We start from the raw sequence: 57671 nt of genomic DNA, 5'->3' as shown, positions 1-57671 counted from the left end.
CACCTGCTCAAGATGCGCTCGGTGAAGGCCATGGGCGGCACGCGCCTGTCCCGGGGGCGCAACCTCAGGCGCGGGCTGATCCAGGAACTGATGGCCGTCTGTGCCGCCGACCCGCGCCCCCAGGGCGTGCGCGACGCGGCGATCATCGCCGTGCTCTACGGCTCCGGCATGCGCAAGTCGGAGTCGGTGAACCTGGATCTGGCCCAGGTGGACTTCGCCCAGCGCAGCCTGCAGGTGCTGGCCAAGGGCAACAAACAACTGATCAAGTACGCGCCGACCTGGGCCTTCGACAAGCTCCAGGCCTGGCTGGACCTGCGTCGCGCAGACTTGCCGGCGGGCCTTGAGGACGACGGCTTTCTGTTCAACCGGATCCGCCGCGGCGGTCATATCACCCGCGAGCGCATCACCAAGCACGCCATCTACTACATCGCCCGGCAGCGCGGCGCCCAGGTCGGCGTGCAGATCATGCCCCACGATTTCCGCCGCTCATTCATCACCCGAGTGATCGAGGAACACGACCTGTCGATTGCCCAGAAGCTGGCTCACCACACCAACATCCAGACCACCGCCAGCTATGACATGCGCGACGACAATGAGCGGCGCCGGGCCATCGATCGCTTCGACCTGTGAGCCACATCCGGTCACGGCCCCGCCGGCGCCGGCCGCCGCCCGCAGAGGTCCCGGGAGTCCAGCACGTGGGCCTGGCCCTGGGGGGTGATCCAGACCCGGCTGCCGGGGGCCGGGGCCTGTAGACCGCCAGCCGGCACCGGCAGCAGCTGCTGGCTGCCGTCGGCGGTGGTGATGGCGACGCTCAAGGTGCAGTGGTTGCCGGCAAAGTCCCAGTCCCTGACCACCCCGGCGCAGCCCGGTGTCGCGCCGCTGTGCGCGCCGCCGGCGGTCCATTGCAGTTGCTCGGGGCGCAGCATGATCTGTGCCGGGCCCTGGCGCGCCGGGTCGGCAATCGGCACCGGCCCCAGGTCGCAGTGGGCCAGACCCTGCTCCAGACGGGCCGGCAGCACCACCGCGTCGCCGAGGAACAGCGCGGTCTGGGCATCCCTGGGATGCCGGTACAGTTCCAGCGGCGGCCCGCTCTGCACCAGATGCCCCTGGCGCATCACCGCCAACTGGTCGGCAAAGGACAGGGCTTCGGCCTGGTCATGGGTCACCAGGATGGTGGTGATGCCGGCATCCGCCAGCAGGCGGGCCACGGTCTTGCGCATCGAGGCCCGCAGGCCGGTGTCCAGGGCCGAGAAAGGCTCGTCCAGCAGCATCAGCCGCGGGCGCTGGGCCAGGGCGCGGGCCAGGGCGACCCGTTGCTGCTGGCCGCCGGACAGTTCATGGGGCCAGCGCGTGCCCATGGCCGGATCCAGGGCCACCATGTCGAGCAATTCGTCGATGCGCGTCTGTTTGGCCGCCATCTTGCCCGGCAGGCCGAAACCGATATTGGCCGCCACGTTCATGTGCGGGAACAAGGCGCCGTCCTGGGGCACGTAACCGATCAGGCGCTGATGGGCCGGCAGGGCGCCCTCGTCATCCACCAGGACCTGGCCATTGAGGCTGATGCGGCCGCGGTCGGGAAATTCGAAACCGGCGATCATCCGCAGCAGGGTGGTCTTGCCCGAGCCGGAAGGCCCGACAATCGCCGTGCGACTGCCGGCGGGCAGGTTCAGGCTGACGTCGTGCACCGCCGTCACAGTGCCGTAGGACTTGTGCAGTTGCTGGAGTTCAAGGCTGTTCATCGGCCCGCCGTGCGTCTGGATTGATGGTAGAGAAGGCCGGTCAACGGCAGTGAGATCAGGATCATGAGCAAGGCATAGGGCGCGGCAGCGGCGTAGTCGATTTCGCTGGTCCGGGCCCAGAACGCGCTGGCCAGGGTCCGGGTGCCATTGGGGGCCAGCAACAGGGTGGCGGTCAGCTCATTGCTGATGGCCAGAAACACCAGGGCCGCACCGGCCGCAGCCCCGGGGGCCACCAGGCGCAGGGTGACCCGCCACAGGGCCTGCAATGGCGTGCGCCCCAGGCTGCGAGCGATATGCTCCAGCTCCACCGGTGCCTGGGCGATACCGGCCCGCAAGCTGACCAGGGCCCGGGGCAGGAACATCAACCCATAGGCCAGGAGCACCGTGAGGCTGGTCTGGTAGATCGGCCGGGCGTACCTCACCGTGACGGTCACCAGGGCCAGGGCGACGACGATTCCCGGCAGCGAACTGGCGATGTAATTGGCGCTTTCCAGCAGCCGCAGCAGGCGCCCCGGCGCCCGGATCGACAACCAGGCCAGGGGAAACGCCGCACAGGTGGTGAGCAGGGCGCCGAGACTGGCCAGTGCCAGGGTCTGCCCCAGGCTGGGCAGCAGTTCCGGGACTTGCCAGGCTTCGCTGCCGCCGGCCAGCAACCAGTTGCCCAGGGTCAGCAGCGGCACGCCCAGGGCCAGTGCGCTGCTCAAGCCCACCAGCAACAGACCGGCGCAGCGGCCGAGGCCGGACAGGCTCTGCAGCGGCTGGGTCCGCGGGCTGCCCGAGCCGACCCGGGCGTAGCGCGCCTGCCCCCGACAGGCGGACTCGGCACTGAGCAACACCAGGCAGCACACCACCAGGACCCCCGCCAGCATGTTCGCCGCCGGCCCGTTGTAGGTGGACTGGAACTGGTCGTAGATGGCCGTGGTGAAGGTGTCGAAGCGGATCATCGCGTACAGGCCGTACTCCGCCAGCAGGTGCAGGCCCACCAGCAGCGCGCCACCGGCGATGGCCAGGCGCAATTGCGGCAGCACCACCCGCAAGAACTGTGCCCGAGGCCTGAGCCCAAGGGATTGGGCGACGTCTTCGAGGGCCGGATCGAGGCGGCGCAGGGTGGCGGCTACCGGCAGATAGACGAAGGGGCAATAGGCGATCACCGACACCAGCACCGCCGCGGGCAACCCGTGCAAGGCCGGCAGCAGGCTGACCCAGGCGTAGCTGTGGACGAACGCCGGCACCGCCATGGGCGCCACCGCCAGCGCCGCCCAGGCCCGCCTTCCGGGCAGATCGCTGCGTTCGGTGAGCCAGGCCAGGGCCACCCCCAGCAGCACGCACAGCGGCAGGGTCAGGAGCAGCAACAGCAGGGTGTTGAACAACAGCTCCGCGACCCGGGGCCGCAGCACCAGTTCGGCGATGCCGGCCCAACCGGTCTGGATCGACACCGCGACGACGAACCCCAGGGGCACCAGGGCCAGCAACGACACCAGCAGCGCAGCCCCCAGCAGCCAGGGCGCGCTGGCGCGGTCGCGGCGACGCTGGCGCAGCCGCACCGCGGGCAGGCGGGCGGCGCCGTCGATGCCCTCGACCTGTGACAGATGGTCAGCCATGGATTACAGCAGACCGGCCTGGGTCATCAGGTCCACCGCCTTTTTGCTGTTGAGCCTGGCGGCATCCACCTGGGGCGCCTCCAGTTCGGCCAGCGGCACCAGGGCCGGGTTGGAGGCCGCGCCCTTGCCCACGGCGTACTCGTATGAGTGACCGGTCCTGAGCACCGCCTGGCCGTGTTCGCCGGTGATCCACTTGAGGAACGCCTGGGCCTGTTGCGGGTGCTTGCTGCTGGCCAGCACGGCGCCGCCGGAAAGGCTGACGAAGGCCCCCGGGTCCTGATGCTTGAAGTAGTGCAGGGCGGTGTTCTTGCTGTTCTCGCCGGTCTTGGACTGGTCGACGAAGCTGTAGTAGTGATAGATCACGCCGCTGTCCACCTGACCGGCATTGACCGCCTTGAGCACCGCGCTGTTGCCGCGATAGACGCTGGCATTGGCCTTGATGCCCTTGAGCCATTCCAGGGTCGCGGCTTCGCCCTTGAGTTCCAGTACCGCGCTGACAATGGCCTGGAAGTCGGCCCCGGCAGGAGACGCGGCCCAGCGGCCTTTCCAGGCGGGCGCCGCCAGATCCAGCAGGGATTTGGGCAGGTCGCCCGGGCCGAGCTTGGCCGGGTTGTAGACGAACACCGTGGAGCGCGCCGCAATTCCCACCCAGTTGCCATGGACCGGCTGATAGGCAGCGGCCACCTGTTCCAGGGTGCCCGGGGCCACTTTGGCGAGCAGCCCGGCGTTGTCCACCAAGGCCATAGCCGGAGAGTTCTCGGTGAGGAACACATCCGCCGCCGACGCGTTGCCTTCCTGCACCAGCTGGTTGCCCATCTCGCTGTCATCGCCGTTGCGCAGGGTGACCTTGATCCCGGTTTCCCGGGTGAAGCCTTCCACCCAGGCCTTGGTCAGACCCTCGTGCTGGGCGTTGTAGACCAGGATGCCGTCGGCGTCGGCGGCGCGGGCCTGCCCGATGGCCAGCAAGGCGGCGCTGAGCAGGGCGGTGTTGAACAGCGAAGAGGGCGTGAGGGTCATGCTGGGGGCAGCTCCTGGGGTGTTGTTTTTGTCAGGCGTCGAACCGGGCGGTTCGAGGCGCCAGAGAAGGCATCGCGAATCGGCTGAACAATAGGAATCATTTGCATATGAAGTCGCCGGCAATGTAGAGCGGCAAATCAGAAAAAAACGTCAAATTTATGGTGAATTCCCGTGATGACGGCATTTGCCCGCGGTCCGCGGTCGGCTGCCGCCGCCCAGTGTGTGATGACGCCCACAGACCTGGACCAGGCGCTGCAAGAAGTCCCGGGCAAGTGCCCGGGATTGATTTACAATCGGCGCCGCAGCACCTGCTGGAAATGGAATTGACCGGTCAACCGAGGGAAGCAATCTTGAGCGCCAAACTGTGCAACAACATCAATGCCGTCACCTTTGTCAGTAAATACAAGGCGGCCTGCCAGCCGATCGCCGACCAACTGGACCTGCCGGTGGAAAACATCCTCGGCCTGGCGGCTCAGGAGAGCCAGTACGGGGCCGGGCGGATCGCCCGGGAACTGAACAACTACTTCTCCATGCATGCACCGGCGCCCTTGCAGATCAGCGCCGAATCGGCCCAGGGCAGCGCCAGCGTCAAGGTGGCGAAGTTCGACTCCTTCCAGAAATCCGCCCAGTCCTTCGCCTTGCGCTATGGCGCCTCGGTGCGCGGCAAGCGCGAGCCCATGGAGTTCGCCCAGGCCCTGGTGCGCAGCGGCTACAACAGTGGCGATGCGGCCACCGGCGGGCGCAATGGTTTTGCCGACTACCTGGCAAAGATCATCCTCTCGGTCAGGGGGCGTCTGGCGTGCTGAACAACGATCGCCGTTCCTGGCTGCTGGGCCTGACCCTGGCGTGCACCACCCTGGTCGCCTGCGCCGGCGGCGCCCTGTCGCCGGCTCAGGTCAAGGCCACGGGCCTGACCCGCGAACAGGCTCAGGCAGTGCTGCTGGTGGCCCTCAGGCATCAGGACTATCAACTGGACAAACCCGGGGTGTTCGTCGACGGCGATCTGCAGGATGAGCACGGCCAGCCGCCCCATCCGGGGTACTTCGACTTCAGCCTCGGCTACAACGACCCCAAGGCCGGCGCCACCGAGTACTGGGGGCTGTTCTCGGTGAGCATCGCCACCGGCGATGTCTGGGAGACCAACCTGTGCAAGCGCCTGGACGGTACTGAACTGCAAACCCTGCAAGGGCAGATCATGGCCCGCACCGGCAAGTCCCTGAAGGACGAGCAAGCGCAGCGTCAGGGGCTGGGCTGCGACGAAGGGCAATAGAACGACAGCGGCCGCCCCGGGGCTGGGCCAGGAGCCCCGGGGCGTGGCATGCGCTATCCGGGCAGTTGCAGCAGGGCCGCATACACCGCGGTGCCGATGGCCGCGGTGGCGATCAGGCCCAGGCTGCCACCCAGGGCGATGGCCCCGACGATCAGCAGAGAGCCGGCCGCCGCCCAAGGCTCGCGGCCGATTTCGCCGTAGGCGATGTACACCGCGAAATTGATGAAAACCGCCACGGGCAGCTCCTCTTGCAGGCAGCGTTGCAGGCCCGGTCGCAGGCGAAGGGTGACGAAGGCCGGAATGATGCGCACCAGGCAACTGGTGGCGAACAGCGCGGCAATGGTGACCCAGCTCCCATGACTCATGATCGGGCCCAGACCAGGAGCACGCTGGTGGCCAGTACGCTGGGGATCCAGAAGTACAGGGTGCCCAGCAGGCGGATCAGCGCCAGGCTCAGGATCACACACAGCGCCAGGCGCACCAGGATCGCCAGACGCCGCCCGGGGAGCCACGCCAGGCGCCGGCGCAGTTGGCTCAGCGCCAGGTACATCAACACCACACTGGCGGGGTAGCCGAGATTGAGCTCGGCGCCGACCCAATGCGCGGGCAACGCGCGCCCCAAACAGGCCCCGAGTACCCCGGACAGGACCCAGGTGAGGAAAATCGTTGCCCGGATCATCAGCACCGCGGCCGGGCTGTCTCCCGGGGTCTCGGTGGCGTAGGCCTCGTCCCCCAGCAGATGGGCCGCCGCGGCCTTGGGCAGCCACCGGCGCGGCAGCCGCGCCGACGAGGCGAAGGCCATCGGCAGGTAGCGGCTGTTGAGCGAGGCGGTCAGCAGCAACAGGGTGAAGAACCCAGCGCCGGATTGGGCCAGGGGCAGGGCGGCAAACTGGCCGCTGCCGGTGAACCCCAGCAGGCCCACCAGGGCCACCTCCAGCAACGACCAGTCGGCGCGGGCCGCCAGTACGCCAAACAGCATGCTGACCGGAACAATGGCCAGGGCCGTCGGCGCGACCCGGCGCCAGAGCTCGGGCCGGCCGGTCAATAACTCTGGCTGTGATTGCTGCTGCATGAATACCTTGCCCTCTCGGATTGACGCCACGCCGGGCGCGTCAAGGCGCCGGCCATCAGGCTTCGAGAGTCTGGGCAAGGGCTGGAGGAACGTCTTGAACGATTGTGCGACTTTACCGGGCCAATCCCTGGGCCCGGCGGGTGTCAGTAGCGGTAGCCGACGTTGACCATCACCGCCGCAGCTCCCAGTATCACCAGCTCGGTGCCTACCGGGCCGTAATGCATGCCGACTGCCGGAATCAGCACCGGCGCCACGCCGAAGTGGTTCAGCGGAATCTTGTCCTTGTAGTCGCCCTTGTAGCCCTGGATCAGGCCGCCGCTGAGCTTGGCGTAGACCGGCCAGTCGGCGCTCTCCCAGGCCTTGCCGACGTAGGCGTAGTAGGAGCGCTGGGAGAAGGAGTTGCGAAAGGTGCTCAGGCCCCAGAGTTTTCCGCTGGCGTAGTTGCGCTCCAGGCCGATCAGGTCCTGATGGTTGTTGTGGTCCGGATCGTTGCTCCAGTGGTTGGTGTAGACGCTGGTCTGCAAGTACCAGAAGTCCCCTTGCTGATCGGCCTGCGCGCTCTGGGCGGCGACCAGCAGCGCCGCGCCGGCCATGGCCCGACGCAGCGCAAGGGAGTGACCGGTCGCCCGGCTTTGAAACAGTGTTTTCATTGCGATTCCCTGCCATCGCGGCAGTTGTGCCCCCTCGGAAATCAAGGGGGCAGAGGACGGTGACGCTAACACCCGCCCATTCAGGGGATCAATGACGGAACTGTTGCTTGATCTATATCCGACTCGATGCGCCGGATCAGATAGGGGTAGAACGGGTTGGACGTCAGACGCATCAGCTCGTCCATGGGCACCACCAGCACGGCGCGTTCGCCCCGGGCCGCGAGGCTGCCCAGGTGCAGGCCGAAGTCTTCGCCGGGATCGGGTTGGCTGCCGTACAGGCTGTCGCTGACGGGGAATGGCAGGGCCACGTGGGACAGGGAAAACACCCCCGCCGGGAAGGCCAGGTCCAGGGGCCGGCGCTGGCTGTCCAGGCTCAGGGCCGCGGTGCCCAGTTCTTCCAGGTGGTGCGACGGGCTCTCGGCGTTGCTCAGGATCCGCGTGCTGTAGTTGCGCGGCGGCGCCGGCAGCAGGCTGGCCAGGGAGGTGAGGCTGGACGGGTCCAGCAGGCCGTCGAAGTCGCTGGTGCGGTTCAGATCGAAGATCACCAGTTCGCTGCCGTTGGCCGGGAGCCGGCGGAACAGGCCGTTCACCACCGCCGGCGTGCTGACCGTGGCGTCGGTCAGGGACTGGAAGGCGAGGATCGGCGGCAGTTGCTGGAACCGCGGATCGCCCGCCAGGGCTTGCAGCTGGCCTTGCAGGGCGTCGGTCAGCAGCCATGACTGACGCGCGCCATTGACCGGAAACGAGTTGTACTTGAACGGGTTGTATTCCGGGCGCAGGTTCAGCCAGGCGGCCTTGCTGAAGGCTGGAAACACCGCGGGCCAGGCGGCCAGCCCGGCAAAGTGCGCCGACGACGCCACGCCGATCATCGGTGAAATCAGCACCAGGCGCTGGGCCTGTGGCAGTTGCGGATCGCCGAGGGCGTCCAGGGCGTACTTGACCGCCAGGGCGCCACCGTTGGAGTAGCCGACGATGTGCAGGGGCGCAGGTGCCGGCACTTCGGCCCGCGCCGTGCGCAGGGCTAGGCGGGTCGCCGCCAGCCAGTCTTGCCACTGCACCTCGGTCAGGCCGGCGGGCACCGTGCCGTGACCGGGCAGGCGCAGGCCGATGGCCAGGTAGCCGTGGGCAACGTAGCGCCGTGCAATGTGCCGCAGGCTGTAGGGCGAGTCGGTCAGCCCGTGCAGCAGCACCACCACGCCCCGGGGCGGACCCTGGGGGCGCAGCAGGTAGGAGCGGTTCCAGTCGGTGGCGAAGTGCGGCGGGTAGACCCGGCTGTCCTTGCGGTAACGGTTGAAGGGCGGCACCTGGGATGGATCGAGGGTGTCGCTGACCTCGCGCTCGACTTCGGCGAACACCCGCCCCTCGGCCTGCAGCCAGGTTGCCCAGTCGGCCCGATCGATCTGCTCGACGCTCAATTCGTGGGGCACCCGCAGGTGCCAGGGTTGCAGCGCCGGACCCCGCTCGCTGTCGTAGGCACGCCAGGCCAGCAGGGTGAATGCGGCAACGCCGAAGATCAGCGCGCCACGCTTGAGCAGGCGCGACAGGGTCGGGGCGATCACGGGCGGGGACTCGGTTGGAGGGCGCTGATGCGATAAACGCAGCGTCGACCGCCAGTGATCAGGTGCTCCACGCGCTGCACCTGGCCAAGGTCGCCAATGGCGGCCTGGAACACTTGCAGTTCGGAGCGGCAGAAGCCCTGGCACTGCTGGGCCGCGACACAGATCGGACAGTGACTCTCGATCAACAGCCAGCTCTCGCCGTCGGCCTCGACACTGGCCATGTAGCCGGCGACTTCACGGATCTGCGCCAGGGCCCGGACCCGTTCTTCCAGGGTCGGTAGCGGGGCGCAGACGTCGAGGTACTGCGCGGTGTTGACCCGCTCCATATCAGTGACGATGCGTTCCACACCGTCGGCCCCATAGACCGCGCGAATCGAATCGATCAGTTGCAGGGTCAGGTGGGCATGGGTGTCGGGAAAACGGGCCTGGGCCTGCTCGGTCAACACCCATTTCTGTGACGGACGCCCGGCGCCCTGGGCCGGCATCATCTGCCCGGCGATCAGTTCAGCGTCCAGCAGCTTCTGTAGCTGCTGGCGGGTGGCCTCCAGGGACACCTTGAGCAGCGGGGCCAGGTCGGCGGTTTTCAAGGGGCCGCGGGTTTTCAGCAGAAACAGAATTCGCTCGGCGGTGGCTCCGGGGTTCTTCTTCTCGGCAGGGGAGGATATCGAGGACATGCTGGGCCATTAACCAATGCGCAAGTGGGGTATCAAGGGCGTGCAGGACGCCGCCAACCGCGCAAGCATAACAGGCTCCGGTCAAGGAGCCCGGCCATTGTCGCGCTTTGAGCGGCGGATTGGGCAAGAAAGCGAGGCAATGAAAAATTAATTATCAAAGTAAAAGCTTGTGTAATACAGTGCGACCTTATCGAACACCCTAAGGGAGCAAGGCATGGCTTCGACAAGCGGATGGTCAGCACTGTTACTGGGCAAGAACGGACTGCGCTCGGCAGCCCTGGCCGGTGGCGTGGCGCTGCATGCAATCAATGTGTACCTGGTCACCACGCTGTTGCCTTCGGTGGTCAAGGATATCGGTGGCCTGGACTACTACGCCTGGAATACCACCTTGTTCGTGGTGGCCTCGATCATAGGTTCGGTGCTGTCCACCCGGGCCCTGGGGATACTGGGGCCGAAGCTCGCCTATGCCCTGGCCAGCCTGGTGTTCATGCTCGGTTGCGGCCTGTGTGCCCTGGCCCCGGACATGGGCTGGCTGATCTTCGGCCGCAGTGTCCAGGGCCTGGGCGGAGGGCTGCTGTTCGCCTTGCCCTACGCGATGATCCGCCTGGTGTTCGACGAGCCGCTATGGCCCCGGGCGATGGCGCTGATTTCCGCCATGTGGGGCGCGGCCACCCTGATCGGACCAGCCGTGGGCGGGGTCTTCGCCGAACACGGAGCCTGGCGTGCGGCGTTCTGGGTGCTTGTGCCCTGCACCTTGCTGTTCATGCTGCTGGCGATTGCCCTGTTACCGGGTAAAAGCCGCGAAACGGCGCCTCGCAGTCCCATTCCCGGCCTGCAGTTGGTGTTGCTGACCGCGGTGGTGCTGGCGATCTCCATTGGCAGCATCACACCTTCACCCGGGTACAACGCTCTGGGCCTGGGCGTCGGTCTGGGCCTGTTGCTGCTGGTGGTGGTGCTGGAGAACCGCTCCGGCAAACGTCTCTTGCCCCGCGACAGCCTGAAATCCGGCAGCCCCTTGCTGGCGCTGTACCTCTCCATGGCGCTGCTGGTGGTGGGCATGACCAGCGAGGTCTTTGTGCCGCTGTTCCTGCAAGAGCTGCATCAGCAGACGCCCTTGCTGGCGGGTTACATCGCCGCGCTGATGGCGGCCGGCTGGACCCTGGGGGCGATCTTCAGCTCTGGCCTGAGCCCCCAGGGCGCGGCCCGGGCCATTGCCAGCGGACCGTTTCTGGTGGTGGCTGGCCTGCTCCTGGCCTGCCTGTTCATGCCTGCCACAGCCACGCCGTTCCTGAGCCTGGGCGCGGTGTGCCTGGCCATGTTGCTGGTGGGCACAGGGATCGGCCTGGCGTGGCCCCATCTGTTGTCCCGAGTCCTGGAAAACGCGGCCGATGACCAAAAGGAGCTGGCGGGCGCTTCGATCACCACGGTGCAACTGGTGGCCACGGCCCTGGGCGCGGCGCTGGCGGGGATGATTGTCAATCTGGCCGGACTCAGCTCCACCGCCGGTGTTGCCGGTACGGCCCAGGCCGCAGCCTGGCTGTTCGGAATCTACGCCGGGGTATCGGCCCTGTTGTTTATCTGCATGCGTCAGGTCCGGCGCCACCATACCCGGGCGCTGGCCGAGGCCTGAGGCCCGCCTGACTCGTCACACTTCAAGGACATACAGATGAACAGCCTCAATACCGCTTGCCAGGAACAGGGCTTCCTTTTCGATCCGGGAGTCGCCCCATTGTTCGCGCACCTGGACCTTCGTCTGCTGGGGGGACGCGCCATCGGCATTGCCGACAATCAGTTCACCGATCTGCTCAGCGTCCTCGGCGGCCCCGGCTGCGGGGTGTGCAATGGCAACCCCCGGGACCTGCGCCGGGAGAACCTGCGCCAGTTCAGTTATCGCCTGGACGGTTCGGGCGAACTCGGGAGCGCAACGCCGGCGCCGCGGGAACTGCCCCGGCAGTCGCATCAGCGACTGGCGCCCGGAGGCGGCGAAGCGCCGCTGGAGCCTGGCTTGCAACCCTGGCGCCTGGGGCCCCACAGCCCCTATGGATTCCTGCCCCTGGGCCAGACCCACAGGCAATCCAATATCTCCCTGGATTCCATCGACAATCCGGCCACCGTGCTGACCTTGTCCCATTGGCCGGCCAACAAGACCCCCAGCGCCTACAAGGCCAACCTGTCCACCACCAGCGCCCTGATCTTTCTCCAACAAGGGCTGAGGGTGGAACAGGCGCAGGTGATCACCAGCGATCATTTCGATCTTGACGGGCTGGCCTCGGTCTACGCCTTCCTGGCCCCCGAGCAGGCCCAGCGGCACCGTCAATTGCTGATCGATATCGCACGACTCGGCGACTTCACCCGGGGCACTTCGCCCCAGGCCCTGCACTGCGCCTTTACCCTGCATGCCCTGGCCGCCCGGGTGCGCAGCCACAGCCAGGGTGGCAACGACCGGCGACTCATGACGCGTTTCACCACACTGCTGCCGCAACTGGCCGATGTGCTGGATAACACCCGGCGTTACGCCGAGCTGTACGACCCGGCCATGCAGGAGCTGCAGCGCAGTACGTTGCTGGTGGAGCATGCCGCCACACGGATCGAAGAGTACCCGGACATCGATCTGGCGATCTTTCGCCTGCCTGACGGGGCATGGCAGGGCGAGGGCGAGTACTTCGGCCTGTCGCCGGTGGCGTTGCACAATCGCAGTCGCTGTGCGGTGCTGGCCATCGTCAATCAGGGGCGTATCGAAATCCGCCAGCGTTATGAAAGCTGGGTCGAACGCAGCAGCGGCGTTCCCCGGGCCCGTCGGGACCTGGCGATCTTCGCCCGGGCCTTGCAGGAAACGGAGCGCACTCCTGGGCAGTGGCTCTACGACGGGGTGCAAGCAATCATGCCGGGCCTGAGGTTTGTCGCCGACCGGCCCAGCAGCCATTCCAGCGACAAGCTGCTGGCCGAACTGCGTCAGTTCCTCGGCCAGGCCCCGGTGGCCTGGGATGCCAACGGCCAGGCCACATAACGCCTTACCGCCAACTTCGCTTTGCCTGGCGCCCTTGTGCTGTAATCCGCGGCCACCAAACAGCACAAGGAAGCCTGTGGATGCACGAATCCGCCCGTCACATCGTCGATCTGTACCAGCGTCATGCCCAGGCTTGGGACCGGGCGCGCCGGGCCAACACCCAGGCATTTCACAGCGAACAGGCCTGGTTCGAACGCTTTCGCCAGGTCATGGGGGCTGGTCGGCAGGTACTGGACCTGGGGTGTGGAGGTGGCGAGCCGGTGGCGCGCTATCTGGTGGAACATGGATACGCGGTCACGGGCGTCGACAGCAGCGCCGCCTTGCTGGATCAGTGTCGCCAGCGCTTTCCCGAGCAGCAGTGGATCAACGCCGACATGCGCGGTCTGGCCCTGGATCAGGACTTTGCCGGCATCCTGGCGTGGAACAGCCTGTTCCACCTGAGCCCGGACGATCAGCGCGCCATGTTCGCCGTGTTCGAACGCCATGCGGCCCCGGGCTGCGCCCTGATGTTCACCAGCGGACCTGCAGCAGGGGAGGCCATCGGCGAGTTCGAAGGCGAGGCCCTGTACCACGCGAGCCTCGATCCGGGGGAATACTGCACCTTGCTCGATACCCATGGTTTCGAAGTGGTGCAGCACGTCAGTGAAGATCCACAGTGTTGCGGCTTCACCGTGTGGCTGGCCCGGGCGCTGGATTACTCATAAAAAACCGGCCCGCAGGGGCCGGTTTTCATGTTTGCTGTCTCAGTGCTTCATCATGCTGTGGTCCGGCGCATCCAGCGCCCGGGCTTGGGCTTGGACCTTGATCGACTCCTTCTCGCCCTTGGCGTTTTCCACGATCAGGGTCAGCGGCACGGTGTCCCCGACCTTGATCTGGCCAGTGAGCTCCATGAGCATCACGTGGTAGCCGTGGGTGTCCAGGCTGACCTTCTTCCCGGCCGGCAGGACGATGGCGTCCACTGGCTGCATGCTCATCACGTCGTTGTGCATGCTCGACTGATGGATCTGCACGTTCTTGGCCACAGGTGACTGCACTTCGACCAGCTTGCTGTCGCTGCTGGCGGTAAGGTCCATGAAGGCGCCGCTGGCGTGCTGGCCAGGGACGGTGGCGCGGACCCAGGCGTTGTCCACTTGGGTCGCGGCGCCGGCGGTGCCGGCCAGGCCCAGCAGAGAGATCAGCAGCAGGGCGGATTTAAGGCGCGACGGGCGCTGGTGGGCATTCATTAACAAACCTCCATGACGGTGAGCAGGTCTTCCGCGCACTCTTGGGCGTTGAGAGACTGGGACAGCCCCAGGCGCAAGGTGCCCCGGGAGTCGTAGACAAAGCTGGTGGCGGTATGGGACAGGGTGTAGGTCGAGCCGCTGGGGATCTTTTCGTAGAACACGCCAAATTCCTTGGCGGTGGCCGCGGTTTCTTCCAGGCTGCCGTACAGCGCTTCGAAGCTCGGATCGAAGGCCTTGACGTAGGCGTCCAGCACCTCGGGCGTGTCGCGCTCCGGGTCCAGGGTGATGAACACCACTTTCAGGCGCTCGCCATCGCGGCCCATCAGCTTCTTGGCCTGGGCGGCGCGGGCCAGGGTGGTGGGGCACACGGCCGGGCACTGGGTAAAGCCGAAGAAGATCATCGGCATCAGGCCGCGGTAGCTGGACAGCGACTTGGTTTCGCCCTGGGAATCGGTGAGTTTGAAGGTGCGGCCGAGAATCTGATTGCTCAGGTCCTTGCCGTACTTGAAGGACAGTCGGGGACTGTTGTCGCAACCGGCAAGCAGGCCCAGGCCGAGCACCCCGGCGCTGGTGAGCAGGGTGCGGCGAGTCAGCAAAACACTCATGAAATAACGCCCTTTGAACAGCCAGACAGGCAAAAACCCGCGCATGGTAGCAAACAGACGAAAGCAGCGGCGGGCTAATTAGACCAATGCCTGCGGCCATCGGTCGCAGGTTCGGGGCGGGTCTGGGGCTTGAGCTTTTCGGCGTGGCCATCAACGTCGCGCCAGGCCTGTGGCGGGACGCGGCCCAGAGCTTCAGCGCTTCAATGCCGCCACAGCGTGGCGCCGATCACCAGCAACGCCAGGAGGATCAGCACCACCCCGGTGCCTCGTTCCAGCCAGGGCAGGGCCCGGGCAAAGCGCTCGCGCACCCGGCGATTGCCGATCGCCAGGGCCACCAGCACGTCCCACAGCAGCACCGCGCTGAACATCCACAGGCCGTAGACCAGTTTCCAGCCGGCGCTGGTCTGCGCGCCTACCAGGGAAGCCAGGCTGACATAGAACAGCGCGTTCTTCGGATTGAGGATGCCGGAGGCAAAGCCCATGCCCAGGCCGCGCCACCAGGTGGCACGGCCCAGCGTGCGGGTCTGGCCATTGCTGTCCACCGCGGCCAGGGAGTTGGCCCCGGCGTGGCGCAGAAACAGCCAGCCCATGTACAGCAGGTAGCCGCACCCGGCCAGCTGGATCGTCAGGAACAGCGGGCTGTCGGCCCGAAACACCGAAACCCCGGCGAAAGCCAGAACGATGAATACGCCGTTGGCCAGGGCGATGCCCAGGCAGGCACCAGTGGCCGCGCGCCAGCCGGCGGCCATGGACATGCGCGCCACCAGGAAAAAATCCGGGCCGGGAGAGAGCAGGGCAAGAAAGTGTGCGGCGGCGACCAGCAGGAACTGTTGCAGCATCGGTAAAGACTTCCAGTGACGTGATTGCCCGGAAGTCTGCGGCGCCCCAGGGGCCGCGGTATTGAAGAAAATTGCGCGGCCTCAGGCCTTGTACAGCCCCGGGGTCACGCCGACATGGGCCTTGAACACCCGCTGGAAGTGCGCCTGATCGGCGAAACCCAGGCGCTGGGCCAGGTCGGCCGAGGGTTCCCCGGCCTGCAGCGAGGTCCGGGCCTGGATGATCCGCTGGTTCAGCTGATAGGCGTGGGGCGTCATTCCGGTGGCGCTGCGAAAGGCGCGGATCAGTTGGTAGCGACTGAGGCCGGCCAGTGCTGCCAGGCGTTCCAGGGGCTGGGCCTGTTGCGCATCGTCCTGCAGGAACTGCATGACCCGATGCACCCCGGCACCGGCGCTTGCCGGGTCGGCGGCCAGGGCAATCACCGGCTGGTCGTGGAGCGGGAAGTCGCCGATGAACTCGATCAGTGCGGCTTCCTTGTCCTGCCAGTTGGCGGCGGAAAACAGCAGGTCGTTGAGCCGGCAAACCCGCTGATACAGGTGCGGATCCTGGCTCAACAGCACCTGGCACAGCGCCGTCGGCCCGTCGTGCTGCGCTTCCTGGCGCACCGCTTCGACCCAGCGCGGGTCCAGGTGCAGCATCTGGTAGCTCCAGGCGGTATCGGGCCGTGGATTGCAGGCATGGGCGCAATGGGCCGGGACCCACACCACGCTGCCGGCCTGGATCAGGGTCGGGCCCTGGGCACCGCCGCTGAACAGGCTGACGCCACGGTCCACCACGCCGATGGACAGCGTCGGATGGCTGTGGGCCTTGTAGTTGGCGCGGCTGTCACAGGCCCGGCGGCTTTCGACGTAAGGCAGGTTCGCATCGCGCCAGAATTGCGCTGAAGAGGTCATGGCGGTTTCGCAGTGCAGGCAAAGCGGGTGGCTAGGCTAACAGGCCGGCCGGTGCGCCGGCCAGCGCCCCAGCCGCTGCTGGCTGTCCAGGCAGCGCCCAGGCATGTGTGCCACGCCACACCGGCCCGGGGCCGTGGCTGCCTATACTGCTGTTCGGGTTCGCTCAAGCGGGCCACGACCTGCAACAGGAGTTGCCATGAACTTCAAGGAAATCGCCTACGAGCAACAGGGCCCCATCGTGGTCATCCGCTTCAACCGTCCCGAGCAGCGCAACTGCATCGGCCCCGTGACCCACCGCGAACTGATCGAAGCCTGGAGCCGCTTTCGCGACGATGAAAGCGCCCTGGTCGCGATCATCACCGGCACCGGCGACCGGGCCTTTTGTGCCGGCGGCGACCTCAAGGCCGCCGCACAACTGGTGCCGTCGGACCCCGAGGAAATGGCCGCCCATGAGCGTGGCGAGCGCCCCGGCATCATTGGCCCCAGCCGCTGGGTCGATGTCTACAAACCGGTGATCGCCGCGGTCAATGGCGTGGCCTATGCGGGGGGCCTGGAGTGGGCCTGTTTTGCCGACATGCGCATCGCCGAGGAACACGCATCCTTTGGCGTCACCTGCCGCCGCTGGAACATCGGCCTGGCGGACGGCGGCACCCAGCGCCTGCCGCGGATCATCGGCATGGGCCGGGCCATGGAGCTGATCCTCACCGGCAAGGTGATCGACGCCCAGGAGGCCTATCGCATTGGCCTGGTCAACGAAATAGTGCCCAGCGGGCGCTCCCTCAAACGGGCCCTGGAGCTGGCCCGGATGCTCGCCGGGCTGCCGCAGCCGGCGATGCGCTCGGACAAGGAAGCCGCCATCCGCGGTTACGGACTGCCCCTGGCAGAAGGCCTGAAGATCGAGGCCCAGTGCTTCAACCGTTCGATCCACGCCCCGGAAACCCGGGAAGGACTGCGCCAGTTCATCGAGCGTGATCACCCCGATCGCCGGGTTCGCCCGGCGCCGGGCCTGCTCGGCGACTGAGCCCCGCCCGGACCCGGGCTTCAGGCCTGGCCGCGCAATGGCCGGCAGGCTTCTGCCAGGGTGGCGCGCAATGCCTGGCACAGGCGCTGGGGATCGCCGCCCTGGCGAAACCCCGCGACCTGGCGTTGCAGCTCGGCGAAACACCGGCCCTCGGCACTGCGGGCCAGGCTCAGGCGCGGATCGGGCTGCACGTAGCGCGGATCATCCGGCGCCAGGTACAGGCCGTTGAGGTTCTGGTAGTCGGCGTCGATCCAGGCGTACAGGTGATGGTCGAAGCGCTCGGCAAACCGATAGCGGCCAAAGTCCATCACCTGCAGTTGCAATGGCGCCACGCCGGGCACTCCCGCCAGTTGCACATTGACCCCGTCGATCAGCAAGGGCGCACCCCGGTTGGCGTTCAACAGGCGTTGCAGCGTCCCGGCCACCTGAGCACTGACCGCCAGCCTTTGCTCATCGCGCGTGACTTGCAGTTCGCAGTTTTCCTGGCACAGGTGAAAGCGCACCGCGCCGCAGCTGCTGGCGGTCAAGCCATAACGCCGCAACAAGAGCTCGGCCTGCATCAGGGCCCCGGCCAGTTCGGGGCCCTGCCAGTAGCGTTGCCACTGGCAGCGCGGGCGGGTGCAGGCCCGGCGCAACAGCAGCACCGCCGGTTCCGCGGCACGCCCGTCATGCCACAAGGCGTCGAAACCCAGGTCGATCAGGGCATAGGCCGGCAATGGCGTGATCGCGGCGCCGGCGTGGTTCATGGCGGCGAACACCAGGTGCTCCATCAGCACTTCGTGCACCGCCTCGGCCAGGGTCAGCAAACCGTTGGAATGGGGCAACTGCGGGGCTTCGTCCGGCGGCACGCCAATGCCCTTGATGTCGAACAGCACCTGCTCGCTGGCCGGCGCGCACAGCACCGCGGCGCGCCCATAACGTGGCGGACGCCAGGCCGTTACCCGCCGGTCGTCCAGGGTAATCGGGGTGTTGATGCCCTGGGCCGCTGCCTGGCTGGTGGATATAAAAGCCGCGTGGTCCAGCAGCCAGCGATCGATGGCCGCCTCCGTGGCTCCCTCCCAGGGCGCGTCGAAGTCGGCGCGCAGCGCCGGGTAGTTGGCAAACAGCACTCGCGCACCGGCCACCCCGAGCAACTGTTCCGTGCTCAGCGTCTGACCGCTTTGGGCGTAGTCGGCCAGTCGTTGCACCCGTGGGCCCGGGGCGAAAGGCAGGTTCAGATCGTGCTGGGGTTGCCAGGCGGGACTGTTCATCGAGTGTCTCCGGCCCAGGCATCCAGGCGCCCGGGGTGGTCGAGGGCGGCGATCGGGTCCAGCAGAACCCAGTTGCGGCGCAGTTCCAGGCTGGCTTGCGGCCCCTGGGCCACCTCGCCACGGCCGCGCAGCATGGGCAGCTCCCGCAGCGCGCCGGCCGCCGGGGCGCAGACCCCCAGGGTGTCGGCATGGGGGCTGTGGCGCAGGCGTTCGAACAACTGCGGTTCGCGGGTGCGGATCGCCAGGTATTGACCGCTGGGCAGCGCCGATCCGGCCGCGGTCCAGGGTTCCAGGCCGGCATCGCGCAAGCGCGCCAGCAGCCCGGGCATCTGCTCCCGCAGCCGTCGGCTACGGGCCTGGGCCCGGGCGACTGCGGGCATCAGCGCCGGCAGGGCATGAATCGACAGGGCCGGGCTCAAGGCCGGGCAGGCGCGGGAACGCTGGCCCGGCGACCAGACGTCGATGTCGCCATCCACCGGCAGATCGCCGAATAGCGCGCCACCGCCGCCGATGTCCAGGGCCTTGCCGTGGCCCAGGGAGGTGACCACCAGCGATGCGCCGGGACAGCACAGGTCCCAGGCACCGGCGCTGTCCTCGATGATCGGCAGGCGCGGGCCCAGCAACTGGCGCAAGGCCGGGATGTCACAGGGCAAGCCGTATTGATGGACCGCGATCACCGCGTCCAGGCCATGGATATGGGGCGCCAGCGCCTCGCTGCTGAGCAGCAGGTCGGCGGCGTTTTCGATAATCACCGGTATCGCGCCGGCATTGAGGACGGCGGCCACCACTTGATGGCAGGTGGCGGCCGGAACCGCGACCCGCCAGGTGCCAGCGGCCCCCAGTTGGCGCAGCGCCAGTTCCAGCGCCGCGGTGCCGGAACCGACCAGGGCGCCGTGACGCCGTTGATAAAACTGCGCAAGCCAGGACGAGCACGGCAGCCGATCGGCCTCCCGTGCCCGCCACTGGCCATCGGCAGGACCTGGAACTACTTGCACTTGTCCATGGCGCAAGCGGTGAGGGCTTCGACCTTGCACTTGTCCATGGCGCAGGCGGTCAGGGCTTCGACCTTGCATTTATCCATGGCACAGGCGGTGAGGGCTTCGACCTTGCATTTATCCATGGCGCAGGCGGTGAGGGCTTCAACCTTGCACTTGTCCATGGCGCAGGCGGTCAAGGCCTCGACCTTACACTTGTCCATGGCGCAGGCAGTCAAGGCCTCGACCTTGCATTTATCCATGGCGCAAGCAGTCAGGGCCTCGGCCCGAGGGCCGCCGATGCGCCAACTGGTGAACTTGCTCTCCGGCAGCGCGCCGCGCTTGACCACATCCAGGTGCAGGGTGCGGGCTTCATGGTCGTTGCATTCGAGCAGGATCTCGTCCTCGGCGACCGCGAAGTGATCGTGCAGCAGGCAGAGTCCGAAGCGATCCAGGTTGCCATGGCGCTCCAGTAGCTCATGCAGGTCATTGATGAATTGCGCATCAGACGCCCCCAGTGGCATGGCTTCGTCAAAGGAGGGATTGGTGTGTCCGTTCATGTGGTGTACTCCAACAGGTTTGATGTAAATCGGTCATCTTCATCAACAGTGCGCGGCAGTGGCGGTCTCATGCACCTCCTTGTTCCGGTGGAACCTTGTTGGCGGATACCCATAGAGTCTCGATGCTCAGCAGCGGTGGCTGGTTGTCCGCGGCCACCGCGCCCCGCGCCAGTTGCGCCGGATCGTCGGCGCTGAAGGCCCGCAGAGTCAGGTCGACCCGGGCGTTGCCCTGCACCGTGACCTGTTCGGCCAGGCGCCAGCGATCGATGGCCTGGCTGAAGGCGCTGGTGAAGGCCGGCGGACTGTTCAGCGAAGTCGCCACCGGCAACAGCAGCGCCGCCGGCAGCACGGTGCGCGCGACCACCCCCGGCGCGGCGACCTCGTAGCTGTAGCGGCCCTCCATGCCGACCTGCACCGTGGTGCCGTTGCTGCCGGCGCCCAGGGCGGCGAAAAACACCTCCAGGTAGTCGTCCAGGCTGGCGTTCGGCACCTTCAGGTTGTCCAGGGAAAAGGCGCCTTGGCTGATGTGCGGGCTGATGCTTTCGACAAAGCGCACCACCGGGGTCGAGAAGCGGAACAGCGGGTTGGTCTGCAGGGTGCCGATGTCCGCGGCAGGGAACAGGATGCGGTTGCGCTCCACCGACAGCGAGGCCCAGGCGTTCTGGTGGTCGAACAGGTTGAGGGCCGGCAGGCTGGTGCGGCGCTCGTCGATCAGCAGTGCATCCGCGTAGGCGAGCCACACGGCTGGCTGGCTGCCCTTGAGTCGGTAGCGGTAGGCGATCAGCCCCGGGTTGCTCGGATCGACCACGCTCACCGCCTCGTACTGTTGCGGGGCGATCTGCACCAGCGGCAAGGGCAGGCTGACCTTGCCGAGCTGGGGCAGGGTGGCGCTGATCTGCCCGCTGGCCGCATCGTAGCTGGCCGCCACCTGATTGATGCTGACATCCAGCAGCAGGGTTTCGGCCCGCTCCTGGCCATCCACCGTCACCGGTGCCAGTACCTGGCTGAAGCTGCAGGTCAGGGCCTGGGGCGCGACAAACGCCGCCGCGCTGCGCAGCAGCGGCCGGGCCCAGGCATCGTAGGCCTCGGTGACCTCCTGGACGATGTAGACGAAGGCCTCCACCGCCTGTTGCGCCGCGGCAATCTGCACCGCGGTGGGCTCGCCGAAGTTGATCGCGCTGAGGTTGTCCTGCATCGCCACTTCAATGCTCGGGTACACGCTGACGAATTGCGCCAGGGCGGTGACCAGGCTCTTGTTGGCACTGCGCAGCGCGCCATCGACGGTTGGCGTGTTGAGGGCGATGGCCACGTTCAGGCTGTCCTGGGCCGTGCCGCGCACCAGCGAGTCGAAGGCGTAGGTCCATTTGCTCAGGTCCGAGACCTGCTGCGGCACCGGGGCCCAGGCCGTCGCGGTCTGCCCCTGGATGGTCGGCGGCTCGGGCAGGGCCCGCAGCAGCACCGGCAGGTTCAGGGTCTGGCCGTCGGCCAGGGGCACTCGCAAGGGACCGGAGATCAGCGAGATCCAGTTCGACTGGGTGTAGCCGCTGATGCCCGGCACGTTGCGCACGTCATGCTCCAGGTGGCTGATCTGCAGCTCCAGGTCCAGCGGCACGTAGCTTCTTGCCGCCTCGTTGCGCGAGTTGAAGACAAACGCCAGGGCGCTCTCCCCAGGGGCGTCGGGCAGGGCGATGCGCCCGCTGCCAAAGGCGTAGTTGTCGTTGCCGGCCACCGCTGGGTCGCTGGTGCGCGCCGCAGGTGCGGCGCTCGCCACCGTCGGCTGGCCGTACAGCGACAGGGGCTCGCCGGTGGCGCTGCCTTGCACCGAGAAACCGACGATGGCGGTGGTGCTGTAGGCCGAATACAGCTGGTTGAGCAGGGTCTGGCGCAGCTTCTCGCCCGCCGCGGCCCGCGCCGGCCCATCCTGCGGGCCCGCCGAGAGCACCGGCTTGATGGTCGATGCAATAGCGTCGGCCAGGGTCTGCTTGGCGCTGAGGATTTTCCCCAGGTTGCCGTCCTTGAGCGGGTCCTTGCTGCCCAGCAGGGTGTCGAGCAGAAACACCGAGGGCGCGTAGGTCGGCGCGAGGAAGCCGTCGATCGCCTTGAGGGCGGTTTCGAACCACAGGTTCTGATCGACCCCGGTCAGGGTCAGGGTCACGGGATCGCCGCTCGGGAATGGCTGGTCCGGCTGGTAGTTGGGGTAGATCTGCACGCTGTCCGAGGTCAGGCTGCGGGCGATCGGCTGGGCGGCGAAGTAGCCCGGGGCCGGATCGATGCGGTAACGGATGCCGTCGTTGCCGTCGCCGAGGGCGAAGCGCGCAGCCCACAGGGTCTGGCTGCGGCCGTCCGGGGTGCTGCCCGGGTCCGCGGTGCCGCTGCCGACCCGGGTCATCCAGGCCCCGGCCCGCTGGAACAGGGCCTCGAAGGCCCGGGCGAACTGGCTGTAGCCGCTGGTGCTGGCGCTCAGCGCGTCGGGGACCGGCAGCAGGGTGCTGGTCACCGCCACGCCACCTTCCAGGCCGGCGACATCCGGCTCCACCAGCGCCGCCACCCGGCGCAGGCTGAGGGTCAGGCTCAGCGGCAGGATCGAGCCCGGAGCCAGGGCGTCGATGTCCACCGCCAGCTTCAGTTGCACCGTGGCCGGCGCGGCGGGGCGGGTGCCCTGGACCACTTGGGCGAGGTACAGGATCACCTCGTTGACATAGTCCAGCAGCGGCTGCGCCTGGTTGTCGTCGAGCTGGGTCAGGGGCTGGGCGAACAGGCTGTTGACCAGCTCCACGCTGACCGCGCGGCCCTGGCACCAGGGCAACTGCAAATCCTTGTAGGACTGGTTCAGCTGGTAGTAGATCAGGCTGAACATCTCCAGGTCCTTGTCGGCCTGGACCTTGACGTCGCCACCGCCGGCCGGGTCATAGCTGGAAGTGTCGAGGCTCAGGCTGATCACCAGTTGCGCGCCACCGGCAACGGCTTCGTAGGTATAGAAGCTGCGGGTATTGGGCCAGGCCGACAGGGCGATCAGCCGGTCGCAGTAACGCAGCGGCAGCGGCGGGTGATTGAGGCTGCCGGGATAACCGGGCGTGGGTGCCTGGAAGGGGGTGACGGTGATGTTGCCGAAGATGTCCAGCCAGGTCAGGTTGACCTGGGCGAAGCTGCCCACGCCACGGTAGGGGTTGTCCGCGGCGCTCGGCAGCCCGGGCCGGGCTGGCACTGGCGCGGCATTGCTGGTGGCGCGCCGGGCCAGGCCAAGGGTCTGCTGGTAGCTGTACTGGCTGTCTTCGGCCAGGGCATCGAGGGCCCGGGCGCGGCTTTGCGGATCGCGCATGGCCTGCCGGTGGGCCTGGGCCTCGGGCGAGTCGACGCCACTGTCCGGCCGCTGCGGGCCGAAGGGCAGGGCCAGCTCGCTGGCGCTGAACCAGGGTGAACCGTCGAGCCCGGCGGACAGCACCGAGTACAGGTTGTACAGGTAGGCGCTGGCGTAGCCGTCCGGGTCCAGGCTTGGCGAATCCACCGGCGGCGGGTTGTTGCGCAGCACACTGAAGGCCGCGTTGCCCTGGTTGAACACCGCTTGCAGATCGAAGGTCTGGGTGTCGATGCTCAGGCTGCTGCCGACGCTGAACAGCCCGGGGACCTGCGCGGCGCTCACCGCCAGGGCGTCCAGGTCAAGGCCGTAGTAGCTGGCCAGAGACTGCAGGCTGTTGCCCGGCGCCAGGCTGGCGTCGACGACATAGGTCAGGGCCGGGATGAACAGCGCCACGCCGCCGGCGGCGCTGACCCCGGGGTTGAGGTTGGCGATCTGCGTGGCGCTGATCGGCTGCAGCGCGCCCACCGAGTAATAGCGCGCCAGGTTGTCGAGAATGCTCGCGCTCTGGCCGTTGCCGGCGCTGGCCTCGGCCGGGGTCACCAGGTGGATGATGCCGTCCACCGGCACCTGCACTGCCTTGCTCAGCGTGACGCCGGCATTGAGCTCGGCGATGCGTCCAGTGCCGATGCCGTAGAAGGCCGCGAGGCTGTCCAGGCTGTCGCCGGCGCTGGTCGGTTGGCTGCGGTCGGCGGTGGCGGCCGAGCGCAGGGTCATGTGGCTGCCTTGCTGGATCACCGTGTCGGTGCTGACGAAGGCGTTGACGAAGTTGCCCAGGCGGCCGTCGAGGGCGTCGCGGGGGTAGGTCACCACCAGGGTCAGGGTGGCGGTGCCGCTGTCGTCGAAGATGCTGTCGGGCAGGCCGGCGGTGGCGATCGCATCGTAGTAGCTCAGGTAGTAGCCGCCGGAGCGCACGGTGGACAGTTCCCAGAGCAGCTTGACCACTTCCTCGGGCGGATTGAGGATGCCCCGCGGTCCGGCTTCTTCGGCCAGGCGCGCGGCCATCAGGGCCGGCGGCGGGTTGGTTTCAGTGGACAGGTTGGTCTGGGTCAGGAAGGCCAGGAAGTCGCTGGCGGCCTGGCTCAGCAGGTTGCTGGCCTTGGCGTTGCCCTGGGGCATCAGCAGGAACTGACCGCTGATGATCGCGCTGCCCAGCTCGCTGACCGCGATCAGCAGGCGTTCCAGCAACTGCGCGTCGGTGGCCGACGGGCCGAGCAGTTCATAGGTGTAGGACAGGTTGCTGCCGCTGCCGGCGATGGCCCCGGGTTCGGCCTGGGGCAGGCGCTTGATGGTGAAGTCGACCCGAGTCGCGTAGCTGTAGGCCGGGATCTCGCGGCTGGTGGTTTCCAGGGTCGCCGGGTCGGTGGACACCTCGCACGGGGTGAACGCCGGCAGGTAGGGTATTTGCTGCGCCAGCTGCGGCAACTGCCGGGCGAGGTTGCCAACCCGCTGGTTGATCAGCTGGATCAGGCCGTCGGGCAGGGACCAGAGCATGGGCTGCACACTGGCGCCGCCCTCGCTGCTGGCCCGCAACCCCGGCTGGCAGAGGTTGCGCAATTGCTGCAGGTCGGCGGTCGACCACAGGGACACGCTTTTCACCGCGTAGTCTTTCGGGCTGCGGGCCACGGTGGGCAGCAGGTCGATGCGCGGCGCCGGCTGGAACTTGCCTTGCCGGGCGTAGGCCAGCACCCCGCAGAGGTTGCTGTAGGCCTGGTTCAGGTTCATCGAGCCGCTGCTGGCCCCGGCGATCTGCACGAACGACAGGTCGACCCCATGGCTGGTGGCGGCCCGGCTCAGGCTGATGGGCAAGTCGCTGCCGGGCAATTGGCCGGCCGGAGTCGGGAACTGCTGCCCGGTCAGCTGGTACAGGCCATAGGCGTTCTGCTGGGCGGGGTAGAGAAACGCCGGACTCAGGCTCAGGCCGCCCATGCCCGCCGGGTTCGCCGGCAGGCGCAGGCCGTAGGCCAGAAAGCGCGAGAGCATGCCCGCCAGTTGCGACAGCTGGTCGGTGGCCACCAGCAGATTCCACAGGTCCTCGGTGTACAGGCTGTTGAGCGAGGTGAGGGTGATCTGCGGCGTGGCGAACAGGGGCGCCACTCCGAAGTTGGCCGATGCCGGGTTGCTGAACAGGGTCATGGCACTGACGCCGAAGCGCGCGCCGGCGCTGTTGAGGCTGTCGCCGGCGGTGCGGTACGCCAGGTTCGGCAGCAGCAGCGGCTGGCCGGCAAGCAACAGCCCGGGCATGGCGTACAGCGCACTGTCCTGGGCCAGTTGCGCCAGCGTGACGCCCAGGGCCCGGGCCAGGCTGTTGAAGGTTTCCCCGGGGCCGGTGGTGTACTGATGGATGTCGTTGCCCACCGGCAGGCTGATCACCTGATTGGCGGCGATCACCAACGAATTGCCATTGGCCAGGATCAGCCCCGGGGCGCTGGTGCTCCAGCGCGCCGGTACGCCGCTGTCGGACCAGGCCGCGGCGACCTTGGCCAGGGTGTCGCTGCTCTGCAGGGTATAGGCCGGCAGCGGGATCTCCAGGGTCAGGCCGTCGCTCAGGGCGACTTCGGCGTTGGGCCGGACGATATCGTCCAGGGTCAGGTTGTTGCCGCGCTGGTCGTTGGTCCAGCTCAGGATGGTGCTGATGGAGTTGCCGTTGGCCGTGGCATAGGCGTAGTCGTCAAAGGCATTCAGCGCGACCTGCAACAGTTGCCGGCCGATGACCATGAAGGCGTCGGTGAAGATCACCGCGGCCATGGATTCGCTGTCGTCCGCCGCGGCCCGCAGTGCCGGCGTCGGCGTTTCCTCGTCGGTCACCAGCGCGGCCAGCTCCTTGAACATCTGCGCGACATTGCTGCGGTAGGTGCTGTTGGTGCCCACGTAGTGGGCGAAATCCACGGTCGCGCTGCCGGCATTGGCCAGGGGCACGCTCAGCGACAGACCGTCGAATACCGGGAACAGCACCGAACCGGCTTGCAGCACCTGCTGGATCTGCGCCTGGTTGGTGGCGTCGGGCAGGGTGATGCTGACCTCGAAGGACGACAGGAAGGTCAGGAGCTCGCTGATGCCGAACGGCGGGTTGGCCAGGTCGGCCAGGCGTTTGATGTCCTCCTCGAGCATGGCCTTGTCCACCAGGGTGCCGAGGATGTCGGCCAGGGTGTCCTGGTTGCTGCTGGCCGAGCCCAGGCTGCCCACCAGCCAAGGCAGGTAGTCGGCGCACAGGCGTTCGAAGCTGCTGTTACCGGCGCTGTCGGCCGAGGCCCGGGTCGGCGAGGGCGCGTCCATGGTCAGCAGGAACACGAAGGCTCCTTGCTGGTCGGCGTAGTCGCTGGCGCCCTCGTTGCACAGCACGGTGAATTGCGGCGTGGCGTAGAGGTTGAGCAGCGGTTTGCCGGCGGCGCGCAGCAGCGTCATCGGTTGCGGCGTGGTGGCCCGCCGCGCACTGGCCAGCTGGACATGGCGGGCCTGGCGCGCCAGCAGCAGGCCGGGTTCGGCCCAGGGCGCCGGGCCGCTCTCGATGGCGTTGATCTCGAAGCGCGCCGAGACGTCGGCATGGAAGGAAAAACTGATGCTGAAGCTGAACAGGCCGAGGTCGATCTTGACCTTGACGCTGACCTCCACCGTGGCCCGGGCGGCAATCGGAATCGGCTTGTAGCTCTCGTAGGTCAGGGACAGCGACAGGGTGATGCGCACGTTGACCGCGGCCGAGATGATGGCGAAGTCGATGCTGCCGTAGAGCAGGCCGATGACCCCGACCGTGCCCTGGATCTTGAAGTAGTAGTCGTCCTGCACGCTCTTGCCGGCCGGCACCAGGGCGGTGGACGGACGATAGGCGTGGAAGGCGGCGATGGTGCCTTCCAGGATGCCGAACACGGTCAGGGCGAAACCGGCCTTGAGCGGCCCCTTGACGAAGTTGTAGCCCAGGCCCAACTGCAGGCCCAGGCCGAAGACGATCACCGGGTCGAAGGTGCCCTGGGTGGTCTTCGGCACCTGGGTGGCGGTCACCGACGACAGCTTGCCCAGGTAGAAACCGCCGGCGCCGAGCACCGGCACGCCGTAGACGATCGCGGAAATCGAGAATGAGCGGGTGAAGTCCAGGTTGTAGGGAAAACCGATGTCGATGAGAAAGTCGCCGTTGGTGTAGATCTTCACCCCGATCTCCGGCAGCACCACGGACACCGCGCCGAAGTTGAGGTTGCGGATGCTGTCGGGGAAGGTCCATTCGATCTGGTACACGCCGACATCGTCGGTGATCTTCTTGTACAGGATGTCCAGCACCAGGTTGCCCAGGGCCTTGGCCTTCTCCCCGGCCAGGGCCAGGCGCAGGCCATAGAGGTTGGGGTCGTTGAACACCAGCATCAGGTCGACGGTCCAGTCCTTGCCGGTCTTGAGCAGCAACAGTTGCCCGGCGATCAGCCAGTCGCTGTTGCGGTTGTAGTAGGGCACGCCCTTGCTGCCGCTGTCGCTGGGGTTCAGGGTGTTGCTGGAACCGGTGGTCGACGGCACGCCCTTCAGGGCGTCGATCACCGCCTTGGTGTTGGCGAAGCTGTCGTAGCCGCTGATGGCCACCCGCTGGCCGAGCACCAGCAGCGGCAGGCTGAAGTAGTCCGTGCCCTGGCCCGGCACCGTAGGCAGCTTGTCCACTGGCTGGCCTTTGCTCGGGTCCAGCAGGTTGCTCCAGTCCTGCTGCTCCTGGGGGTTGTTGCCCTTGAACACCGAAGAGCCGTCGATGCCCAGGGTGATCTTGTCCACGCCATTGACCTTTTTACGCTCGAACACCAGGCCGTCGATGCTCATGAAGCCCAGGTCGATCTTGCTCGCCAGGGTGTACTTGGCGCTGATGCTCGGCACGCTACTGCCGCTGCTGTTTTCCAGATTGATGATCAGCGACAGGCCGTCGAGGGAAATCTGGTTGAGCACGTCCCAGGGCGAGCTCAGGGTGAAGTACGGGTCGTTCAGCGATTGCATGAGTTTCTGGATCAGCCGGCCCAGGCTCCAGTTCTTCAGGGTGAAGGTCAGGGTCTTCTTGTCGACCTGATAGATCGCCGTCAGGCCTTCCCAGGACAGGGTCAGCTGGGCGTTGCTGCCCTGGTTGTCGGGGGCGAAGCTGTAGCCCAGCAGCACGCTGTCGTTGAGAAAGCTGAAATCCCACAGGGTGGTGGCGCTGCCGCTGTATTGCTGGTTCGCCGGCTTGCTGGCGTCGTAGCTCAGGCTCAGGGTGGCCAGAGTGTCGACGCTGAAGGCCTGGCCCAGGTTGAAGGTCCAGCGCAGGCTGCCGGCCACCGTGTAGCTGTCGAGCGGGGTGTTGCCGGTGCTCAGGCTGGCGTCCACTTCCAGGGTGTTGACCAGCAATTGGCCGGGCAGGAAATCCGGAAAGGCAAAGGCCCCACCGAAGCTGAGGAACTGGCTGACCAGCTGTTGCACGTCCACCGGCTGCGCCAGTTGCGCGGCGACTTGCCAGGTGGCCGGGGTCTTGCTGCCGTCGTAGTCGAGGCTGGCATTGGCGAAATACGGACCGATACCCACCAGCCCACCAATCCCCGCCTGGTAGGTGGTCACCGCCGGGGCGTTGCTGCCGCTGGCGGCGGTGGGGGTGGTGGCCTTGATGTACAGCTGGCCGTCGGTGACCGAGAGAATCGGCTTGCCGGCCAAGGTGAACAGGTTCAGGTCGAGCTCGAAACCGGCGTTGAAGGCGTAGCTCTTGGCGCCGACGTCCAGGCTCAGGCCGACGTCGGACAGCGAGGCGTCGACGAAACTCTTGGGGATGCGGATCAACTGAGCGGTCAGTGTGGCGATCAGGTCGTTGAGGTTGGCGGTGCCGTCGAAGCGTGCCAGCAGTTGCAGGTCGGAATTGAACTGGACGAAGAACAGGCCGTTTTCGCCCGCGGTCTTGCCCTTGAACACCTCGGGCAACAGCAGGAAGTGGGTCTGGAACAGAAAGCTCTGGGCGTTGCCCTCGGGCAGGAAGTTGATCCCCCACACCAGTTCGAAATCGGTGACGCCGAACACCAGCTGGTTGGTCGGGTCCTGCAGGGGCACCCAGGGATGCTCGACATTGATCACCGTGGGGTCGGCGCCCAGGGTCACGCTGGCGGTGCTCAGGGCCAGTTTCGGGCGGGCGACGCCACTCAGGGCGAGGCTGCGCAGGCCGATTCCGGAGAGGAACTGTTGCAGCACCGGCGGCGTGCCGCTGAAGAAGCTGCCGTTGTTGTCCAGCAGGCCGATGATGGTCGCCGGGGTCAGCAGGGCGCTGCCGTCATCGCTGTGGCCGAGGTAGAAATTGAAGGCGCTGCCGTTGTTGATCTGGGCCAGGGCGCGCATCTGGTAGTCGACGGACTGGCCGTTCTGGTCGGTGAGGCTCAGGTTGAGGCCGAAATACAGGCTGACCTGCTGGTCGTAGAAGGCTTCGGCCGGGTCTTCGCCGTCCTGCAGTTCCGGCGGGCCGATGATCAGGCCGAACACCGGGGTGTCGACATTCAGGTACAGCAGCTTCAGGCCGCCGCTGACGTTGAGGAATGGCGCCTGCAAGGTGGTGGTGGGCATGAACACCTCGACCCCGTCGACCTTGGCGAAGTCCATGCTGCCGGTGAAGGGCAGGGCCAGGGTCGGGAACCCCAGGTTCTGCACCACCGCGACCGCGGTGCTGAGCTGGGCCGGCGGCGTCAGCTGGGCGGCAAAGCCCTGGCGCGGGCCCTGGCTGGCCTTGAAGGTGAAGACCGCGTTGCTGATTGCGGCCCACTTGAAGGGAATGCCGGTGGCGAAGCTCGACAGGTCGGCCCAGGTCCAGCTGGCCGGGGTGGTGACGATTTCCAGGGTCAGGCTCTGGGCCCCGGCAGCGCCCGTGAGGCCGAAGGTCAGGACCAGCCCCTGCTGGATGTCCTGTTGCAGGAAGCGCGCGCTGACCCCGGTGACCCTGAAGCTCTGGGTGGCGGGGTTCAGCGGCTGCACGCTCTGCGCGGTGAGGTTGATCGTGAGCCCGGCGACGGGGGACTGGAAGGCCGCCTTGAGGTCGTTGTCCAGGGTGGCGGACACGCTGACCGTGGCGTCCGCCAGGCCGGCGATCAGGTAGTCGCGGGTGAGGACGATCGGCGCGCCGGCATCGCCGGTCAGGGCCGCGGCGAGGTTGCTCAGGGGACTGTTGGCCATCTGTCTTCTCCTTGTTCAGACCGTCACAAACAGGGCCAGGTGATCACTGGTGGAGCGGATGTGCCCCAGGTTGCGCCAGCCGCGGTAGCGTTGCCGGTCGCCCGGGGCGAATGCCGGGGCGGGGGCAGGGGGCGCGGGGATCCAGGCGGGCGGCGGTGCCTGAAAGTCGCTGGCCATGGCCACCAGGCCCATGGGCGCACCGCCGGGCGCGGGGTTGACCACGTTCAGCGGCACCCCGACCACGCTGTTGGCGATGGTGAAATTGCCCGCCGCACCACCGCGCACCAGGATGTTGTCGATGGAATACAGGCTGCTGCTGTTGGACGAGCCGATATAGCGGTACCCCGGATAGGGCACGGCCCCGGCGTTGGTCGACCAGAAGATGCTCGCGTTGCGACTGCGCAGGTGGGTGGCGAAGTAGCCGGTGTAGGCCTCCAGCGCCGGCGGCGGAGCCAGGGCCGGCGCTTGCAGTTGCAGGCCGTAGCCCAGGGCGGTGAGGGCGCCATAGCGCCCCGGATCGTTGCCGTTCTGGCTCAGCAGGTTGACGTTGAAATCGCCGGTGATGATCCGGGTTTCCAGCGCCCCCAGGGCGGCGCTGATGTCGCGCACATTGGCCAGGGCATTGAGGTAGGCATTGGCCGCGACGTATTGCGGCGGCGAGTGGATGGCAAACAGCGTGAGGTTGCGCTGCACCACCACCGGCGGGCCGTCGACGGTTTCACAGAAGGTCACCATGTAGGGTTCGCGCAAGCCGCCGTAGTTGATCGCCGCGCCTAAATTGTCGACGAACGCGACCCGCGCCGCGCAGCGGCTTTCGTTGAGGTTGCCCGGGTTCAGCGCCGTGGCCGGAATGGCCCGGTTGGGCACGCTGAAGCAGGTTTGGGTCTGCAGCAGCGGGTAGTTGCCGGCGGCCGGCGGGGCCGCCGCGTGGGGGTTGAAGCTGATGCCATTGCCCGCCGGCGACCAGGCGTTGGGGCCGGTGAACAGGCGCTTGCCCGCCGCCACGCCGCCGCCCGCCGGGATCACCGGTTTGTAGAACACCGCCACCCCCTCGGCACGCCCGGCCTGGCCGACCACCAGTGGCGGCACCAGGTTCCAGGGCACCCCCGTGAGGTTGCGGATGCGCAGCAGCAGTTCGGCGCAGCCCTGCCAGCCGCCGGTGGGGGAGATCAGCGATCCGGGGCCGTGGCTCGGACCGCTGGCCGTCTCCACCACGACGAAGATGTCCGGATTGAACGCGGTGATATGGGCCAGGATCAGGGCCAGGCGGTCGGCGGCGTCGAGGTCGGGAATGAAGGCGCCGTTGCGATCGCGCTTGGTGCTCAGCGGACGGATCTTGTTGTAGCCGAAGCTCTCGATGTTCCAGTACAGGACCCGAGTCATGGCGTCACCTCCGATGGCCCGGTCAATGCCGGGGGTGTGGACCTGTCGGGTTCCAGGGCCAGGAGGCTGGCGGCCTGGCTCTGCGGGTCTTTGACGTAGGCGGCGTACCAGCCCAGGCTGCCGGAGGACTGCGGGTCGCCGAACAGGAAGAACTGCAGGGTGGCGCCGGGCGGCAACTTGGCGATGCCGAGGATCTTGATGCCGATATCGGTCAGTTGCAGGTTGAAGAACCTGGCCTGGGTGTCGGGCTGATCGGGGATGGTCTGGTACAGCAGTTTGATCGGCCCGGTGGAGACCTTGATGATGCCCTGCAGGGAAAACACGCTGGCCGACGGCGCGGCGCCGGGCAGGCTGAGGCCGACAAACAGCATCGGGCTTGCGTCGCCGCTCTTGCTGCCGGGCGACCAGGCGATCAGCAGGTCGGACTCGAAGCCGGTGCCCGACACCAGGGCCCCGGGGGAGCCCATGGTGACCTTGTAGACGATGCCCGACCAGGCACCCGACAGCGCCTTGAGCGCCAGGTTCTCCGGCAGCACCGGGAGAAAGCCGTAGTCCGCGGGCTTCTTCTGCGCCGGTGCTTGGATGAACTGCTTGAGCTGCAGGGTCAGGCCCTTGTACAGACTCTGTCCGCGCACCTGGCTGGTGGCCGGGTCGAACCCGAGGTTGTCGGGGTTGAAGGCAAAGCCCACGGCATTGGGCGTGGCGCTGGGAAAGGCCATGGCGATTTCCAGGTTGGTGTAGGCCAGGCCCTGGTTGCTCGGGCTGCCGTCGGCGCTGCCGAAGGACAGCAGATCGAATGGTCCGTCCGCGGTCTTGAGCAGGGTGAAATCCAGCTTGCCCCACAGCAGGAAGCGGCTGGCGGTGGTGACACCGCCGTCCGGGCTGCCCAGGGTGTTGAACTGAATGCGGTTGACCGAGGCGGCCGGTAGCACGTTGCTGTCGAGGTTGAACAGGTAGCTCTGGCTCTGCTCGAACACGTAGGTGGTGGTGTCGTTCTGTTGCAGGGCGCTGCCGTCCAGGACCATGGCATTCACCGCGCTGGGCTGGCCGGCGCGCAGGGTGGCGCGGATCGGCGAGCCGAACAGCAGGTCCAGGCTCAGCTGGATGCGACTGTTGAAGGTCACCAGCCGGGATTGGCGGAACAGCGCCTGCAGCTGCAGGACACTGAAGGCATAACCGTTGCTGGTGCTCAGGGCCACCGGCATGTCCGGGGCCGCGCCGTTGGCCTGGGCCTGTTCGTAGGAGGGGTTCTGGTAGTCGATCAGGCCGAACAGGGTGGAGATGCCCTGGATATCCAGGGTGTCGCCCTGTTGGCTGATGCGACTGACACTGGCGCCAAAGTGGTGGGCCAGGAAGCGGCTGTAGTCGATGCCGGCGGCGATGCCCGCCAGTTGCTCGGGCAGGCTGTCCAGGGGCAGGTCGGCGTTGAGCACCATGAAGCCGTTCCAGGCTGGGTCGCTGACCTGGGCCACGAAGTCGGCGTAGAGGCTGTCGGGGCTGGCCGCGGCCTTGGCCTCGGCGACGGCGATGAAGTCCTGCAGCCACTGGGACAGACCGGTGTAGGCCAGGGTTTCCAGGCCCGGCGCCAGGTCCGCGGTCTTCGAAAACGTCTCGGGCATGGTCCAGCGATTGGGGTTGTCGATGCGCTCCTTCAGGCTGCCGGCGCAGTACTTCAGGATCAGCACATTGCGGTAGCTGGTGGTTTGCACGCCGACGCCGATGTTGGCGATGAAGCGCCAGTCGGCGATGTCCATGCGGTTGCTGAAGCTGGCGCCCTGGGTGCAGAACGGCTGCGGATTGACCCCCACCAGAAACAGCTGGTTGGTCTGCAAGGCCTCGTGCAGGGCCTCGCTGGGCTGCACGAAGGCAAAGTCCAGCGGTCCTTGGGTGGATGGCGAGCGGGCCAGCAGCACCTTGGCGTAGCCGATGCCGTCGGCGTCCAGGTCCACCAGCAGGCCTTGCGGGGTGGTCGCCCGATTGGGTGGTGCCGCGTCGGTGGTCAGCAGCCGCTGCAGGCGACGGGCCCGCGCGGCTTGTTTGCCCGGCAGGGTCGCGGCGCTGATCAGGCTCTTGCGCGAGGCGGCGAGGATCTCGCTTTCGAACTGGGTCAGGTTGAGGCTGGCATTGCTGCTCACCCCCGCATACGGCACCAGCGGGAAGGCAAACCCCGCGTCCTGGGGCAGCGGGGTACTCGGCGCGGCCGGGGCCAGCAGCGCCGTGGCGCCGTTGCCGCGGCCCTGGCCATAGAGCGGGCTGCCGTCGGGCTGGGCGCTGTAGGCCGGGGTGGAGGCGCCGGCCACCAGGCTGCACCAGGAGGTACGGTGCTCGCCGTTGAGCAGGGCGCTGACCGCGCCACTGGTGGGCGTGACCAGGCTGCTGGCCTGGAACGGAAACACCGGGGCATAGGCCGGTTGCGCGGCGAGCAGGCGCAAGCGGTCGTTGTCCTGCGGGCCCAAGGAGCTGTTGTAGGGGCTGAAGCTCAGCCATTCGGTGCCAAAGATCCCGCACAGCAGGGTCTGCCCGGCACTGGCGGCCGGCAGGCTCAAGCCAAAGTCGCCGGCCAGGGTCAGGCTGTAACTGCCGCCTTGGGCACAGAACACCAGGCTGGCGGCGTAGGGCCGGGGCCAACCGTTGGCGTCCAGGCCATTGAGCGGGATCAGGCTGATCGGGTTGCCGGCGGTGCTGCGCCACTGGCTGGGCAACGCCGTGGTGCCGGGGTTGGCGAAGCTGATGGCGGTGCGGATCAGCCCGGCGGCCAGTTGCGCCGCGGCGATGTTCTGATTGAGCGGGTCCAGCGGGTCGAGCACGCCGCCCATGGTCAGTCTGGCGGGCATGCCGTTGGGGTTGAACACCGGGTAATTGAGCACGCTCTGGCCGCCTGTCGTGTTGGCCACATAGGTAAAGCCGGTCTGGAAATACTTGAGGGCGGGCTGGCTGCTGTAAGTCAAGGCGTAGGTCAGGCTGCCGGCCTGATTGCCGTCCAGGGGCACGTAGGCCAGGGGCTGTTGCGGCGGTGTCAGCTGCAGGCCGCTGTCGGCCGCCAGCTTGTCGATCAAGCCTATGGTGATGCCGGCATTGGATTTCAGGCGCAGGGCGTTGAAGTCCGGGTCGTATTTGACGTAGGTGCCAAAGCTGATGAAGAACGTCAGGCGATCGCCAAGCTGCAGGTTGAGGTTGTTTTGCACCTGGCTGGGGGCCGCCACGCTGATGCGCAGGCCGTAGCTGTTGAAGGCCTGGGGCGCCGGCAGGCTGGAGCCGGGCAGCCACAGCAGCGCGCGGCCGACGAAGTTACGCTGGTCGACGGCGAACAGAAAGTCGTACAGGGCGTTGACGAATGCCGTGGGGTCGCTGCGCAGGGCGGCCGGTTCACTGGGGGCGAACAGGTAATGGCCGGCATATTTGTCGAAGGCATCGGCCGGGCTCAGGCTGGCCGGCAGGCTGCCGGGCGCGGTGCCTTTGGGCATGACATAACCGCGCCAGCCATAGCCGCTGGCATCCGGCAGGGCGTAGGCGGCGCTGTGGGCGATCTGCTGGTAGTCGGACGTGCTGGTCATGTCTATCCCCTGCAATTGTCGGCGCGGCCACGGATCCACGACCAGTCGGCGACGCTGCCGACGTAGTGGTTCGGTGGGTTGTGACCGGACTGGAAAGTGCCATCCAGGCTGAGCTGCCCTTGCTGCTCCTGGGTGGCGGGACGAAAGTCCAGGAGTCCGCCCTCGATGCGCACCGGTCCGACGCTGGACTGACGCAGGCTCACCGGGGTGGCGGTGGCCATGAGGGTGTAGCGGTCGATCAGATCGCTGGCGTAATAGAAGCTCACCTGGGCGGTCAGCGCGTTGCTGCTGTCGGCCTTGTAGGGATCCAGCAGTTCCACGGTCACCTGCAGGTCCGGCAGCAAGGGCTGGCGGTAGCGGGCCAGGACACTGGTGGTCGGGCTCTGCCAGCGGATCAGGTCGCCACGATAGGCCCGGGTCACGGGCTTGCTGCTGTCGCGCTGATTTTCAATGGTGAAGTCGGCCAGCAGGTGCGATGTGTTGGGCGGGGCGCAGAAAAAGGCGCCGAGGCTGCCCCAGACCCGCTGGCCATCCGCGTTGGCCAGATCGAAGTCGGCAGTGGGCGCGGCGGCGGTCATGTTCAAGCCGGTCATGCCAGCGTTGCCCAGGGAAACCTGGGCATTGACCCGGGCTTCGTGGCTGTCCACCACCAGCACGAACATCACCGGACCGACCTGGCGATTGACCTGCATTCCGGGCAGCAGCACCGGTCCCGGTACGCAAGGTTCGCCGGGGGCGGCAGAGGAGGAGGGCGAGAGGTCGACGCAATCTGCGGCGGGCGAGCTGGCATCGGTGCTGGAAAGGATTTGCTCGTGGCCGTTGCTGGACACCACTGGCGCACGGCTGCCGGTGGTCATCAACCACGCTGCAGTCGCCAGGATCGCGCCGAGGGTTGCCCAGAGAATCCGGGTGTAGAGCATCCGTTGCCTGGTCACGCGAGGGTACCGTCCATGTCCCGTATTGCATGAAGCGAAGCCGGCGCTGCCGGCCTCGCAAATGGGCTCCGGTCAGGGAGCCCGAGTCGATCACGACAGGGTGAAGGTCCCGATGTTGGTGTTGTTGAACGGTGTTTGCGAGCCGCTGTCGACGATCTCCCCGGTGAACAGGATGCTGAACGCCGAGCCCACGTTCTGCAGCTTGACCTGGGCACCCTTGCGCAGGATGACCGGACCGGCGGAGGAGTCGGCGCTGAGCGTCTGGACAGTTGCGGTGTTGTTGACCTGGGTGGCCCACAGCAGGTTGTTCTGATAGCTGAAGGTCACTTTGGTGGTCTGGTTGGGGTCGCCGTTGTAGGTCGCGGTGGACTGGCTGTTGATGGTCAGGGGGGTGGTGACGGTGTTTACCGAGGTGAAGGCGGTCATGTTGAATATCCTTTTCGTGTGTTGGGCATGATTCAGCGGGCTGAACCGGGTGAGAGTCTAGGTGTGCTTCCTGGTCTGTCGAGGTCGCTGACCCAGCGCTCGAAAGGCGTTTTTGACCCTCGTGGGATGCTCAAGACACACCTCGTTTAACGCTGCAGGCCGCGTAACTTAAAGGCTCTTGGATTGGGCAGGAGTTCGAGGCACGAGGCCTCTAATAGCGTTTTGTTATCACTGTTAAGACAAAATAGTTGGATACTCCCGGGTTCTGCGTTGACACCTACGGATAGAGCGAAACCGCAACAAAGCTGATAGTTGCGGGATGAGGGGTAGATGGAAAGAGTGCGCGGGATTAACTCAACTAAATGGTGATTTAGTTGAGTTACCAATAGAACCCGGCAAAAAACCAAAGGAAGGGGCGAAATACCAGGAGCAGACTGACGTTGATCTCTGTATGGAGATTGCCTGGGTAGTTCCGGGTTGTCATCATGCGCGCTCTTGAATACTCGAAGAGACAGGGATAGTTGCAATGCCTATTTATCTAGCAGCTGAAAGCGAATTGACGGTCGGCCAGGCCTTGGTGCTGGAAGCTCCTGCAGAGGAAGGTTCGTTTGTCGTGGTTTTTGAAGATGACGGCAACACCGGTTATTTCTATGCACTAGATACCGCAGCCGAGGACAACCCGATCCACGATGCGCTGCATATCTACAACGCCGCCGATGTTACGGACGGCCACAAACCATCGATGGTGAAAATCGGCTGGGCTGTCGATCACCGCAAGGCGGTCTTGCTGATCAATGATTTTCCTCATGCGGTGTTTGATTTCGATGCCAAGCAAGGATATTGCAGATCCGGGTTTCCACCGCAGATAGGCAAAGGCTGGTCCGAAGGCGGTCATCAGTGGGACGACGCAGCCCTTGATCTGTTTGCTTGATCGCAAGCCTGGCATCATCGCCAGGCTTTTTACGCAGAGGCCTTGGATTGGAAGACCAGGAGCAGGCTCTGCAAATCTGGCCTTCACTGGCCCAGAAGCTTCAATATGAATATTCGCATAATGTATATTATGTTAAATCGTATACCAGTGAATCGCCCCGGTTTTTTTTTAGACACCCTGCAAGCTTATTGCGTAACGCTTTTCAAACTCTACCGGCGACAGCTGATTGTTGAAACCATGACGACGTTTCGCGTTTTAGAACATCTCGATGTAATCAAACACATCACTACGTGCACCTTCCCGTGTGGGGTAGATTTTCCGCTTGATCCGTTCCCGTTTCAGAAGCAGGAAAAAGCTCTCGGCCACGGCATTGTCATGACAGTTGCCTCGACAACTCATGCTGGCAACCAAATTGTTCGCCTTCAAAAAGCTGCGCACGCACCATGACACTTCTTGAACTTCAACCCCGAACCACATGGACATCGCTCATTCCGGGCCACACCCACCATCGTTTTCTTCGCCGCCACACGCCTGGCTTCGCCGATGATGCTTGCGATTAAGGCAGTTTGCCCCTCAATCTCCTGCCTTTGATCTTCGTCCAGACCCTCCAGATAGGGATCTAGCCGCTTTATTTCACTAACAGCCCCGTGGTGATCACCACACCAAGCGAGGATCACCGCGTACTGGCTCCTCACTTGAACCATCCTACCGATAAGACCTGCCTGGGCAACGACCGGCAGAACATGCTGCTCCATGACTTCTTTGGCACCTTCGAAATCTTTAATGCCGACAAACATATCCGCCAGATCCTGGCCTACGCGAACAACTGACTCATAGCCCTCGACCATTTGAAAGAACTTCATCGAATGGATGCGTTGGAAAGGTGCATGCAGGCCTTGAGCTTCGCGAACTCTGGCATACACCTCCAATGCATCAGCAAGATGCTTGATGTGCTCCTGGACGTCAGGTGGTCGCTTGATCACCTTCCAAAGGACATCTGGATTCTTGCCCATGACCTCCTTAGGCGTCAGCCCGAGAATTTCAAAGTATTCATCAACCACTTTCTTGCATAGCGCTTCAGCTTGCTTGTGGCGCTTCAACTTCCACAGGGCGATCGCGTGGTTGTAGTCAAAAACCCGCTGGTTGCCAGCGTCCGGAATTTTTGGTGTGGCGTACTCCACTGCATGCCTCACCTCGTCCTCGCGGCCTTGGTCGGCGGCAAACAGAATTTTTCTCATCGCCCAAGCGACCTGCTCACGGAACTCAAACCCATGTTCGTTCAGGAGCTGCTCCATTGCGCGCAAAGACTCAGCCACTTCGTTGAAGCGACCTTCTCGCATCAACGAAAACACAAGCCCATCAAGCGCCCAGAAAGCCTGGTCGGGATTCAGGACACCTTCATCAAGCGCCTGCTTCAAGGTTGAGGTGATGTCGACCGACAGCCCCATCTCGTAAAACAGCTCCTCTCCTGCCAGCCCAATCAGTGTCATCACGTCGTTGAGCCTGATGAATATCCGAGTGAGAAGCGCAAACCGTGACGTATCACGGTTCTTCTCCATGCTCTCGATCAGCAGATCCTTCAAGGCGACCAGTGCAGCGGAGATCAACGGTTCACCCATCAGCTCCAGGTGGCGCATGCCCAGAGCACGGACGGCGTCGTGGACTTTGAGTGTTTTTGCACCGAACACCTCAACCGTCCCGGTGGCCTGGATCTTTCTGATGGCTGATGCTGCGCCGCCCTTTGACAGTTTCAGCGTGGCTGATAACAGTCGCACGACTTCTTCATGCGTGAGCCCTGTATCAGCAAGGCTGACGACGGCTAAGGCGTCTTGGGTAACCTTGTCATAGCCATCGTAGACGCGAGCCAGGATGACCTCTTGGGCCGTTTCCACTATGTTTGCTCGCTGACCGAGATCGGTGCAGAGGGCCTCGACATCTCCACCGTATTCCGACACGGCTACAGCAACGGCGCTATCGACGTACAAAGGCAGTCCGCCTGAATAAGTCCGGAGCTGCTCTAATGCCTGAGGGCTACCGAACGCACCGGCACCACTAGCCACCCGAGCGACGGTATCGAGATCCCACCCCAGCAGCGTCTCACGCCGCAACTTCATGACCGCTTCGAGCTCACGGACATTTTCATGGGGCTGGCAGAGGAGAATGAAACGGATATGGCGAGTCGCGTTTAAGAGGTCTCGCAGGTTCGCCACGGGGACGCGATGGGCATTGTCGATGACAACGAGCAAGGGCGCTTCAGCTTGCTCCATGAAACGATCGAACGCCCGAATCGCCTCGTAGCCGCTAGCACCAGGCAAGAGGATCTGCCGAATTCCTTCCGGGTCTCGCTTGGAATACTTCGAGGCAAGCTCACGTACGATGGAGCTTGCGATCGCTGGCCCAGGTAGATCGCCAACATCGTAGTACGCACAAGGTTCCGAGCTATGCAGGGCAGCATGGGCGGCCCACGTCGTTTTTCCTGCGCCGGACAACCCACAAATGATTCGAACCCGTTCTTCAGACGTGAGTGACGGCTCGTTCTGCTGTGGGCTGTATGAGTCAGGCGGCGTGGGAAAGTCTTGCAGCTGTACGATCAGTTGCTCGAACAGGCCGGGAAACTCCGATGTGCGGAACACGTGCCTGGGGTTCCCGTTGCCGGCAGCAGACGCCAGCATCACCAATCCCGCCATTTTCCAGGTCAGAGCAGAGGGTGACAGGAGGGAGAAATTCAGTTTTTCAGCCTGTTCCGTGCACCACCGTGCCGCATCCTCCACCGTCGGCCACGCAGGTGGAAGGTAACCTGGACGCGGCGCGTTCAACTCAGGATGAAGGTACCGCATGTCCGAGGGAATCTTGTTCTCTTCTACCTCAGCTTGAAGCGTTGTGCCAAGCGGCTTATTGGCGACGACCACGAACTCAGGTTTCCCGGCACGTCGCCCAGCCCTATGCTCCTGCCGGATCAGCTCGAAACGCTCCAACGCGCCTGCGGCGTCGCCAGGCATCAGGGGGCGGGAGCGGGTTTTAATCTGGACGTAGACCCGGCCTGAATCAGTGCTGAGCTCAACGTCCTCATCAAGCTCTACCAGCACCTCATCGACCCCAGAGGCCTGAGCCAAGAACAGGCAGCCCACAGCGTACAGATGCTGGTAGAGGTAGCCTCTATGCACAGATTCGATACGTACGAGTTGTGCAGGATCAAGCAAGGCATCGGGCTGTTTCGGGTCATTCGATTGCATGGGGTGTCCATTCCAGATTCGACAGAAGCTCTTCGCAGAACGGCTGATGAGAGCACTACTATCACTGCGGAGTTGGAGGATCAGGCGTTCTCGGTGAAGCCAGCCAAAACGCGAAGCTGTTCCTGGGTCACCTAGTTGAAAACAACATACCTCTGATTGTGACAGAACAGGGATTCAGCGACGACCAGCAGGCCTGCTAGGTACGTGGCCATAGCGATTCTGACTAGCTGAAGTTTTGCAGAGTGCTGAGCCTGAGACTCTCGAACGATTGCCATATGCCACTATCCAAATCAGAATACGCCAAAAGGAGATTTGGTCAGGTCATGTCGATCATAGGAAGGATGCCGTTACGTGACTTATCCGCTGGGAAGATCCAGCCCCAACGCGTGGCCGCTCTGGATCAAGCAGCGAAGCTTGCCTCACCCTGCACTTGGGTAGATGGCTCCCTTCTCACTGTGGAGCGTCGCACCTCCTCTCCCCTGCCCCAAAGCACCGATAGCCAGAGCATGTTGTCCGTGCAGGGCCACTGCTCTGACTCTTGGGCGTTCTCGGATCCTACCCAGACCTCTTCCTGTGCCAGCGTCGTTTCAACGCGCTCACCGGGCGCCGTCCAGCTTTTCACTCGCAAGACGTGGTGGCTTCGTGGGCAAGCTCTCGCTTCAATGCCCACCGCCACTCAGACAGGAATCAACCACCACACATTAGGCGTTGCTTGTGGCGTGCGAAACCGCAGCAGAAGGCGATCGACCTATTCGGTTCGCCCCCATTCCGGGCCCAGAAAGCCTCGAATGAACGACCTTGGAATATGGGCTGAATTATGAGTGCTGTAGCAAGCAATGACTCCGCAGGCAAAAAGAAAGACAACGATCCCTATAGCGCCAGAGAACAGGGGTTGGGCTACATCTTCCAGCCCCGCTTTGCGCTGTATCAGGCATTAGAGCTTCCTGAGGACACCGCGATTCTAATCGAGATGGAGGATGACCTGGATTTCCTGGAGTCCTCTGGTAAGAAGACACTGGCCTCACTCAAACATAAGGCGGCAGGGGAACGTCTGAATGACCTGTCCGTCGACTTCTGGAAGTCGGTCAATATTTGGCTAACCCGTTACCAGGATAACGGGCGGGTTGAGTCCGACTACCAGTTTTTCCTGTTCACAACATCGTCCGTTGCACCAAGTTCATTCTTGAACTTCTTCTTGTACGGCGCCGATGTAACCCAGGCGAAGCCAAGCCTGTGGGAACTGACAGAGAGCACGCTCGCCACCAGTACGTCGAAATCGTTCACCAAGATCAAGGACTTGTTTTCGAAGCTCACAGCGCTGGAGAAAGAAGACTTCGTATCGAGAATCACGATTATTGATAGCACCCCTCGGATCGGCGACCTCCCCGCGCTCATCAAGGCCCAGAAAATGAGGCCCATACGCCCCGAGCACCGGGATGCGGTCTTTGAGCGGCTGGAGGGATGGTGGAATGACCTGATCATCCAGATGCTGTGTAACCTTCAGAGCGAGCCCGTTTATGGCCGAGACGTTTCGGAGAAGTTGTTCACCTTCAGTGAGGAGTACAAGGATGACAATCTTCCCATCACCTTTGAGGACGCGACGCCTATAGCTCCCATTGATGCTAGTACCGATACCCGGCTGTTCGTGAGTCAACTGCGTGATCTAAAACTGAGCCCCAGCCGCATCCGCAATGCGATCCTGGATTACTACAGAGCATTTGAGCAGCGCTCTGCCTGGGCAAGGCAGCGCCTGGTGGGCTACGAAGAAATCATCCGCTATGAAAGGCGGCTGACGGATGAGTGGGAGCGCACCAAGGACGTCCTGTTCGATGACGCGCTCAATGCGCCAATCGAGGACTACTCTGATCCGGAACTGATTGCCGTCGGCAAGAAGCTCTTTACCTGGGCAGAGACGGAAGCCCAGAAGCTTGCTCACCTGAAAATCCGCGCACGCGTGACGGAGCCTTACGTACTTCGCGGCAGCTACCAGATTCTCGCCAACAAACGCCCCTACCCCACCGTTTACTGGCATCCACAGCTTCTGGATCGCCTATCCAAGGCTGCTGGAGAAACTGAATGATTCGTTGGGATGAGCGTCCGTTTGAGACCAAAAATCTGTTCAACCCTGCCTTCTGCGCAGTAGTCCTGATGCGTGCGCTCAAGGCTTATTCGGTGGTAGATCCCAAGGGCATGCCCTTTTCGATGTCACTGCTGATATTGCCACTGAGTCTCCACCACGAATCTCGCAGTGCACTGCTCAAGCACTACAAGGGCTATCTGCTCAAGACGGTGGAAACATACCCCCAGATGCAAATCGGGCTGGCCGAGCGGGTAACCGAGATGCTGCCGTTCACGTTCGAGGCATTTGCGTTGGCGCACTACACCGATTGCTTCGAAGTCACCCCGCAGGGACGACTCCTTCCGAAAGCCAGGAGGGTCAAACCAGACATCGAGGGCACCGAGGAATCAGTGGCGTGCCAACGCGCAGCGGCTCTGCTGGGGAGAGAGTTCGCCAAGATTGCAGACAGGGTTACGGTGTACACCGCTTTTGGAATTCGACCATGAAAATCAGCTCCATCCATGTATACAGCCACGACGGCCAGCGTCGCGACGTCAACTTCGAAGTCGATGGGCTCAACATCATCACGGGACGCTCGTCGACAGGTAAATCCGCCCTTTCGGACATCATCGAATACTGCATGGGCCAATCCAACTTCAACGTCTCGGATGGCGTTATCCAGGACAAGGTGTCTTGGTTCGCAGTGATTTTTCAATTTCCGGACGTGCAGGTCATGGTCGCGAAACCAGCCCCACGCTCAGGCGGCGCGAGCTGCAGCCTGGCCATGACTCGCACCGGGGAATTCGTGCAGCCTCCAGAGTTTTCCGAGCTTGTGATCAACACGGACGACATCGCCGTCACTTCGTTGCTGTCACGTCAGCTGGGCATTCCTGAAAACCGCACAGAGGTGGCGGAGGAGCACACGCGTAATAGCTACGAAGCCTCCATCAAGCATTCATATTACTACCTCTTCCAACGGCAGGGCCTGGTCACCAACAAGGATCAGCTTTTCTATCGTCAGAACGAGCCGTTCCAGCCTCAGGCGATCAAAGATACGCTTCCCATTCTGCTGGGTGCCTCCACTAACGAGCGATACGAGCTGCAGACCAAGCTTCGAACAGCTCAGCGAGATTTGAGAGCCCAGGCAAAGCTGTTGGCGCAAGCAAAGCAGGCGGTGGGCAACAATCGAAACCAGGCCATCGCCCTGCTGACTGAAGCCAAGGCGGTAGGAATACTCCCTCAAGAGTCCTCCATCGGGGAGGTCGAAGAAGTCATTGCTGCCCTCAAATCAGCAGCGCAGTGGACGCCCGCTAAACCGCATGCCCAGCCTGAGGACAAGGTACCCATGTTGGAGGCTGAGCTGGCCAGGCTGAGAAAAACCAAGCGCGAGATCAAATCCAAAATTGAGGCGGGCCAAATATTCGAACGGCGTGCCGGCGGCTTCCAGAGTGAGGCATCGGAGCACATCGACCGCCTCTTATCCATCAAGTCACTTCCGAAGAATGCAACAACAGGTGAATGGCAGTGGCCCTTCGCCGAAAAGAACTTGGCCATGGAAACTCCCATAGCCCAAGCGCTCATCGGCGAACTGGCTTCTCTGGAAGCAGAGATGCAGACGGTGATGGGACAACGCCCGCAGATTCAGGGCTACCTGGCGGGGGAAAACCAACGCCTTCAAGACACGAGTAAGTCGATTGCCGAGAAAGAGGCAGAGCTAACAGCCGCAATCGCCGCCAGTACGGTGCTGGCCAACGCGCAAAAGCAAAGCGACGCTGCCAAGCATGTCGTGGGGCGCATCAGCTTTTTTCTTGAAGGCTTCGTCCCCGACAATTCGCTGAAACAGCAAGAGGCAGACTATCGTCGTCGAGAAATGCGCGTCCAGGAGCTTGAAAAGGCACTGGCCGATGTCGATGTCGACGAACGCTTGGCGTCGATCCTGAACAGCATCTCGGCACAGTTCAATCTGTATAACAAGCGCTTCGAGTCTGAGTTCAGTGCGTACCCGGCCCGCTTCGACCTTAAGAAGCTGACTATCATTTTCGATCGTCCAGAGCGCTCTGTGCCCATGGCTCGGACAGGCGGCGGCGAGAACTACCTGGCATATCACCTCTCTGCACTGCTCGCCCTGCATTGGTACTGCGTCAAGAGTAATCGACCCATGCCGCGCTTCTTGGTGATCGATCAGCCGACTCAAGTGTATTTCCCCTCAGAGGAGTCCTACAAAGCGGTCGACGGCACGGTTTCGAACACCGAGCAATCCGATGCCGACATGGACTCGGTACGCAAGCTGTTCAACCTGTTGTACCAGTTCACAGTCGAGGACGTGCCAGGCTTCCAGATCATCATCACCGAGCATGCCAATCTCCGGGATGACTGGTTCCAGAAATCTCTGGTAGAGGCGCCCTGGAGCAAACCTCCAGCATTGGTGCCTGAGGGCTGGCCACTCAAGGGGGAGGTGAAACACTGACGGACTGAGGCGCACATCTCTCCGCGCCGATCAAGGAGTGAGAGGTTGCTCTCTCACTCCATTGGTAGACCGCTCCATCCATGGCTAACAGCCAGCCAATGGTGGAAACGATGCCTCAACGCCGGCCCTGAACTCTCAGAATGACCTCAAAGAAAGCCGACGCGCTACCGCACCGGCCATTGAGCTTTCAGCCAGCTGCCGCAAGGATCAACTGCCGAGCCGAGTCGAGCTTCTTGAGGTAATCCCTCAGCGGCTTCGAGTCCAGATACGTTCCCGTCAAGATTGAACGCACATGGTCAACCGCTGAGACCATAGCCTCGACACCCGAATACCTCTGTAGCCCGTCAGCACCGTAGTAGATATCGACATCGACATCGTCACGATCCTCCAACCGGTACTCGGCGAACATCCAGTTCTCAAGCTCAGACTGTATCTCCTCAAGCCTCGCGTGAGCCTCCAGTGGCATGGTTGAGGTATAGAGACGCTTGAGCGTGAGCCCAATTTCCTTGTGGTTCTCCATGCTCATCTGCTGTGCTGGGCGCCAGCGCGATGCATACCCTTCCTGCCAACTGTACTCAACAGCGTTTTTGCTGAAGCCGTATGTAGTACCTGGGCGCGGCTTGCGTTTTTTACCATCACGCTCGCGAGCGGGACTCACGAATTGGCCGTTGTAGGGCTGGGAGCTGAAGGCCCAAGAAGCGATGCCGGCACGATTTTGCTCCGCCAGCCGCTCAACGGTCGCAACTGTTCTGCGGAGCAGTTCCGAGTCTCCGGCCACAAAGTACGGTACCGCGTGGCCCGGGTAATACAACCCTTCCCATTCCGGCTTGGCCCAATGCAGGCCGCTGGAGCGCACCCATGCATCACGCGCCTGAGTTTCGCTCTTCCTCGCCACATGATCGTAGGGCTCGTCCAGCATGAGCCAATCCCCACTTCCCTCGCAGATCCACCGCGTCACGTGATCGCAATGAGGGAGTTGCTCGGCCCTTTCCATGGCTTTGCGATGAGCTTTTGTCGTGGCTGGCCGAAGCCGAGCTGCTTCCAAGAACTGCAACACCAATGCCGCGCGAGTCAGCAACTCTTTCGCCCGCGCCTGGCTGTCAGCATTACTGCGCATTTCAACGTGGTCGGAATACTCGAAGAAGAAACCCTGCAGATTCTGAGCAAACTCACACTGATACCTGCTCAGGAATTCTGCCAACGGCCTGGGCAATTTCAGTTCGAGAATTTCGAGGCCCGATGACGCCCTGACAGTTGAATCACGCCAGTAGGCAGACAGGAAGATGCTGTGCATCCGATGCACACGTTGATCGTGCTGAAGCACTTTCTGAGCGTGTTGGAAGCTTTCGAAGCCAGACAGCCTGGCAGAAGCATCCAGGGCCGCACGGTGAGGAAGGTTGTGATCGCGGCCAAGGGATTTGGCCTTACGCTTGATCCCAGGAAGGGTGGACGCGCGTACGTCGGGGGTAGTGCTCATGTTTTTTCTCCGCCCTACCGCAACGCCACCCGCCTACGCTGCATTGGGGCCTCGAAAAAAGGGGCCTTCAGCAAAAAGAAACAACAGGTAGTACCGTTTCCAGCTTTCATGACGGGTGAGATGCGCCTACCCAGCGCAACGCAAATCTAGCAAGTGAGCTTACTTAGCGCAAGCCACTCTTCTCCCCTTCAGCGGACATACTGAAGACATCCTCCGTAGGGATTTACCTCGCCATGCCCCCCCGTCATGATGATCTAAAAGGGCTACTGGCAAGCTCTCAGAGGTTACGGATAAGGGGATGTATCATGGCTGAGCAGTTTCACTACCCTCACGACATCTTAGAGCTCCTGGTGGAGGCCATTCCTCGCCTAGTCAAATCCAAGAAGGACGTCATCCTGTTTTTCGAAGGTGCAGGCGTAGATGAAGCAGACTTCCGTGACACCCGCACCACTCTCTCCAAAGCCCCTCAGTCCATAAACAAATTCGAGATTGCCCGTGACGTGCTGACCCGCTTAAACCGGCGAGGTGACAGCGGACTTGCGGCTCGGCGCGAAATCATCAAGCGAGTGACCCAGTTCGAAAGTTTTGAATCCTGCTGGGAGAACGAAAGGCTCAAAGCCAAAGGGTTGGTGGCAAGCGTCCGTGAGGCGGTCAACGCAAAAGACGCATTCACCCGGATGAGGCAGGAGCGAGATTTCGAGCGTGAACAGACTCAAGCACGCCATCGTGAGGAGCAGCAGCAGGCGGTAAAAAAACGCAACGAAATCGAGGGCATCAAGTCCCGGCTATTTGGCCTGTTTTCGATGGGTGACAGACCGCAGGAGCGTGGAAAGCTCCTTGAGAGCGTCCTCAATGATCTTTTCCGAGCCTATGGCATCCACGTCAGAGAAAACTTCGTTCGCAAGCCGCTGGATGGTGCCACCGTACTGGAACAGATCGACGGAGTGATCGAATTGGGTGGCAAGATCCATTTGGTGGAGATGAAGTGGCTGAAGGATCCTGTGGGTGTGTCGGACTTTGGGCCCCATCTTGTGAGAGTGATGGGTCGAGCAGATGCCTCAGGTATCTTCATTTCCAATAGTGAATTCACCCAACCGGCCATCACGCAATGCGCGGACTTTCTGAACCACAGAACGACGTTCCTGTGTTCACTGGAGGAGATCGTCATGCTCCTGCAGCGCCAAGGTGATCTGGTGGATTTTTTAAAGACAAAGTCTCATGCCGCAATCATCAACAAGCAGCCGTTCCTGAAGATCCTCAATTGAGCCCACTGAATGCTGCCAGAATTTCCAGAGTCCTACGACCAAAGCGCTTTACATCATGAGCCATGGAATGCTGATCTGTGAATCGCCCCGTTTTTTTTAGACACCTTACAAACTCATTGCGTAACGCTTTCAAACTCCCCCGGCGACAGCTGATTGTTGAAGCCATGCCGACGTTTTACGTTGTAGAACATCTCGATGTAGTTGCCTCGGCGACTCTTACTGGCAATCAAATCTTCGTCAATCGGAGCTGCTGTACTGGCTGCCTAGGTCGGAATGAATCATCACCTCTTGCTTAGGTTTACGCCTCCAAACCGCCATCGCCACACGATGATGACCACAATCTTCACCGACCTCGCGCAGATCGTGATGGATTTTGCGATAGCCATAAACGCCGCCGCTCTCCAGCCAGGAATGCTTGATCAAACCCAGTAATCGCTGATCGTCTTTAGCGCGTGCAGATTGCGGATCAGACAACCAAGTACGCGGCGGTCTTCAGTGACGCGCTTGAGTTCTGCTCGCAGACGACGCAGTTCAGCGAGTTGATCATCGTCTTGCTGTCGTTCTTCTAGAGGGACGAGTTCTTTGCACTCAACAAGTCCTGGGAACAGCAAAGACCCTTACAATTTCCTCAGCGCAAACGGCGTCATGAAATCTACTTTCATAAAAGTCAAAAGCAGTTTCTACCCCACAGTTGGAAAAATACCTTTTTACTTCCTGCAACTCCCATGACTCAAGACCTCCATCATTTTTTCGTATTTTTTCCAAAAATCCGACTGAGGCCGGCTTTGGATAAATAAATACATTAGGTATGAGAATGCCTTGTTCCTCCAACCCCGCAAAGTCTGTAAAGGTCACGGCAAAAAACACACTTTCACTTCTAGATACTTCTAACAATCTTAAAGTATTCAAAAGAAACACAGCGAACCCTGTCAGAAAGTTAGAAGCCCCGCTGTCGCCCAGCTCATCCTTCAAGAGCTTTAAGCGACTGTATCTTGACACAAGTGGAATTTCTTCAAAGCTTTCATAGCTCTCGAAAAATACATCCATGTCGTTGTACGGTTCTTCGCTGATTATTTTATTGTAGATATCTGTAAGCTTCATTTTTAGGAGGGACTCCATCCGTACTTGTTAAGTCATTAATTTATTTTCTTTTGCTCTGCTATAGAACTTTGAAAGCTTTTAATGAAGAACGGACTTATATTGGGAACGTAAGTGCCACTCACCCCTCCACCGCCTGATAAACCACCCGATGCGCCTCGGTCGGCAGCGGCACTTCCCACTTGAACAACATGCGGCGGATATCTTCGTTGCGCAGCGAGGTGTCGCGCTTCTGGTTGCGCCGCATGATCTCGTCCTCGGGCCGCTCCAGGTAAAGAATTTCCACCTCGGCGCCGTAGCCGTAGAGCAAGTCCAGGGTGCGGTTGCGCATCTGCGCCGACAGGTGCGTGGAGTTCCACACAAAGGGTTTGTGCTCGCGCAACAAGGCCTTGGCCCGGTCGATGGCGTAATGCGCAGCAGCACCTTCGTTCTGTCCGTGGCGCAGGCCCAGGGCCTGGCGCGCGTCGTCGAACGACACCACCGGCAGCTCCGGGTAATGTTGCGCGGTCCAGGTGTCCTTGCCGCTGGCCGGCAGGCCCGAGAGCATCACCACCGACGAGCCCTGCGGCGGGTGCAGCGGGTAGTCGGGATGTACCCGGGCGCCACGCAGGTACTGAATGCGTGTGTAGTCGTCGACAAAGGCCCGCGGCCCGTGCAGGCAGCCCTCCTCCCGCGCCAGTTCGCGCCACAGTTCGATGGCGTCCAGTACATCGGCCTTGCCGGCGTAGTCGCGACCCTGCATATCGGCCTCGGCCACGGCACAGAGCATCCACAGCGGCAGTTCCCAGGACAGTTTGTGCAACAGGAACTCAGCGCTGCGGCCGCTGCGATCACCCTGCAGGGCGAAGAACGGCACCTGGTGCACGGCGATGATGCGGCAGATCTGCTCGCGCAACTCGAACGGCACACCGGCGCGCCACAACAGCAGCCGCGCATCCACCGCGCCCCGGCGTGAATGACCGGGCTGGCCGATACGCCCGGTATCCGGGTCGATCACCGTGGTGTCGGGCTTGGCGATATCGTGCAACAGGGCGGCGAAGAACAGCACAAAGCGCTGCTCGGCGCTGGCCTGCTGGTAGGCGGGTTGGGCCAGCAAGGCTTCGACCACCAGACGGGTATGAATCCACACATCGCCCTCGGCGTGGTAGGTCGGGTCTTGCGGTGTATCGGCCAGGCGCGCCAGGGCCGGGATGGCCGCCAGGCAGGCGGCGGCATCCATATCGCGCCCCGGCTCGGGGACCAGTTGTTGCAGTTGTCGAATATCCATATCGGGATGCTCCTTCAATAGCCGTGGCGTGGGCCCTGCCAGTCCATGGACAGGCGCGGGGCATAGAGGTCGACGCCGTCGGCCAGTTGATTGGGGATGAAGGGTTGGTTGGCATGGTGCTGGTCGGCATCGATGATGGCCTGGACGAAGTCCTGGCGTACCCACTTGAGCCGGCCGAGGGTCTGCTGCTCGTCCTCGAGCTTCAGATACAGGCCTTCCATGCGGCTGGATCGGTCGCACTGGCGCCAGGCACGGACCAGGTCGAGGCCTTCGCGGCGCACCACTTGCTCGAACACCTCGCGCCAGCGCTCGGTCTTGGCCAGCGAATCGCCCACCAGCGCCATCAGCTCGGCATGCCGGCGCGGCGCCGGGCCTTCGTACAGCACCGGTACCGACAGCACCGGCCCTCCTTCGAGCAGGCACCGGCGCGCCGCGGTGGAGAGGAACAGCCCTGTGGCGCGGTCCCACACATCGAACTCGCAGAAATAATGTGGCAAGCGGTCGTAGAACACCGAGTGCTTCTTGTGCAGCCATTCGCCATACAGCACGAAGCGATCTTCCAGGCGCTCCAGCAACCAGTGTTCGTGAGCCACGGCCCACTGCTTGAACAGATTGAACTGGCGCTCGCGCCCACCGCCGGTGAGGTAGTGACCGCGAGATTGCAGGCGCAACTCGCCGCTTGCGCTAAAGCTGATGCCGGCGTTGGCGCCATCGAGTTTTTCTTCCACCACCAGCCACTGCCCGGCTAGAGCGGCATAGCGCACCTGGCCAGTGTCAGTGTCGCCATCTTGCAGGCGCGAGCCTTGCAGATGGGGCGTGCGGGGGTATTTGAGCAGTTCCAGGTTGTGCGCGGTGGCACGAATATCCATGTGCATGGGTTTGTCCTCGAAGACAGAGAAAAACCAACGACATGATCAGGCAGGCATGGCAATGAAGCGCCGCCGCGCATAGGCACGGGCAGCCATCAGGCAGGATGGACCGTCGTCGGTATCAGGCGTGTTGGCTGGCGTAGGGCACTGGCTTCACCACTTGGAGAAAAGGTTGCAGAGGCTTTAGGGCGCGCATTCAACAGCAGATAGCGGCATCAGGTCAAGTCCCGAAAGGACAAAACCCCCGCGGCCCTGTTTGCGCGCAACACCCGAGCTTTTGTCATGAAAAAAACCGCCTGGTGCTCATAGGGTGCAGCCAGTCATAACCTCGATAAGGAATCGATCATGAAACTTTCAAGCGTGCTGATGGCTGGCGTCATTGGTCTGGCCCTTGCACCTTTGGCCCAGGCCTCGTCCACATCGGACAGCGAAGAAAAAGCCCAGTTACGCAAACTCTTCTGCGAGTCGAAGGGCGGCGCCGATATCACGGCGCTGGGTGAGTTGAACAAGTCCGACGACGTCGGCGCCGTGGTGGTGTGCAAGCTTCCGCCGTCGCCCACCACCGTGGTGGAAAACCAGGCGGCATCGAGCCTTGCCGCCCTGCCATTGACGCCCGTCACGGCAACGCTTGCGCCACCGTCCGGAGTCTACAAGCTCGCCCCGGGCGCCAGCAGCGTCAACACGTCCTGCTCGGCCAACCTGGCCATCGCCAAATGGGCGGGCTTTCCCAATACCAGCAACGGCAACGCCACCTTGAACTGTCGCGGATACAACGCCGGCGCAGCAGGCGGCACGCTGGGGTGCAAGATCGAATGGACCGGGCCGACCCAGGTCGCCATCGGGGTCACCCCTTACGGCGGCCAGGTGGCGGTGAACTTCAATTGCCAGGCCCTGTACTTCGGCTCCGTCGGCACGGTGATGGATTTCAGCTACGCCGATCCGACTTATCCGCGCATCCGCTACGGCTCGGTCCAGGCCACCAGCAGCATGACCATCACCCAGTAAGGCCGTGCCGGCTCGGCTGAGCTCCGATCCAGCGCCGGCAAGGCATGTTTGCCGGCGCGTTCAACTATCAAAACCAGGTTTCCATCTGTATGCCGTACTGCCATACACCTCCGGCGTTGAAGTCCGACTTGCCGAAGGCGTCCGAGGAGCTGTATCTGTCCAGATCGGACGACCAACTCATGTAGCTTGCGAACACTCGCAATTCGGGACGTGTGAGTAGGTCTCCCACGTCGAGTTTGAAGGTCGGGGCGACCGTGAATTTCCAGAAATTGCCGTCAACCGCATTACGTTGGAGATAGCCCTTGGGGTCGAGGCTCATGGTTTGCCAGCTCATTTCGTAGGCCATCTCGAAGTTGCTATTGATTGTGTTGGCCAAGCGCACGTTCAGGGTCAGCCAGCGGTAGTCGTCGCCCTTGACGTATCTGTCGGTGCTCTGTTCGGCCAGCACGCTGGGCCCGATGCGCCAGTCGGGTGCTATGGGGGTCTCGCCGTAAAGGGCAAGGCGCAGCGCTCGGGCCTCGTCGATCAATTCGCCATCCGAGCCGACGTTCTTGACCTCCGCGCCCAGGCCTTGCCCATAGAGCAGCGCCGTTTTGAGGAAGCCTTCTCTGCCGAAGAAGTTCTTCTGGTGATTGGCCAGCATGCTGTGCAGGCCGGAATCCGCGGGGGTCAAACCGGCTTTATTGGTGCGGGTAGCGAAATCGTTTTTCTTCGCGCCGATGCCATTGAACATCCACTGCCACTGGCCATCCTCGAAGAACTGGTTGGACGTCAGGATGTAGCTCGCCACATCGGCGTTAAGGCCTGCTTGGCTGAAGTCCCCATAGCTACGCCCAATCAAGGAGTAATTCGAGCGCCAGTTCTTGTTCATCTGCACATCGTAGATTCCACCGCCGGTACCGGCCAGGTAGATGACGTCCGAGTCCAGCCAGTGAATATCGAAGTTGTCCCGATCAAATCGCTTGCCTGCCCACAGGGTGGCGTTCTCGAACACGGAATTGCCCTTGAACGCAGCGATATGGTCGAGCGCGGTGAATACCTGGCGCACGTTCAGTTTGCTTTCGTCGGCGGTCCAGTCATTGGAGCTTTCCACACCGTCGGCGATGGAAACGGTGAATTTGGAACGGGTGCCATTCTGCGCATAGATTTCTTTCGACAGGTCTATCCGCATGTAGGTGTCGTCCTCGTTACCGAGTCGCCCCACTGCCCCACCCACCGAGCCGGCCGGCGTCGTATAGGGTCCGCCACGGCCACCGCCCAGCCCCTCGTCGATCAGCAGTCCGGAACGGGCATAGCCGTTGAAGCTGAAGCCATTGCTGAGGTTCGAAGTGCTGGCCTGTTTTTCCATGCTTTCCTGGCGGGCTTCGAGTTTGGCCAGTCGGGTGTCCACCACGGGATTGCTTGCCTGGGATGCGGTGGACGCAGCGGGCTGCGAGGCGGAGGTGGCGAGTTTGATCTGCTGCAACTCCCTGGCGAGTGCCTGGGTTTGCTGTTCGGCTGCCGCCGCGCGTTTTTCCGCGGCGCTGGCACGGGCCTCGAACGCGGCCATGCGCTCTTCCAGAGTCGCGGCCTGAGAGGCCGCCGCCGAGGTGCTGAGCACGCCTGCCAGTAGCCATCTTGATGCTTTCTGCATGTGGATTTCCCTGTTTTATTTTTATTGTCGTGTTCCTGGGACAGGCCGCTTTTTTCGCGAGTGGTGAACTGTCCAAACCCACAAAAAAAGATGCCTTATCGAAAATACGCTGTTACATTTGCCGTGTTAACGTTAACTTCTCTAAAAACAAAAATAAAGAGGCCTACATGAAACAGCTCAAATCCCTCCTTCCAGCAGCGTTACTCACCCTCTGTGCCGGCCTTCCATCCGTCTCCAGCGCAGCCGATCTGACGATCTCCTGCGGCGCGGTGGGGGCCGAGTTGCAACTTTGCAAAGAGGCCGTCGAGGCGTGGTCGAAACAGACCGGCAACCACGTCGAGGTGGTTTCCACGCCCAACTCGGCGACCGAGCGGTTGTCGTTCTACCAACAGATCCTCAGTGCACAGTCCACCGACATCGACATCATCCAAATCGACATGGTGTGGCCGGGGATGCTGGCCAAACACCTGCTGGATCTGCGCGAGGTGCTTCCTGCCAACGCGACCCAGGGCTACTTCCAGGCACAGGTCGATAACGCCACGGTCAACGGACGGCTGGTGACGATGCCGTGGTTCACCGACTCGGGGCTGCTGTATTACCGCAAGGACTTGCTCGAGAAGTACAACAAGCCGGTGCCCCAGACGTGGGAGGAAATGACCGCGACCGCCAGGGAGGTTCAACAGGCCGAACGCAGCGCCGGTCATCCCAATCTGTGGGGTTACATATTTCAGGGTCGCGCCTACGAGGGGCTGACCTGCAATGCGCTGGAGTGGATCAGCAGCCAAGCGCAAGGCGGCCTGGTCAATCCACAAGGCGACATCGTCGTTAACAGTCCAGCCTCAAGAGCGGCCCTGAACCTGGCAAAAAGCTGGGTCGGAGACATCTCCCCGCGTGGCGTGCTCAATTACACCGAGGAAGAAGGGCGTGGCGTATTCCAGTCGGGAAATGCACTGTTCATGCGCAACTGGCCTTACGTCTGGGCCCTGGTGCAGAGCCAGGACAGTGCGGTGAAAGACCAGGTTGGCGTCGCTGCCCTGCCCCGCGGCGGCGAGACCGGCAACCATGCATCCACCCTCGGCGGGTGGGGCCTGGCGGTATCGCGTTACAGCGCCCATCCGCAACTGGCCGCGGAGCTGGTGAGCTACCTGACCAGCGCCCAGCAACAAAAGCATCGTGCCCTGATCGGCGCCTATAACCCGGTTATCGAGTCCCTGTATCAGGACCCCGAGCTGCTCGCGGCCATGCCTTACTACGCCCAGCTGCACAGCATTCTCAACGATGGGGTCATGCGCCCCGCCGCAATAACCGCCGATCGCTATCCACGGGTCTCCAATGCGTTCTTCGACCGAGTGCATGGCGTGCTGGCGGGCGAGTTACCTGTCGATCAGGCGCTGGCCGAACTGGAAAGCGAACTCACGCGCATCAAACGCCGGAACTGGTAAGCCCCAAGGAAGGAAATCACCATGTCTGTCTCTACTGTCCATGCCTCCTGTGACGAGCGCCTGCTCACCCGGGAAACGCCCATGCAGCGTCGCCGAGTACGCGCCGCATGGCTGTTTCTGACGCCCATGCTGCTGTGCCTGGCCCTGGTGGCCGCCTGGCCGCTACTGCGCACATTCTGGTTCAGCCTGACCGACGCCAGCCTCGCGGACACCCGTGGCGGCGCCTTTGTCGGCATGAGCAATTATCTGTTCCACGACGGTTCCCACTGGTCGGGGATCCTGGTCGATCCACAATGGTGGAACGCCGTGCACAACACGCTGTATTTCACCCTGGTGTCGGTGGGCCTGGAAGTCGTCCTGGGGCTGTTGCTGGCGTTGCTGCTGAACATCCAGTTCACCGGTCGCTCCCTGGTGCGTGCGCTGATTCTGATTCCGTGGGCGATTCCCACCATTGTCTCGGCGAAGATCTGGTCGTGGATGCTCAATGACCAGTTCGGCATCATCAACCACATGATGCTGAGCGTCGGCCTGATTGACGCGCCTCTGGCCTGGACGGCAGACGCGGGTCTGTCGATGTGGGCGGTGATCATCGTCGACGTCTGGAAGACCTTGCCCTTTGTCACGCTGCTGATGCTGGCTGCCTTGCAGATGTTGCCGAGCGATTGCTACGAAGCCGCCAGGGTCGATGGCATTCATCCGCTGAAAGTGTTCTGGCGCGTCACGCTGCCGCTGTTGATGCCGGCATTGCTGGTGGCCACGATCTTCCGCCTCCTCGACTCCCTGCGGGTCTTCGACGTCATCTATGTGCTGACCTCGAATTCGTCCAGCACCATGAGCATGTCGGTCTATGCCCGCCAACACCTGGTGGAGTTCCAGGATGTCGGCTATGGCAGCGCAGCCTCGACCCTGCTGTTCCTGGTCGTTGCGCTGATCGCCATGCTTTATCTCTACCTCGGACGCCGTCAAATGGAGGTTCGAGCATGAGCCCGCGCCTCCTCAAGAAAGCCCTGTGGCGCTGTGGATTCTGGTGCCTGATCGGGATTGTGCTGCTGTATGCGGTCTTCCCTTTCTATTACGCCATCGTGACGTCGCTCAAGCCGTCCAGCGCCCTGTTCGACGTTAGCTACTGGATCGGCACTGCCGACTTCTCCAATTACGCGACGGTACTCCACCAAGCCTCATTCCTGCGGGCGATCGGCAACTCCCTGCTGGTCGCACTGTGCGTGGTGACGCTGGCGCTGTTCCTCAGTGTGACGGCCGCCTATGCCTTGGGAAGGGTGAAGTTCCGGGGGCGTGGCACGGTCTTGATGATGGTGCTCGGCGTGTCGATGTTTCCCCAGGTCGCGGTGCTGTCGGGGCTGTTCGAAGTGATCCGCGCTCTGGGCCTGTACAACACCTCTTGGGCGCTGATCCTGAGCTACAGCATTTTCACCCTGCCCTTCACGGTCTGGGTGCTGACCACCTTCATGGGGCAACTGCCTCATGAACTGGAAGAAGCGGCAATCATGGATGGCGCTTCACCCTGGGTCACGCTGACCCGCGTGCTGTTGCCGCTGCTCTGGCCTGCCCTGGTCACCACTGGCTTGTTGGCCTTCATCGCCGCGTGGAACGAGTTCCTGTTTGCCCTGACCTTCACCCTCACCGACACGCAACGCACGGTGCCGGTCGCCATCGCCCTGATTTCCGGCGGGAGTCCCCATGAGCTGCCTTGGGGGCTGTTGATGGCGGCATCGGTGCTGGTCACCGTGCCCCTGGTGATCCTGGTGCTGATCTTCCAGCGCCGAATCGTTTCCGGTCTCACCGCCGGCGCCTTAAAGGGTTGATGCCCAACAACTACAAGGAACAGCATCGTGATCAAACTGAAGCTAGATAAGGTGAACAAACAATTGGGCGGCGCGCGGATTCTTCGCGACGTCAGCCTGGAGATCGCTGCGGGTGAGTTCGTGGTGTTCGTTGGCCCTTCGGGCTGCGGAAAGTCGACCCTGCTGCGACTGATCGCAGGACTGGATTCGATCTGCGCCGGCGACCTGTTGATTGATGGACGACGGGTCAATGACCTGGAGCCGCGCGAGCGCGGCGTCGGCATGGTGTTTCAGTCCTATGCGCTGTACCCGCACATGAGCGTCTACGACAACATCGGTTTCGGTCTCAAGCTGGCCAAGACGGATAAAAGCAGCCTGCGC

Annotated in this window: 43 protein-coding genes and 2 pseudogenes (2 of these 45 only partly in view); 17 read left to right on the top strand and 28 right to left on the bottom strand. The window is 63.5% G+C overall.

All coding sequences use genetic code 11. The features are described from left to right. Positions 1-630, top strand: the 3' portion of a protein-coding gene (locus tag PST29_RS15415; RefSeq protein WP_060839304.1) for a site-specific integrase. Its footprint begins 297 nt before the window's first position; only the last 630 of its 927 coding nucleotides appear in the window; its start codon lies off the left edge, out of view; its stop codon occupies positions 628-630. 11 nt (positions 631-641) lie between these two features. On the opposite strand, the gene PST29_RS15410 is transcribed toward PST29_RS15415, so the two are convergent. From PST29_RS15410 to PST29_RS15400, 3 genes are read right to left on the bottom strand one after another with little or no spacing between them, the layout of a single operon-like run. Further along, positions 642-1739, bottom strand: coding sequence for an ABC transporter ATP-binding protein (locus tag PST29_RS15410; protein WP_060843595.1), 1098 nt, complete (start codon positions 1737-1739; stop codon positions 642-644). Beyond that, positions 1736-3340, bottom strand: coding sequence for an ABC transporter permease (locus tag PST29_RS15405; RefSeq protein ID WP_060839302.1), 1605 nt, complete (start codon positions 3338-3340; stop codon positions 1736-1738). The genes PST29_RS15410 and PST29_RS15405 overlap by 4 nt, the downstream gene beginning before the upstream one ends. A gap of 3 nt (positions 3341-3343) precedes the next feature. Beyond that, positions 3344-4357, bottom strand: a complete 1014-nt coding sequence (locus tag PST29_RS15400) for an iron ABC transporter substrate-binding protein (protein ID WP_060839301.1) — start codon at positions 4355-4357, stop codon at positions 3344-3346. Positions 4358-4707: 350 nt separating this feature from the next. Between PST29_RS15400 and PST29_RS15395 the strand changes: the two genes are divergently transcribed. Then, positions 4708-5163 carry a glucosaminidase domain-containing protein gene (locus PST29_RS15395; protein ID WP_042941648.1) on the top strand — a complete coding sequence of 152 codons (456 nt, stop codon included), beginning with the start codon at positions 4708-4710 and terminating at the stop codon, positions 5161-5163. Beyond that, a complete protein-coding gene (locus PST29_RS15390; protein WP_060843594.1) occupies positions 5157-5627 on the top strand; it encodes a hypothetical protein in 471 nt (156 codons plus the stop codon). The genes PST29_RS15395 and PST29_RS15390 overlap by 7 nt, the downstream gene beginning before the upstream one ends. Before the next feature lie 53 nt (positions 5628-5680). Here PST29_RS15390 and PST29_RS15385 read toward each other — a convergent pair whose 3' ends face one another. The 5 genes from PST29_RS15385 to PST29_RS15365 form a co-directional block, all read right to left on the bottom strand. Then, the gene (locus PST29_RS15385) at positions 5681-5992 is read right to left on the bottom strand and encodes a hypothetical protein (RefSeq protein ID WP_060843593.1); all 312 of its coding nucleotides are present in this window, start codon (positions 5990-5992) and stop codon (positions 5681-5683) included. Further along, the gene (locus tag PST29_RS15380; RefSeq protein ID WP_082729248.1) at positions 5989-6699 is read right to left on the bottom strand and encodes an AzlC family ABC transporter permease; all 711 of its coding nucleotides are present in this window, start codon (positions 6697-6699) and stop codon (positions 5989-5991) included. The genes PST29_RS15385 and PST29_RS15380 overlap by 4 nt, the downstream gene beginning before the upstream one ends. Positions 6700-6842: 143 nt before the next feature. Continuing rightward, on the bottom strand, positions 6843-7292 hold the full coding sequence (locus PST29_RS15375; protein ID WP_129406211.1) for a sn-glycerol-3-phosphate transporter: 450 nt from the start codon (positions 7290-7292) through the stop codon (positions 6843-6845). A gap of 137 nt (positions 7293-7429) precedes the next feature. Continuing rightward, positions 7430-8908, bottom strand: a complete 1479-nt coding sequence (locus PST29_RS15370) for an alpha/beta hydrolase (protein WP_060843591.1) — start codon at positions 8906-8908, stop codon at positions 7430-7432. Next, positions 8905-9582 carry a helix-turn-helix transcriptional regulator gene (locus PST29_RS15365; RefSeq protein ID WP_060839295.1) on the bottom strand — a complete coding sequence of 226 codons (678 nt, stop codon included), beginning with the start codon at positions 9580-9582 and terminating at the stop codon, positions 8905-8907. Before PST29_RS15365 ends, PST29_RS15370 begins: the two co-directional genes overlap by 4 nt. A 214-nt stretch (positions 9583-9796) precedes the next feature. Here PST29_RS15365 and PST29_RS15360 point away from each other — a divergent pair, with 214 nt between their 5' ends. The 3 genes from PST29_RS15360 (at position 9797) to PST29_RS15350 (ending at position 13293) form a co-directional block, all read left to right on the top strand. After that, positions 9797-11212, top strand: a complete 1416-nt coding sequence (locus PST29_RS15360) for an MFS transporter (protein WP_060843590.1) — start codon at positions 9797-9799, stop codon at positions 11210-11212. A 36-nt stretch (positions 11213-11248) separates the two neighbouring features. After that, on the top strand, positions 11249-12589 hold the full coding sequence (locus PST29_RS15355; RefSeq protein WP_060843589.1) for a DUF6687 family protein: 1341 nt from the start codon (positions 11249-11251) through the stop codon (positions 12587-12589). Positions 12590-12669: 80 nt separating this feature from the next. Beyond that, the gene (locus tag PST29_RS15350) at positions 12670-13293 is read left to right on the top strand and encodes a class I SAM-dependent methyltransferase (RefSeq protein ID WP_060843588.1); all 624 of its coding nucleotides are present in this window, start codon (positions 12670-12672) and stop codon (positions 13291-13293) included. Positions 13294-13332: 39 nt separating this feature from the next. Here the strand turns inward: PST29_RS15350 and PST29_RS15345 are convergent, their stop codons facing one another. From PST29_RS15345 to PST29_RS15330, 4 genes are all read right to left on the bottom strand, one after another. Further along, the gene (locus PST29_RS15345) at positions 13333-13812 is read right to left on the bottom strand and encodes a copper chaperone PCu(A)C (RefSeq protein WP_060843587.1); all 480 of its coding nucleotides are present in this window, start codon (positions 13810-13812) and stop codon (positions 13333-13335) included. Continuing rightward, positions 13812-14417, bottom strand: a complete 606-nt coding sequence (locus tag PST29_RS15340; RefSeq protein WP_042941277.1) for an SCO family protein — start codon at positions 14415-14417, stop codon at positions 13812-13814. Before PST29_RS15340 ends, PST29_RS15345 begins: the two co-directional genes overlap by 1 nt. 200 nt (positions 14418-14617) lie before the next feature. Beyond that, positions 14618-15256 carry a LysE family translocator gene (locus PST29_RS15335; RefSeq protein WP_060843586.1) on the bottom strand — a complete coding sequence of 213 codons (639 nt, stop codon included), beginning with the start codon at positions 15254-15256 and terminating at the stop codon, positions 14618-14620. Positions 15257-15337: 81 nt separating this feature from the next. Beyond that, positions 15338-16147, bottom strand: coding sequence for a helix-turn-helix transcriptional regulator (locus PST29_RS15330; RefSeq protein ID WP_060843585.1), 810 nt, complete (start codon positions 16145-16147; stop codon positions 15338-15340). 196 nt (positions 16148-16343) lie between these two features. Between PST29_RS15330 and PST29_RS15325 the strand changes: the two genes are divergently transcribed. Next, the gene (locus tag PST29_RS15325; RefSeq protein WP_060843584.1) at positions 16344-17168 is read left to right on the top strand and encodes an enoyl-CoA hydratase/isomerase family protein; all 825 of its coding nucleotides are present in this window, start codon (positions 16344-16346) and stop codon (positions 17166-17168) included. Positions 17169-17188: 20 nt separating this feature from the next. On the opposite strand, the gene PST29_RS15320 is transcribed toward PST29_RS15325, so the two are convergent. The 8 genes from PST29_RS15320 to PST29_RS15285 form a co-directional block, all read right to left on the bottom strand. Next, entirely contained in the window at positions 17189-18418 is a 1230-nt protein-coding gene (locus tag PST29_RS15320; RefSeq protein ID WP_060843583.1) for a hypothetical protein, read from the bottom strand. Further along, the gene (locus PST29_RS15315; protein ID WP_232513164.1) at positions 18415-19413 is read right to left on the bottom strand and encodes a DegT/DnrJ/EryC1/StrS family aminotransferase; all 999 of its coding nucleotides are present in this window, start codon (positions 19411-19413) and stop codon (positions 18415-18417) included. Before PST29_RS15315 ends, PST29_RS15320 begins: the two co-directional genes overlap by 4 nt. Continuing rightward, positions 19404-19952, bottom strand: coding sequence for a hypothetical protein (locus PST29_RS15310; protein ID WP_060843581.1), 549 nt, complete (start codon positions 19950-19952; stop codon positions 19404-19406). The genes PST29_RS15315 and PST29_RS15310 overlap by 10 nt, the downstream gene beginning before the upstream one ends. A 67-nt stretch (positions 19953-20019) precedes the next feature. Continuing rightward, positions 20020-30444: a LysM peptidoglycan-binding domain-containing protein gene (locus tag PST29_RS15305; protein ID WP_060843580.1), complete on the bottom strand. Its 10425-nt coding sequence runs from the start codon at positions 30442-30444 to the stop codon at positions 20020-20022. Between the two features lie 15 nt (positions 30445-30459). Further along, the gene (locus PST29_RS15300) at positions 30460-31827 is read right to left on the bottom strand and encodes a hypothetical protein (RefSeq protein ID WP_060839283.1); all 1368 of its coding nucleotides are present in this window, start codon (positions 31825-31827) and stop codon (positions 30460-30462) included. Then, complete coding sequence (locus PST29_RS15295) at positions 31824-35381, bottom strand: hypothetical protein (protein WP_060843579.1); 3558 nt, start codon at positions 35379-35381, stop codon at positions 31824-31826. Before PST29_RS15295 ends, PST29_RS15300 begins: the two co-directional genes overlap by 4 nt. A 2-nt stretch (positions 35382-35383) precedes the next feature. Next, complete coding sequence (locus PST29_RS15290; protein WP_129406110.1) at positions 35384-36316, bottom strand: hypothetical protein; 933 nt, start codon at positions 36314-36316, stop codon at positions 35384-35386. Between the two features lie 90 nt (positions 36317-36406). Then, complete coding sequence (locus PST29_RS15285; protein WP_060839280.1) at positions 36407-36742, bottom strand: hypothetical protein; 336 nt, start codon at positions 36740-36742, stop codon at positions 36407-36409. Between the two features lie 526 nt (positions 36743-37268). Between PST29_RS15285 and PST29_RS15280 the strand changes: the two genes are divergently transcribed. After that, positions 37269-37673, top strand: coding sequence for a DUF2251 domain-containing protein (locus PST29_RS15280; protein ID WP_060843577.1), 405 nt, complete (start codon positions 37269-37271; stop codon positions 37671-37673). A 168-nt stretch (positions 37674-37841) separates the two neighbouring features. Here PST29_RS15280 and PST29_RS15275 read toward each other — a convergent pair. Beyond that, positions 37842-38108 (bottom strand): annotated as a pseudogene (locus PST29_RS15275) (IS3 family transposase); the annotation flags it as partial. Further along, a complete protein-coding gene (locus PST29_RS15270) occupies positions 38096-40906 on the bottom strand; it encodes an SEC-C metal-binding domain-containing protein (protein ID WP_060843576.1) in 2811 nt (936 codons plus the stop codon). The pseudogene PST29_RS15275 and the gene PST29_RS15270, both read right to left, overlap by 13 nt. An 817-nt stretch (positions 40907-41723) precedes the next feature. Here PST29_RS15270 and PST29_RS15265 point away from each other — a divergent pair. The 3 genes from PST29_RS15265 to PST29_RS15255 are packed head-to-tail and all read left to right on the top strand — an operon-like array spanning position 41724 to position 45432. Then, a complete protein-coding gene (locus PST29_RS15265; RefSeq protein ID WP_060843575.1) occupies positions 41724-42986 on the top strand; it encodes an ABC-three component system protein in 1263 nt (420 codons plus the stop codon). Then, entirely contained in the window at positions 42983-43471 is a 489-nt protein-coding gene (locus tag PST29_RS15260) for a three component ABC system middle component (protein WP_016968197.1), read from the top strand. Before PST29_RS15265 ends, PST29_RS15260 begins: the two co-directional genes overlap by 4 nt. Further along, positions 43468-45432 carry a DUF3732 domain-containing protein gene (locus tag PST29_RS15255; protein WP_060843574.1) on the top strand — a complete coding sequence of 655 codons (1965 nt, stop codon included), beginning with the start codon at positions 43468-43470 and terminating at the stop codon, positions 45430-45432. Before PST29_RS15260 ends, PST29_RS15255 begins: the two co-directional genes overlap by 4 nt. A gap of 187 nt (positions 45433-45619) precedes the next feature. Here the strand turns inward: PST29_RS15255 and PST29_RS15250 are convergent, their stop codons facing one another. Next, positions 45620-46909 (bottom strand): DUF5623 domain-containing protein, encoded by a 1290-nt coding sequence (locus PST29_RS15250; protein ID WP_060843573.1) that lies wholly within the window; start codon positions 46907-46909, stop codon positions 45620-45622. A 305-nt stretch (positions 46910-47214) separates the two neighbouring features. On the opposite strand from PST29_RS15250, the gene PST29_RS15245 reads away from it, so the two are divergent. Then, positions 47215-48174: a restriction endonuclease gene (locus PST29_RS15245; RefSeq protein ID WP_060843572.1), complete on the top strand. Its 960-nt coding sequence runs from the start codon at positions 47215-47217 to the stop codon at positions 48172-48174. 113 nt (positions 48175-48287) lie between these two features. Here PST29_RS15245 and PST29_RS31810 read toward each other — a convergent pair. The 4 genes and pseudogenes from PST29_RS31810 to PST29_RS15230 all read right to left on the bottom strand — a co-directional run. Next, a pseudogene (locus PST29_RS31810) lies at positions 48288-48737 on the bottom strand (IS3 family transposase); the annotation flags it as partial. Positions 48738-48762: 25 nt separating this feature from the next. After that, a complete protein-coding gene (locus PST29_RS15240; protein ID WP_232513247.1) occupies positions 48763-49275 on the bottom strand; it encodes an Imm15 family immunity protein in 513 nt (170 codons plus the stop codon). A 118-nt stretch (positions 49276-49393) separates the two neighbouring features. Beyond that, positions 49394-50539 carry an AAA family ATPase gene (locus PST29_RS15235; RefSeq protein ID WP_060843570.1) on the bottom strand — a complete coding sequence of 382 codons (1146 nt, stop codon included), beginning with the start codon at positions 50537-50539 and terminating at the stop codon, positions 49394-49396. Positions 50540-50553: 14 nt separating this feature from the next. Then, entirely contained in the window at positions 50554-51414 is an 861-nt protein-coding gene (locus PST29_RS15230) for an RNA ligase family protein (protein ID WP_060843569.1), read from the bottom strand. Between the two features lie 339 nt (positions 51415-51753). On the opposite strand from PST29_RS15230, the gene PST29_RS15225 reads away from it, so the two are divergent. Continuing rightward, the gene (locus tag PST29_RS15225) at positions 51754-52413 is read left to right on the top strand and encodes a hypothetical protein (RefSeq protein WP_060843568.1); all 660 of its coding nucleotides are present in this window, start codon (positions 51754-51756) and stop codon (positions 52411-52413) included. A 67-nt stretch (positions 52414-52480) separates the two neighbouring features. Here the strand turns inward: PST29_RS15225 and PST29_RS15220 are convergent, their stop codons facing one another. Beyond that, positions 52481-54046 carry a carbohydrate porin gene (locus PST29_RS15220; RefSeq protein WP_060839256.1) on the bottom strand — a complete coding sequence of 522 codons (1566 nt, stop codon included), beginning with the start codon at positions 54044-54046 and terminating at the stop codon, positions 52481-52483. 167 nt (positions 54047-54213) lie between these two features. Here PST29_RS15220 and PST29_RS15215 point away from each other — a divergent pair, with 167 nt between their 5' ends. The 4 genes in view from PST29_RS15215 to PST29_RS15200 are tightly spaced (at most 27 nt apart) and all read left to right on the top strand, a layout consistent with a single transcriptional unit that may run on beyond the window. Continuing rightward, a complete protein-coding gene (locus tag PST29_RS15215; RefSeq protein ID WP_060843567.1) occupies positions 54214-55488 on the top strand; it encodes an ABC transporter substrate-binding protein in 1275 nt (424 codons plus the stop codon). 21 nt (positions 55489-55509) lie between these two features. Continuing rightward, complete coding sequence (locus PST29_RS15210; RefSeq protein ID WP_060843566.1) at positions 55510-56472, top strand: carbohydrate ABC transporter permease; 963 nt, start codon at positions 55510-55512, stop codon at positions 56470-56472. Next, positions 56469-57311 (top strand): carbohydrate ABC transporter permease, encoded by an 843-nt coding sequence (locus PST29_RS15205; RefSeq protein ID WP_060839253.1) that lies wholly within the window; start codon positions 56469-56471, stop codon positions 57309-57311. Before PST29_RS15210 ends, PST29_RS15205 begins: the two co-directional genes overlap by 4 nt. Before the next feature lie 27 nt (positions 57312-57338). Then, on the top strand, positions 57339-57671 hold the beginning of the coding sequence (locus tag PST29_RS15200) for an ABC transporter ATP-binding protein (RefSeq protein ID WP_060843565.1). 813 nt of this gene lie beyond the right edge of the window; 333 of the gene's 1146 nt are visible here — the first part of the coding sequence; its start codon is at positions 57339-57341; the stop codon falls past the right edge of the window.

This window comes from Pseudomonas sp. St29 (assembly GCF_001547915.1).
Taxonomy (GTDB): Bacteria; Pseudomonadota; Gammaproteobacteria; order Pseudomonadales; family Pseudomonadaceae; genus Aquipseudomonas.
This window is presented reverse-complemented; position numbering and strand designations above follow the sequence as displayed.

Bases quoted from the DNA above. Each gene is read 5' to 3' on its own strand.
- PST29_RS15410 (WP_060843595.1), bottom strand. From the start codon at position 1,739: ATGAACAGCCTTGAACTCCAGCAACTGCACAAGTCCTACGGCACTGTG.
- PST29_RS15405 (WP_060839302.1), bottom strand. From the start codon at position 3,340: ATGGCTGACCATCTGTCACAGGTCGAGGGCATCGACGGCGCCGCCCGC.
- PST29_RS15400 (WP_060839301.1), bottom strand. From the start codon at position 4,357: ATGACCCTCACGCCCTCTTCGCTGTTCAACACCGCCCTGCTCAGCGCC.
- PST29_RS15385 (WP_060843593.1), bottom strand. From the start codon at position 5,992: ATGAGTCATGGGAGCTGGGTCACCATTGCCGCGCTGTTCGCCACCAGT.
- PST29_RS15380 (WP_082729248.1), bottom strand. From the start codon at position 6,699: ATGCAGCAGCAATCACAGCCAGAGTTATTGACCGGCCGGCCCGAGCTC.
- PST29_RS15375 (WP_129406211.1), bottom strand. From the start codon at position 7,292: ATGGCCGGCGCGGCGCTGCTGGTCGCCGCCCAGAGCGCGCAGGCCGAT.
- PST29_RS15365 (WP_060839295.1), bottom strand. From the start codon at position 9,582: ATGTCCTCGATATCCTCCCCTGCCGAGAAGAAGAACCCCGGAGCCACC.
- PST29_RS15360 (WP_060843590.1), top strand. From the start codon at position 9,797: ATGGCTTCGACAAGCGGATGGTCAGCACTGTTACTGGGCAAGAACGGA.
- PST29_RS15355 (WP_060843589.1), top strand. From the start codon at position 11,249: ATGAACAGCCTCAATACCGCTTGCCAGGAACAGGGCTTCCTTTTCGAT.
- PST29_RS15350 (WP_060843588.1), top strand. From the start codon at position 12,670: ATGCACGAATCCGCCCGTCACATCGTCGATCTGTACCAGCGTCATGCC.
- PST29_RS15345 (WP_060843587.1), bottom strand. From the start codon at position 13,812: ATGAATGCCCACCAGCGCCCGTCGCGCCTTAAATCCGCCCTGCTGCTG.
- PST29_RS15340 (WP_042941277.1), bottom strand. From the start codon at position 14,417: ATGAGTGTTTTGCTGACTCGCCGCACCCTGCTCACCAGCGCCGGGGTG.
- PST29_RS15335 (WP_060843586.1), bottom strand. From the start codon at position 15,256: ATGCTGCAACAGTTCCTGCTGGTCGCCGCCGCACACTTTCTTGCCCTG.
- PST29_RS15330 (WP_060843585.1), bottom strand. From the start codon at position 16,147: ATGACCTCTTCAGCGCAATTCTGGCGCGATGCGAACCTGCCTTACGTC.
- PST29_RS15325 (WP_060843584.1), top strand. From the start codon at position 16,344: ATGAACTTCAAGGAAATCGCCTACGAGCAACAGGGCCCCATCGTGGTC.
- PST29_RS15320 (WP_060843583.1), bottom strand. From the start codon at position 18,418: ATGAACAGTCCCGCCTGGCAACCCCAGCACGATCTGAACCTGCCTTTC.
- PST29_RS15310 (WP_060843581.1), bottom strand. From the start codon at position 19,952: ATGAACGGACACACCAATCCCTCCTTTGACGAAGCCATGCCACTGGGG.
- PST29_RS15305 (WP_060843580.1), bottom strand. From the start codon at position 30,444: ATGGCCAACAGTCCCCTGAGCAACCTCGCCGCGGCCCTGACCGGCGAT.
- PST29_RS15300 (WP_060839283.1), bottom strand. From the start codon at position 31,827: ATGACTCGGGTCCTGTACTGGAACATCGAGAGCTTCGGCTACAACAAG.
- PST29_RS15295 (WP_060843579.1), bottom strand. From the start codon at position 35,381: ATGACCAGCACGTCCGACTACCAGCAGATCGCCCACAGCGCCGCCTAC.
- PST29_RS15285 (WP_060839280.1), bottom strand. From the start codon at position 36,742: ATGACCGCCTTCACCTCGGTAAACACCGTCACCACCCCCCTGACCATC.
- PST29_RS15280 (WP_060843577.1), top strand. From the start codon at position 37,269: ATGCCTATTTATCTAGCAGCTGAAAGCGAATTGACGGTCGGCCAGGCC.
- PST29_RS15270 (WP_060843576.1), bottom strand. From the start codon at position 40,906: ATGCAATCGAATGACCCGAAACAGCCCGATGCCTTGCTTGATCCTGCA.
- PST29_RS15265 (WP_060843575.1), top strand. From the start codon at position 41,724: ATGAGTGCTGTAGCAAGCAATGACTCCGCAGGCAAAAAGAAAGACAAC.
- PST29_RS15260 (WP_016968197.1), top strand. From the start codon at position 42,983: ATGATTCGTTGGGATGAGCGTCCGTTTGAGACCAAAAATCTGTTCAAC.
- PST29_RS15255 (WP_060843574.1), top strand. From the start codon at position 43,468: ATGAAAATCAGCTCCATCCATGTATACAGCCACGACGGCCAGCGTCGC.
- PST29_RS15250 (WP_060843573.1), bottom strand. From the start codon at position 46,909: ATGAGCACTACCCCCGACGTACGCGCGTCCACCCTTCCTGGGATCAAG.
- PST29_RS15245 (WP_060843572.1), top strand. From the start codon at position 47,215: ATGGCTGAGCAGTTTCACTACCCTCACGACATCTTAGAGCTCCTGGTG.
- PST29_RS15240 (WP_232513247.1), bottom strand. From the start codon at position 49,275: ATGAAGCTTACAGATATCTACAATAAAATAATCAGCGAAGAACCGTAC.
- PST29_RS15235 (WP_060843570.1), bottom strand. From the start codon at position 50,539: ATGGATATTCGACAACTGCAACAACTGGTCCCCGAGCCGGGGCGCGAT.
- PST29_RS15230 (WP_060843569.1), bottom strand. From the start codon at position 51,414: ATGCACATGGATATTCGTGCCACCGCGCACAACCTGGAACTGCTCAAA.
- PST29_RS15225 (WP_060843568.1), top strand. From the start codon at position 51,754: ATGAAACTTTCAAGCGTGCTGATGGCTGGCGTCATTGGTCTGGCCCTT.
- PST29_RS15220 (WP_060839256.1), bottom strand. From the start codon at position 54,046: ATGCAGAAAGCATCAAGATGGCTACTGGCAGGCGTGCTCAGCACCTCG.
- PST29_RS15215 (WP_060843567.1), top strand. From the start codon at position 54,214: ATGAAACAGCTCAAATCCCTCCTTCCAGCAGCGTTACTCACCCTCTGT.
- PST29_RS15210 (WP_060843566.1), top strand. From the start codon at position 55,510: ATGTCTGTCTCTACTGTCCATGCCTCCTGTGACGAGCGCCTGCTCACC.
- PST29_RS15205 (WP_060839253.1), top strand. From the start codon at position 56,469: ATGAGCCCGCGCCTCCTCAAGAAAGCCCTGTGGCGCTGTGGATTCTGG.